The following is a 57,671-nucleotide window of genomic DNA, read 5'->3' as shown; positions in this document are numbered from 1 at the left end:
GACGGCTCTGGTTTTGTCGAGAGCCCACTGCGGGCGTCCGCAAACCAAATATCTATGCGCCCCGGCAATCGCGGCAATATGCAGGCTCAATATCGACTGCGTTGTCGGACTGAATCGCGTGGACCCGTAATATTCCCGCCGGCGACCGCCCTTCGGCTACGCCCTCGATGAGTAAGCGTGGCAGTCTCAGTTATCTCGCGGTCCAGCTTTCGGAAGATCGCGCCCTCACCAATAATATCGCACGCCCGCCTTCCCGCCGTAGCTCTGCGAGACCGAGGAAAACTCACCCTGGAAGTTCGAGACTAGCGCGAGTTGATTGGTGAGATTGATCTCTATGCCGACCTTCGTTTGCACGAGATTATAGGTCGCGCGCGGACCCGCTACGGTGAAATCCTGTCCTGGCAGCGAGATCAGCGCATTCGTGAACTGACGCTGCGGGAAGAACTCATGGACATAGGCGACGCTGCCTGTAGGGACGATCCGCCAACCGTTTGCCAGCGTGTAGCCATTCGAAACACGCAAGCCCACGAAAGCCGGCAGAGAGAGAATCGACTGGCCGTTGTTCTTCAGCGCCAGAGAGGAAAAATACAGCAGGCTGCTGCGCTCCGAGAATGCGCTCGACTGGTAAGCCGCAGCCTCACCGGCGATGAAAGGCGTGGCGGTCACGCCGGCAAACGACAGGCTATGCCCGCCTTCGACGCGCGTGCGAAATTCCGTTGAACCGAAAGAAGCGTCGAGCTGCTCATAGGCGAGAAAGCCATAGCCCCCCGCCCTGCGATTGGTTTGATTCGAATAGGCGCTGAACGTTTCGCTCAGCGCGACATAGCTCGCGCCCTTGGCGTAGGAGCCGTAAAGTCCGGCGTGAAAGCCTGTCATCTTGCCGGATGTCGAAAACTGGCCGACACTAAAGCTCGCTGTACTGCCGCCGAGCGCCGCGCCGATCAGCACGCCTGGCGCGATCTGGTAATCAACGCCGAGAAGTCCGCCATAATAGCCGGCGTTCGCCGCGGGCGTTCCGCGCCCGCCATCGGCAAGGAAATTCGCGCCGCCGCCGAAGAAAGAAGACCAGGCGCGAAACAGTCGAGGCTGCGGAATTTCGGAAAAGCTCGTCGCCGGTCCGTTGATCTTGATCGGGCCTTTCGCGCGAATGTTTCGTTCAACCGGCGCATAGGCGATGAAGCTGTTCGGGCCCTGACTCGAGGAAGCGGCGCCGCTCGTGTCGCGGCTTTCGCCAGATTGCCAGAAGGCGATCTGATCGGCGATCGTCGAACTCGCCATCTGGCCGGCTTCCATCGCAACCGTCTGCACGCCGGAAAGCCCGGCGCCGCTGATGTTGTCGAGTACGCCCGGCGCCTATTGCGCGCTTTGCACGAGCAATGTGTTGATGACATTGGCGCCCAAGGGGCCGATCGGTCCTTTGCTCGCGAGCGTCATCGCATTGCCGACGTTTCTCTGATTTCCGTTGCGCGCGACGGCGCTGAATGGAATCGCTTGTTCGAGCGTCAGGTAAACATTGTTCGAATCGTATGAGAGCGAAGGCGTCAGGAAGAAAAGATTCGTTGAGACGCCGCTGAAAGTTCCTGAAACGCCGCCGAGCGCATTCAGGATTGTGTATCGCTGGCTCGGCAAATAATTGCCAGATCCGGCGGAAACCTGCACCGATCCCGCGAGGGTGGCGGCGCCGCTGACAATCGCGGAGTCGTTTGACCCCGGCAGCACACGGAGGGCGAAGATCGAACCGGGGAGAAATGTGAGATCGCCGATGATGCTCAACGCGCCGATATTGGCGATCGAACCGGGAGATAAAGCGCCGCCCGGATTAACGATCACATTGCCGGGTATATCCGAACCGCCGAGCGTCGCGCCTGAATTCACAATGTAATTCGTCCAAGGAGAAACAGGGCCTCCGATCACCTCACCGTCGAGCCTTCCTCCATTAATTACGACATTGCCAGCGATATCTGATCCGGGGAGAAAGAAGAGGAAGTTCGTCCCGCCGGTGAAAGTTATTGCGTCGCCTTCTGCTCCTCCACAGGAACAACCTCCCGCTATGCCGCCGGCATTGAAAATGATCAGGTTGGCGCCGACGATGCCAGCGCCGCCCGCGCCTGCGCTTCCTCCTGCCCCTGCTCCTGCCGGTCCGCCGTCGCCGCCGAGGATGAGGCCGTAATTCGCGATGGACGTGCCGGCGGGGTTCACAACAAAGATGCCTGCGCCGCCTTGACCTCCGTTTCCTGCAACGGAGCCATCACCGCCAACGCCGCCTGCGCCGCCTGAGATAAACCCCTCGTTTATGATTCCCGAGATGCCGAAAGCGACGATGCCGGCGCCGCCGGCGCCCCCGCTTCCCCCTGTATTCCCCGCTCCGCCATTGCCGCCAGCGCCGCCCTGAACAAATCCCAAGTTTGCTATCAACGTGCCTGTATCGAAGCCGTTGAACCCAATGCCGCCTTGCCCTCCGTTTCCGCCAACGCCGGCCCCGGCGCCGCCGTCGCCTCCCTGGCCTCCGGCAATAGTTCCCGAGCGGAGGTTCTGAAAGGTGTCGAACGCGCCTCGCGAGAGACCATATCCGCCTGCGCCGCCGCCTCCGCCGGCGATACCGCCGCCGCCTCCGGCGCCACCGTCGCCGCCACTTATAGCGCCGTTATTGACGGCTCCAATGAACACTCCATGACTGCCGCCCCCGCCGCCGCCCGACCCAAACTGGCCGGGGCTGCCAAACGAACCGCCCACGCCGCCTGGGCCGCCTGCGCCGCCGCTCCCTCCCCCTCCATTGCCGCCCGCGCCCCCAGTTTCGCCAGCGCCGCCGCCCCCGCCGCCTCCGCCGGAGACGGAGCCCGAGGCCCCGGAGCCGCCGGCGCCAGAGCTTGCGCTGATTCCTCCGGCGCCTCCGCCGGAGCCGCCGCCGGCGCCGCCCACCGTTTGAGCCGCCGCATTACTGATCAGGAGAGGTAGGAGAGCTGTTACGGACAGAGCGTACGCTAAGCGACGTGAACGCCTCATGCGAATATTCCTGAAACGGCATTAAGCCGATGATCCTTCAGCTTTACAATAAAGTCTCCTTACTAACTGTCAGATTTATGCAACACGAGACGCCAATTGATTGCCGATTGAAGGCGGTGAAAAAAGGCGACTCGCGCCAAGTCCGCGAGCGTCCACGAGTAATGTCGCAACTGGCTGTCGATGTCGTGCAGATGCGTTCGCACGGCCGCACGCGGTAGAGAGACGATGAGCTTCGAAAACGCGCCGGGACAATAGATTTTGTGTGGCCGGGCAGCGTCGTAGATTGTCACGTCGACCGGACGCGGGGACGCGCGGCGTGATTCGATTGCCTCGACAAGGCTGCCGCCTTGCCGCCGATGTCCCCGGCGGGAAACCTAATCGAACAAGCTTGAGACGCTCTCTTCCCTTGCCGTTCGTGCGATCGCCTCGCCGATCAGATGGCCGATCGGAATGACGCGAATATTGGGCGCGGCTTCAACGGCTGCTGTCGGACGGATAGTGTCCGTGACCACGAGTTGCTTCAGCTTGGAGTTTGCGATGCGCTCAGCCGCGGCGCCCGACAGCACGCCGTGTGTGATGTAGGCGTATACTGATCCTGCGCCCGCAGCGAGCAAGGCTTCAGCGGCGTTGCACAGCGTGCCGCCGGAATCGACGATGTCGTCGATGAGAATGCAATTGTGGCCATCGACGTCGCCGATGATGTTCATGACTTCGGATTCGCCCGCGCGTTCACGTCGCTTGTCGACGATCGCGAGCGGCGCGTCGATGCGCTTCGCCAGCGCGCGTGCGCGCACGACGCCGCCGACGTCCGGCGACACGACCATGACGTTCTTGAGTTCGAGGTGCGACTTGATGTCCACCACCATCACCGGCGCGGCGAAAAGGTTGTCTGTCGGAATATCGAAGAAGCCCTGCACCTGACCGGCGTGGAGATCGACCGTCAGGACACGGTCCGCGCCCGCCCTCGTGATCAGATTGCTGACGAGCTTCGCAGAGATCGGCGTGCGTGGCCCTTGCTTGCGGTCCTGACGGGCGTAGCCAAAATAGGGAATGACCGCCGTGATGCGGCGCGCCGAGGCGCGGCGCAGCGCGTCGATCATGATTAGGAGCTCCATGAGATGGTCGTTGGCTGGCGCGGACGTGGACTGGATCACAAACGTGTCCTGCCCGCGCACATTCTCCAAAATTTCGACCCAGATCTCCTGATCGGCGAAGCGGCGAACCTGGGCGCGACAAAGCGGGACGCCGAGATGGGCGGCGATCGCCTCCGCCAGCGGCCGGTTGGAATTGCCAGCCAGGAGTTTCATCGCCGCCATTTAATCCGTCCCCGCGCCTTAAACGCCGCGGCGTCATAGCAGCGATGGCGGCTGCGAACAATATGACGCTAAAATGGCGGCTTTCTCCGGTCAAAAAGCGCTGACAGGATTGCCTCTTGGACAGGTGATGCTCTAAATGATGAAAGCGGCCTCACCGATGCGCGGCGGGCCGGGCGTTCGATTTGCGCCTCCATTCATCTCGCCCACGTGCTTAGACAGGCGTCGCTTCCGTTAATGACGAATAGCGTATCGGATCATGCGCCGCAGCCTTCCTCGCCGCGCGAGACGCGAATCGTCGTCGCCATGTCCGGCGGCGTCGATTCAAGCGTCGTCGCCGCGCTGCTGAAGGAACAGGGCTTCGATGTCATCGGCGTGACGATGCAGCTTTACGATCATGGCGAGGCCACGCATCGCAAGGGCGCCTGCTGCGCCGGTCGTGACATCCATGATGCGCGCAGCGTCGCGGCGCGGCTCGGCATTCCGCACTTCGTCCTCGATTATGAAACCAAGTTTCGCGAAAAGGTGATCGACGAATTCGCCGCGAGCTACGCCAGCGGCGAAACTCCCGTGCCCTGCGTCGCCTGCAATCAGTTCATCAAATTCGCCGATCTCCTGGAGACGGCCAAGGACCTTGGGGCGCATGCGCTCGCGACTGGACATTACATTTCCGCTCGCGAGGACGGACATGGCGGACGCGCGCTTTACCGCGCCAAGGACGCGTCGCGCGATCAGAGCTATTTTCTGTTCGCCACGACGAGCGAACAGTTGCGGATGCTGCTCTTTCCGCTTGGCGACTACACCAAGGCCGAAGTTCGCGAGATGGCGCGTCGCTTCGGCCTCGAAGTCGCGGATAAGCCTGATAGCCAGGACATCTGCTTCGTGCCGACCGGCCGCTATACGGATGTCGTCGAAAGGCTTGCGCCGGCGGCGGTCGTGCCCGGCGAGATCGTGCATATCGACGGCCGTGTGCTGGGGCGTCACGCCGGAGTCATTCATTACACCATTGGGCAACGGCGCGGGCTCGGCCTTGGCGCCAAGGTCGCCGGTCGCGACGCCGAGCCGCTTTACGTCTTGCGCCTTGACGCGGCGAAGGCGCAAGTCATCGTCGGGCCTCGCGAGGCGCTTGAGACGCGCGCGGTGAAGCTACGCGACGTGAACTGGATCGGCGAGGGATCGCTCTCATCTCTGCCGCCCGAGGGCGTTGACATCATGGCGCGTGTGCGTTCGACGCGACCGCCAGCGCCGGCGCGGCTGATCGCCCGCGAGGATGGCGCCGCTTCTGTCGTCTTCGCGTCAAGCGAATCTGGCGTCTCGCCCGGGCAGGCGTGCGTCTTCTACGACACAGACGAGGAAGAGTCGCGCGTGCTGGGCGGCGGGTTCATCGCCGCGGTCGAGCCAGCTGCGACGGTAATGACATCGAAGGCGTCGCCGCTGCGCGTCGCAGAAGGGCGAAGGGCGCCTCGATGAGCGAAGCAAGAAATTATTTGCGCGAAGTCGAAACGTTGGACAACGGCAATGTCGAAGCCGCCTATGCGCGCTGGGCGCCGATTTACGATCTGACTTTCGATATCTTGCTGAAGCCCGGGCGACGCGCCGCCGCGACGGCTGCCTCGAAAGCGCGCGGACCAATTCTCGACGTCGGAGTCGGCACCGGCCTCGAACTGCCGATGTTCGCTCCCGACACGCAAGTCATCGGCGTCGACCTGTCGGAGCCGATGCTGCGCCGGGCGGCGCAGCGCGTGCGTCGTGAGCGCCTCGATCATGTCGCCGGCCTCGTGAAGATGGATGCGACGCGGATGGCTTTCCCCGACGCGACCTTTGCCTGCGTTGTCGCTCCCTACATGCTGACGGTCGTCCCCGAGCCTCAGGCCGTGCTCGACGAACTCGCGCGCGTGCTGCGGCCCGGCGGCGAGATCGTGCTCGTCAATCATGTGAGCGGCAAGGACGACGCGATCGCTTTGTTCGAGGCGTGGCTCGATCGCCATATGGCGCCCAAACTCGGCTGGCGTCCACAATTTCCCTGGTCGATCATCGGCGACTGGATCGACCGGAACCCGCGCATGAGACTTGTCGAGCGCCGGCCGCTCGCGCCCTTCGGCTTGTTTACCCTGACGCGGATCAAGCGCATGTCCGCGGAAAGCAAGAAAAGCGAAGAGTCAGCGCCGCTCGAATTGGCGCTCGCATAAGCGAAATGCTTTAACCTACTGGCGCTCCCCCGCGCGCGACGCTACATTCATTGGGCGGCGCTGCGGGGTGCGTGCAGGACTATTATTCCCCGGGGCCTTATCGATCCTTATGGGAGCTGTCCCTGGCCTCGCTCGTGGGCTTGGTCACACGGCGCCCACCTACGTTGTAGGTTCCCGGGATCGATGTCCCACGGCTCTTGTGGCCCGCACTCTCCTTCCCTGCTATTGCTCTTTTCATGAGCGATCTGAAAGCCGAGCTGCGGCGACGCTTCCTGGCGCGTCGCGATCTTGTCACGCCGCGCGAGTCGCATGAGGCGGCCGCTTCGATCGCACGCCGAGGCGTGGCCCTCGTCACCGGCATTGCGCGCGAGGCGGGGTTCGACACGCCTTCCGTCGTTTCCGTCTATTGGCCGATCCGCAGCGAGTTGAACACGCGCCCATTGATCGATGCCCTGGCTGTGGAAGGCTACCGCGTAACGCTGCCGGTGATGCACAAGGTGCGTCATCCGCTGGTCTTTCGCGCCTTCACGCCAGGCGATGATCTCGTCAAAGGGCCCTTCGGCCTATCGGAGCCTTCCGAAAACAATCCGGCTTACGAGCCGGACATCGTTTTTTTGCCGCTAGCCGCCTTTGATAGGCGTGGTTTTCGACTCGGCTATGGCGCCGGCATCTATGACGCCACGCTCTCAGCGCTTCGCGCCAAAAAACCGGTAATTGCTATCGGCGTCGCTTATTCGTGCCAGGAAGCGGATCATGTGCCGATCGAGCCGCACGATGAGCGGCTTGATTTCGTGATGACCGAACACGAGACAATAGAATTGTCCGCCATTGGCGCAGGCGCGAGAACCAATTCAGACGCCGCGCTTTAGGCGCTGACTCGGATCAGAATGCGTCATCGCGTGGGCGCTGCGGGCAACTTGACGAGCTGACCCGCGCGTAGCTTTTTCGACTTCAGGTCCGGATTGAGTTCAGCGATCGCTCGCCATTTGCTCGTCGCGCCGTAGACGCGCTTGGCGATGGATTTAAACGTGTCGCCCGCGCGCGCCGTATAAACTTCAAGTTCCGTCGCCGTGGTCGCGGGGCGCTCGACGGGCGTATGGCCAGCGACTTGTGGGGCCGCTTCTGAGGGAGCGCTTTGTCGGCCCTCCTCCGTCGGCGCTTCGTCGGAAGCAGCTGAATTGGCCTCCGAGGCGGGCTGCTCGGCGCCGATCGTCTCACCGCTCGATGCCGTCTCTTCGGGTTGAGACTCTTGCTGTACCGCGGCCTCCGAATTGACACGCGCCGCTTGCGGCCCGGCGATGAGCAGAAAGGCGATCGAGACAGCCGCGACGGCCAGCGAGACTTCTGCGATCCCGCGACGGCGTCGCGGCGGGAACAGCGGCGGATGTTCGCGATCGTCATCGTCTGATGTCGCCGCCTCTTCCTCACGTCCGTGCAGCCAGACCGCCGCCTCGAAGACGAAATATAGGAATAGCGCCGCCGTCACCGGCGGTTTTCGGAATGACTCCGGCGCGAACATGTAAGCGACGACGCCGAGCTGAATCAGCGCCGAGAGCCATGGCAGGCCGATTGCGCCAAGCGTCGCGCGCCGACGCGCCGCCATAGCGCCAGCCAGGACGAACAGCGCGAGAAAGACCCAAAGCAGCGCGCCTTCGCTGACGAACGCCCAGCCGAAGGCGGCGGAACCCAACAGATAGATTAGCCCTATGGCGGCGGCGGCGTAAGCCGTATGAACCAGCCGCTGGGGGCCTATGATCCTGCTCAGATGAAAGAGCAAGGCGGCCACGAGCGCCGCGATCAGGAACGCAGCCGGATATGGGGATGAAAGTGAGATCATGAAACCGCGCTCCATAGCGGCTTCGGCAGCCGGCGTTCGGTTTTCAATTCAATGCGCATGCGGATGTGACAGTTTCTTGAGAGCGGAGCTTGGCCGTGGGCGATTATTTTGATTTTTCCGAAACGCCGGCAGTCTCGAAGGTGGCCATATCCCGGTGGCACGCTAACGCGGCTTTGATCAAGCCTATGGCGAGGGCGGCGCCAGAGCCTTCGCCAAGCCGCATATCGAGATCGAGCAGCGGGCGCTTGCCGAGCCGGGCCAGAACATCGCGATGCGCCCCCTCCGCCGAGACATGGCCGGCCATGCAATGCGCAATGGCCTCGGGCGTAATCGCATGAAGCAGCGCTGCGGCGGCGCAGGCGACATAGCCGTCTAGCACGACGGGAATTCGATTGAGCCTCGCGGCGGCGATTGCGCCCATCATCGCCGCGATTTCCCGTCCGCCGACCCGACGCAGGATTTCCAAAGGGTCAGCAAAATGCGCGCCATGCAGCGCCAGCGCGCGGTCGATCGCGGCGTTCTTTCGCACAAGTCCCGCCTCGTCGACGCCGGCGCCGCGTCCGGTCCAACGCGACGCGGGCCCCCCATAGAGCGCTGCATAGATCGCCGCCGCACTTGTCGTATTGCCGATGCCCATTTCGCCCGGCGCCAGAAGGTCAACTTCGTCCTGGATCGCCTCCATTCCATAGGCGAAGGTCGCCGCAGCCTCGCGCTCGTCCATGGCCGGCGCCTCGGTAAAATCCGCCGTCGGCTGTTCAAGGGCGAGTTCAAAGACCTTGAGGCCGACGCCATGCGCCTTGCAGATCTGATTGATCGCCGCGCCGCCGCTCAGGAAATTCGCCACCATCTGCTGTGTGACGCTCGCCGGAAACGCCGAAACGCCCTGCGCCGCGACGCCATGATTGCCCGCAAATACCGCGACCAGCGGGCGTTCGATCGAGGGCTGCGCCCTGCCCTGCCAGGCGGCGAGCCATTCGACGATCTCTTCGAGACGACCGAGAGCGCCAGGCGGCTTGGTCAGCAGAACGTCACGCGCCCGCGCCGCCGCCACGGCCGCCGGGTCGGGTCCAGGCAGCGCCGCCAGCAACATACGGATTTCTTCGAAGGGGCGAATATGTTCAACCATGCCGCTGGCTTACCGGATCATGGCGCAATTTGCGAGCGATCGCGTCATTGTAGCGCAGGCGCGGTGATGCAGGGCAGCGCCTAAACCGCCGTCATTGCGAGCGAAGCGAAGCAATCCAGACTTCTGGTCGCGACTCTAGATTGCTGTGCCGCTACGCCTCTCGCAATGAGGCTTGGCCCCGCATCCATTCGAATGCCGCGAGCGCGCGATCCCGCGCCTCAGCATGATCGACGATGGGATGGGGATAGGTGTCGCCAAGCCGCACGCCGGCCGCGCGCAAGACATCCTCTGGCGCCGTCCAGGGGCGGTGGATGTAGTGAGCGTCGAGCTCAGCGAGCTCAGGCACGTAACGGCGCACATAGGCGCCGTCCGGATCGAATTTTTCCCCCTGAAGCGCAGGATTGAAGATGCGGAAGTAAGGCGCGGCGTCGGCGCCGCAGCCCGCCACCCACTGCCAGTTGGCGCTATTGTTGGCGAGATCGGCGTCGACCAGCGTGTCCCAGAACCAGCGCTCTCCTTTTCGCCAATCGATCAGAAGGTGCTTGATCAGGAAGCTCGCCGAAACGAGCCGCGCGCGATTGTGCATCCAGCCCGTGATCCACAATTCGCGCATCGCCGCGTCGACGAGCGGATAGCCGGTCTGGCCGTTTCGCCAGGCGTCTAGCGCCCTCTCGTCATCGCGATAGGGAAAGCGCTCGAAGGTCCTGTCGAGCGGACGCTCCGGCAAGTCGTGATGGGCGATCAACAGGTGATGGCAGAACTCGCGCCAGCCGAGCTCCCGCAAGTAGGCCTCGCCGCCGATGCTGGCTGGCTCGCTAATCGCGCGCCAAACTTCTCGAGGCGACAGCTCGCCAAAGTGCAAATGCGGGGAGAGCCGCGAAACGCCGACGCGCCCCATGAAGTCGCGCTCGGCCTTGTAATCGACGACGTGGTGACGCGCGAAGTCTGCAAATTCAGCGCGGGCCGCCGTCTCGCCAACGAGCCACGCCTTGCGCATACCCACCGCCCAGTCGGGGTTCTGCGGCAGCAAGCGCCAGGCGTCGAGATCGTCGCTGTGGGGCGGGAGCGGCGCGGCGTGCAGGCCAGTCGGCGCAGGCAGAGGAGCCTCAGGCGGCGGCGCGGCGAGGCAGGCGCGCCAGAAGGGCGTGAACGCGCGAAAGCTTTCCCCCTGTTTGGTGCGAAGGGTCTCTGGCTCGAAGAGCAAGGACTCATGGAAGCAGTGGGTTTCGACGCCATCATCGTGCAATTGCGCGGTGATTTCCTCGTCCCGCCGGATCGCCCAAGGTTCGTAAAGCTTGTTCCAGAAGACAGCGCCAGCGCCGATTTCGGCGACGATCTGTTCAAAAACATACTGAGCCCGACCGCGGCGCAGAGTCAGCTGCACGCCTCGCTCAGCGAGGCTCTCGGCTAGCGCCGCAAGAGAATGATGCAGCCACCAGCGCGCCGCCGCGCCCGGGCTCCATTCGCCGGGGCTCTCGTCATCCAGAACATAAAGCGCGACGAGTGGAGCGTCAGTTCGCGCCGCCGCGGTGAGGGCCGGGTTGTCGGCTACGCGCAAATCATTGCGAAACCAGACAATTGCCGGCGCATTCATTTCGCCCGAACCCTGTTCGACGCTACTCGAAGGTCACCCCCCGAGTAATCCGTTTTGATTAACGGTCGGGGAACTTATTCGTAACCTTCCTGGCGGCTGAGTGTTCCCCCGCCTGCACCTTTCGAACAGCGATCAAGGCTCTTCGACTCAATCAGTTGAGTCGTTTCGCATGCTTAAGCCCATAAACCAGGTAAATCCCAACCCCAACCCCCGTCCAGATCAGCAGCCGCAGCCAGGTGTCGAGCGGAAGCGCGACCATCAGCGCAAAACAGGACAAAATCCCGGCGATGGGCAGCCAAGGAATTCCAGGCGCACGGAAAGGACGACTGAGTTCCGGATGCATTTTGCGCAAGTGAATCACGGCCATGCAAACGAGCGCAAAAGCCGCGAGCGTGCCGATGCTGACCATCTCGCCGAGAATATCGAGCGGCAACAGACCGGCGGCGAGAGCGACGACGACGCCGACGAGGATCTGGCTAACGGCGGGCGTGCGCCATTCGGGATGAAGCCGCGCGAAAATCGGTGGAAGCAAGCCATCATGCGCCATCGCGAAGAAGATGCGCGTCTGGCCATAGAGCAGCACCAAAATCGCCGTCGTCAGTCCGGCAAGCGCGCCGAGTTTCACGGCCCAGGCGAGCCAGGAAACGCCGGTGCGGTCCATCACCAGCGCCATCGGGTCGGGAACGCCGAGCTCCTTGTAATTCACCACGCCGGTCGCGACCGCCGCCACGGCGATGTAGAGAATCGTGCAGACTATGAGCGAGCCGATGATTCCAATCGGCACGTCACGCTGCGGATTATGCGCCTCCTGCGCCGCGGTCGAGACTGAGTCAAAGCCGATATAGGCGAAGAAGACGACCGACGCGCCGCGCACCACGCCGCTCCAGCCATAGGTCCCAAATTCCCCTGTGTTGTCAGGGATGAGCGGCGACCAGTTGGCGCCGTCGACATGCGCAGCGCCGACAATGATCACCAACAGCACGACAGTGACTTTGATGGCGACGATGACATTATTGAAAAGCGTCGACTCGGTCGTGCCGCGCACGAGCAGCGCGGTCAGCAACAGTACGATACCGGCGGCCGGGACGTTGAACAATCCATGCACGGCGTCCGGCGGCGCGCCATGTGCGGTCGGATCGGCGAAAAAGGCGGTGGTAAATTGCGACGGCACCTTGATGCCGAAACCTTGCATCACGCGATTGAAATAGCCGCCCCAACCGACCGCCACAGTGGCGGCGCCGGCAGCGTATTCCAGCACGAGATTCCAGCCGATGATCCAGGCGAAAATCTCGCCGAGAGTGACATAAGTGTAGGTGTATGTGCTGCCGGATACGGGGATGAGCGCAGCAAGTTCGGCATAGCAGAGCGCGACAAAGGCGCAGGCGAGGCCCGACAGCACGAAGGAGATCATCACGCCGGGCCCGGCGTAATTCGCCGCCGCCGTGCCGGTTAGAACGAAAATGCCGGCGCCGATAATTCCGCCGACGCCGAGCGACATCAACGACGCCCAGCCGAGCGCGCGCTTAAGCCCGTCTCCTTCGGAGGCGGCATGATCGGCGATGATCTTGTGAACGGATTTGCGGTTGAGATAGCTCTTGCTGGCGGGTTGCGACAAACTTCGCCCTTTCGCGCTGCGCGACGTGCAGATGCGCCACGCCTTCGGTGGCGCCGATTATCATTGCGGGGCAAAAACATACAAGCGGAAAGACCGTGAAAAATGAAGGCCGGGCTTCGCCCTACGCAGAATAATCTTTCTGAATCAGTGACTTCTCATATCACGTCGCGGCAAAGCGGGCCTGGTCCGGCTTGCCTTGCGTCAGCCTTTGCTATAGCACCACGCGACGCGGCCCCGCCGCTGTTTAAGGTAAGCTCGAGAATGGCGTCATGAGCCAGAAGCCCATCAACTATCTGCACCTATCGACGCTCGTCGCCGTAGCGATCCTCGTCGGCACCGAGCTCGTCGGCGCGTCCTGGGCGGCGGGCTGGGCGCTGGGCGGCCTGTTCCAGCTCGATCCCCTGATCAGCCGGGGGTTAGAAATCATCTTCTCGCTCGCCGGCCTCGTCGGACTCTACTTCTTCATGCGGACCGCCCTTCGCAATGAGCCGATACGCGGCTGACTAAGGTCCTGCCTCTTCATGACTCGCGCCCCACGAAAGACTCGCGGCGGCCGCAGCGCCAAACGCGCATCTCCCAAACTTCGCAGCAAGGACGCCGAGATGGTCGAGAAGCAGGATCGTCGCTCGTTTCTCAAGGCGGCGGCGGCGACCAGCGCTTTAGGCGCCGTTGGCGCGACCCGCAGCGAGGCGGCGACGAGCGTCTCCAATCTCCGGCTCAGCGAGCCGCAACCGTTCTCCTTCGAGGCGCTCAAGCAAAGGGTGCAACAGCTCGTCAAGGAGCCCTATCGTAAGCCGAATATCCCTGCTCCCGAGATCGTCTCGCAAATTGATTACGAGAAGTGGGGGCAGATTACCTACAACACCGACCATGCGCTCTTCGCCGACGCCAAGGAGCGCTTTCCAGTTGAGTTCTTTCATCTCGGCATGTTCTTCAAAAAGGCGGTGCGCATCCACGTCGTCGAAAACGGCGAGGCGCGCGAGGTCCTTTACGATACGAGCTACTTCAACATGCCGGCAGATTCGATTGCGCGCCAATTGCCGCCCGGCGCCGGCTTCGCCGGATTTCGCATTCAGGAGGCGAAGGACGGCGCGCTCGACTGGAAGAGAAACGACTGGGTCGCCTTTCTCGGCGCGTCATATTTCCGTGCGATTGGCGAATTGCGTCAATATGGGATGTCAGCGCGAGGGGTTGCGCTCGACACCTGGCAGGCCGGAGCCAGCGAAGAATTCCCCGATTTCACCGAAATATACATCGGTCCGGAGACGGAGGACGGCGTCATCCTGCACGCGCTGCTCGAAGGGCCTTCGATTGTTGGCGCATATCGCTTTCTGATGACGCGCGGCAAAGGCGTGGTCATGGACATCGACTGCTCTCTGCATTTGCGCGGCGCCTTCACCCGCTTCGGCGTCGCGCCGCTCACTTCGATGTACTGGTTTTCGGAGACCGCAAAGCCGACGGCGATCGATTGGCGGCCGGAAGTGCACGATTCTGACGGATTAAGCATGTGGACGGGCGATGGCGAGCGCCTATGGCGGCCGTTGAACAATCCGAACCGGGTGATTGCATCGGCGTTCGGCGACAATAATCCCAAGGGCTTCGGCCTGATGCAACGCGATCGCAACTACGACCACTATCTCGACAACGTCTTCTACGATCGCCGCCCGAGCGTTTGGATCGAGCCCAAGGGCGACTGGGGCAAGGGCGCGGTTCAACTCATCGAAATCCCGACGGACGACGAGATCCACGACAACATCGTCGTGCTGTGGGCGCCCGAGAAGCCCGCCGTCGCCGGCGCTTCATTCGACTATTCCTATCGGCTGCACTGGCTGGCCGATGAGCCCTATCCGACGCCGCTCGCCCGTTGCATCGCGACCAGACTCGGCAATGGCGGGCAGCCCGGCAAGCCGCGTCCCAAGGGCGTACGCAAATTCATGGTGGAATTTCTCGGCGAGCCGCTCGCAAAGCTCCCCTTCGGCGTGAAGCCCGAACCCGTGTTGTGGGCTTCTCGCGGAACCTTCTCTTACGTTTTCACCGAGGCGGTTTTCGACAATGTTCCGGGCCATTGGCGAGCGCAGTTCGATCTGACCGTCGAAGGCCGCGACCCTGTGGAAATGCGTCTTTACCTACGGAACGGCGACGAAGTGCTTTCGGAGAACTGGCTCTATCAGTATCTGCCGTTCTAATCCGCAGGAGATTGACACCTTCGCCGTCTTGAGGCCAAGACTTCGGTGCGTTTCGGAGCAAAGCATGCGCGGAAAAGCTTTTCGGGCCACGATCTTGGACCCCGGCAAGCATGAACCGTTCAGGGGTGAGTGCGCGGGGGATTTGGAAACATGACGAAGAGAATCACCAAATGCCGTGTTGGCGGCTCCACTAATCTCGTCTCCGTTCTGTCGCTTGGCGACCAAGCGCTGACCGGCGTCTTTCCAAGCTCGCGCGAAACGCCTGTCACGGTCGGCCCTTTGGAGCTTGTCTGGTGTCCTGAATCCGGGTTGCTTCAGCTAGCGCACAGCTATGAAGCCAACGAGATGTACGGAGAGAATTACGGTTATCGCTCAGGGCTCAACCAATCGATGGTGCGTCATCTGAGCCAAAAGATCGCCCATCTCGAGCGCTTTGCCGATCTCAAACCTGGCGACGCGGTGCTCGACATCGGCTCGAACGACGCAACGTCTCTCAAGGCCTATTCCACATCGGGCCTCGCGCGCATCGGCATTGATCCGACCGGCGCGAAATTCCGGCAATACTACCCTGACGACATAAGGCTCGCCCCTGAGTTCTTCTCTTCTCAAGCGTTTGAACGGCTCTCACCGAAGAAGGCCAAGATCGTCACATCGATCGCGATGTTCTACGATCTCGATGATCCAGTCTGGTTTGCGCGAGAGGTCGCCAAGGTCCTCGCACCAGATGGCGTCTGGCACTTTGAGCAGAGCTACATGCCCTCGATGCTGCGGCTGACCTCCTATGACACGATCTGCCATGAGCATGTCGAATATTACTCGCTCGGCGTAATCAAGAAGATCCTCGACGCCGCCGATCTTGAGGTCCTCGATGTGCAGATGAACGCCATCAATGGCGGCAGTTTCGCCGTGACTGCCGGCCATAAAAACGGACAGCGAAAACGCAATCTCGCGGTCATAAACTGGCTGCTTGCTCAAGAGGAGCGTATGGGGCTGAACACGCCTCGTCCCTATCGCGATTTCGAAGATCGCGTGTTCCGACATCGCGAGGACTTGCGCCGGCTGCTGCGCGCCCTCAAGGATGACAACAAGCGAATCCTAGGCTACGGCGCCTCAACTAAAGGCAATGTCGTCCTGCAATTCTGCCAAATCGGCCCAGATCTCGTCGACGCTATCGCTGAGGTCAATCCCGACAAATTCGGCTGCTTCACGCCCGGCACGCACATTCCGATTATTTCGGAAGCGGAAGCGCGCGCCATGAAGCCGGACTATTTCCTGGTGCTCCCTTGGCACTTCAAGGAAGGCATATTGGCGCGCGAGCAGGAATATCTTGCGGGCGGCGGCAAAATGATCTTCCCCTTCCCTGAAATTGAAATCGTCTGATTATCGCTTTACGCCAAGCGGCATGGAGACGCCAAATGCTCACGGGGCTGATCGTATCGCATAGGGGAGAGCATTGCGGCGTTTATCAATACGGCAGAAATCTCCACGACGTGTTGTCGAAAGACCACGCGATTGTCTGGTCTTACGCCGAATGTGATAGTTTCGATGAGTTGCAGACTGTCGTTCAGGAAAGAAGGCCAGACGCCATCCTATTCAATCACCACCCCAGCACGATGGCGTGGCTGACCGACGCGCCAGTCAATGAGTTGCAGGCACCGCTGTTCTGTCTCCTCCATCAGGCCAGTCAGGAAATTGCCGACGGGTCTGGCGTAGCGCCGTTCGACTTTTTAATTTGTCTCGACCCTACGCTCATTCCGCGCAATCCGGTCGCTCTGCGCGCCCCGCGCTTTCTCCCAACCTCTCCCGGCAAGCTTCCGCCGGCGCCGGAGACATTCACGATCGGCTCGTTTGGCTTCGCTACGCCAGGCAAGGGCTTCGAACGGCTCTGCGCGCTCGTCAACGAACAATTCGATCGCGCGATCATCCGACTTAATATGCCTAAGCACGACAATCCCGATATTGTTTCGGACGCCCAAATTGCCCAGACAATTGAACGATGCAAAAAATCGATCACTAAGCCGGGGGTCGAACTTGTCGTCACCAACCACTTTTTCGACAATGCGCAAATCATCGAGTTCCTCGCGGGCAATACGATGAACGCATTCCTCTATGACGATATGCCGACATCTGGCATATCAAGTTGTGTCGACTTTGCCTTGGCGTGCGGACGTCCCTTCGCGCTGACTCGATCGGCGATGTTCCGACATATGTTCCACGTCAATCCTTCGATTTTCATCGAAGATCGCCGCTTGATCGATATCGCCGAAGGCGACGCTTCCATGCTCGACGCCCTGCGGGCGGCCGCCGCGCCGGAACGGGTCATAGCCGAGTTGAACAGGTCTATAATCGACGCAATGAGGGCGCGAGAGGCGAGCCGCGCGACGCCCGATCGCCGCGGCTTCAATAAGATTCTCGATGATCGCTCGCGCGCCGCTTATAGCGACGCCATTGGGGATCTGGAAAAATATGTCCCCGACATGCTCGCCCGCAAGATCGAGCGCGCCAATATTCAGCAAGGCTTTGCGCTCGACACGGCGCGGCGTTTTCTCGCCGAATGCCCCAACGCGCGAATCATGGCGGCGGGCTCGTTTGAAGATACCGCTGTCGCCACGCTCCGCGCTCAGGGTTATCAGATCGATGAGATCGATCCCAACGTCAATGGGATGACGCTGCTCGATTTTTATCGCTCACCTTGGGCCCAGCTAGGCTCCTATGACCTGTGCCTCAGCGTATCGGTTCTTGAACATGTCGCCGATGACGAGCAATTCGTCCGCATCATCAGCGAGTTCCTCCGACCCGGGGGTCTCGCGGTGTTGACCGTGGATTTCAAGGAAGGCTGGCGGCCGGGCCAAATCAAGCCGATCGTCGACCATCGGCTGTACACGACCCGTGACTTGCACGAAAGACTGATCAACGCGATGGAAGATTGCGCGCTCGTCGACCCGCCAATCTGGTCCGAAGGAATCGAAGATTTCGAATATGAGGGCAGCGAATACGGTTTCGCCGGATTTGTGTTCAGAAAGCTCGACGCCGAGTCCGTGCGCATGGCAAAAGCCCAGCCTGTTTGGCGGGAATTGCTCGCGCAGTCACAATCGCAAGCGTCGCGCCCTCCTCAAGAGGACAAGATGACGGCGATCAAACGCATGTTTGGCGTGGGGCGGCAAGGCAGGTAGGCATGACAGCCGAAAAAGACGTGGACATCCTGGTCCACGATAAATTCTTCAAGAATAGGAGCGAGCCGGGCGTTTTTGTCGAGGTTGGCGCCGCGCTTCCCGACTATCTGTCCATCAGCGCAAGATTCCGCGACCTTGGATGGAAAATCGTCGCGATCGAGCCAAATCCCGAATTTTGCGCGGCCCATCGAACCCGCGGACACGAAGTCTATGAATATGCTTGTAGCGACGTCGATGCCGACAACGTGGATTTCTTCGTCGTCGATTCTCAGGGCGCCGACTATTTAGGGGGGCAAGTTTCTTTCGAGTCTTTTTCCTCGCTTGGCATAAAAGACGAATTCGCGAAGCTTCACGAAACCGTCAAAAGCAGCACACGGATAAAAACCGTGCCGGTAAAAGTGAGGCGCTTAGATACAATCTTGAAGGAACACGAGCCGGATATTGATCATATCGATATACTCGCGATCGACGTCGAAGGCTGGGAGCTGAACGTCATGCGAGGGCTGTCGCTGGAAAAGTATAATCCGAGCGTCGTCATCCTCGAAAATCTGTTTCAGAAGGACGAATATATCGAGTTCATGAAAAAGGCTGGCTACGCGATGTGGCGCCGCCTTGAGCCAAATGATGTTTATGTTGCGAGAAACTTCGCCAACATTGACGAACCGAAAATCTCCCTATGGAGTCGCCTGCTAAGTTTCGTAGCGAAGCCAAAGCGATGATGAGGCAAGCTCAATGTTTGGAGAAGGAGCGCTCGCCACGACGGAATTCTTGAATCGGCTGGCGTGAAGTGAATGGCTTGCCGAACGAGCGCTGCATCCAGCTAAGAGACGACCCTTAAGCTTTTTATTGGCGATCCTTAAGCTTCTGCTCATGCAGCGCGCAGAGTTCAGAATGCCGACGCCTGAAACGTGCCGGCGACATCGTCCAATAGTCGAATTTGGCGCGAAAGCTGTCCAAAGAAAAATCCGAATAGACCTTCTTCATTAGACTATCCATTAACGCCCGATTCTCGCCATTCGGATTGACGAAGCACATGAATTTGCCGAGCTGCATGGCAAGCGGATGGAATTCATGTCTGATCACCCGCCGAACGTGGGAAGCCTCGGTGCTGTCGTGGCCAAAATAGTGGTCGGCAATATCGTAAAATCCTTCAATCGCGATGCGGTAGCGATTGACCAAGCCGCCGCCTGCGAACGAGTCGTTATCGGGGCGCCGAGCGAGCAGCGCACCGGAAAGGCATTTGACGCTCAGTCCGCTTGGCATCAATTCGAAAAGTCGCGCGACATGCCCCCAGCAGCTTCCGACGAAATTTTCATTGAGCGGCACGCGATTCCACGTCGAGCGCTTTACGATGATGCCGCCGATAAAGCTGAAGAACGCTTCGGTGTTAACCGCTTTACTGAAATAGACGCGGCGGCTGAGCGGATCTGAAAGCTCAAAGACGGCCCCGTCCTTGCACGCCACGGTCGGATATTCCACCCATCTGTCGTCGTAAAAATAGTACTCCAGATGCTTGCACAAATAGAGATCGTTGCCGCTTTGAATTTCCTTCAGTATCCGCCGCAACGCGCCCGGCCACATGATGTCGTCGCCACTAAAGAGCCAACAATAGTCGCCCGTCGCAGGCTCCACTGACTTCGCCATGTCCCGATCGATGCCGCCTTTCTGAGGCTGCCGGATATAGTTTATGTTGCGATGTTTGTGCTGGTAACCGGTAATAATTTCAGCAGTGTTATCGATCGAGGCACCGTCCAGAATCACGATCTCCACCTCGTCCCCACCATCCTGATTCAGGATTGAATCGAGCGTTTCCGGAATGAATTTCGCAAAATTGTAAACGGGAATGCAGACGGAGAGGCTGGCTGTCATCAATGCAGGTCCCTTCGCGAGAGCAAAGAGGCTCTCACCGAACTCGCCGAAGATAGGCGGAAGCGACAGCTGTAGCAACGCGACTCGAGCACGCCTTTTATTTCGCGGATTTAAGGGCACCGGCCAGGCCAACGGAGTTTATCTGATACAGCCCGCTACCGACCATCCCGGCGAGCCGCTCCGCCGATTCCCTCCAGGTCATGACCGCCGGAGCCCTGACCTTTCTAGTTTCCGCGAGCGCTTCCCGCACCCGCGTCGCGAGCGATTGCGGGTCGAGAATGTCGAAATAGACAGCCTCGTCGCCGCCGACTTCGCGAAAGACCGGAATGTCGCTTGCGATGACTCGCGCCCCGTGATGCGTGGCTTCGATCAGCGGCATGCCGAAGCCTTCAACAAAGGAGGGAAAGATCAGCCCGCGCGCATGAGGATAAAGATGAGAAAGATCGGCATCGCTCGCATTATCGAGCCAGAACAGCCGACGTCCGTATTCGCGGTGCCGCCGGATACGGCGTTGCAGCGCCCGAGTGTTCCATCCCGGCCGGCCGACAATGACATAGCGCGCGTCGCAGCCCTCGAACCATAGTAGTTCGAAGGCATCCAAAGCGATCGGATAGGCCTTGCGCGGCTCGAGCGTTCCCACGCTCATGAAGAACGGTGTCGGCGCTGAAGCGATTTGTTCCGCCAGCTTCGATGGCGCTTCTTTCCCACAATCACGAAAATCGGCGCCAAGCGGCCACCAGCCAATCCGCATATTGTCAGGCGCCACGAGACGCTTTTCGCGCACATAGGCGATAAGGTCATGCGCGACGCTTTGCGAGATGCAGACGATCGCGTCGCAATTGAGCAGCGCCTTTTCGAACCAAGGCATGAAAGGCGCGCTGTTCTTTACAGCGGTGGCGGCCGGATAACGCAGCGGAATAAGATCATAGAGGCAACCGACGACTTCGGCGCCAGCCTCATGCGCCGTCGCCAAGAGCGGCGGATATTCCTCGACGAAGCCCCATCCGGAATCGAGCAAGAGCAGCTTGTCACCTTTCTGCAGCTCGATCGCGTCAGGCAAATTGTCGTGCTTGAAGTGGCCGTAGAGTCGTCCCGCTTCGAGATAGACCGGAAGCCCTTTGCCGCTTTCAACGCAGGCGCGAGCGATTTCGCGCACGACGCGCTGCACGCCCGAATGGCCGCCAAAGCGATGCGTCGCCGTCATATCGATCAGCAGCCGATTGCGCTCGGCCGGAGGCGGGATAGCTCCTTCGAGGCGCGTGCGCAGCGCCTGCGCCTTGGCGGGATTAGGCGTGCGCCACCGTCCATCATGCAGGCGCCCAAGGCCAAGGAGGCGCGAGAGAGTCCAGTAAAGCTCGAGAGCCTTGGCGTAAACGGACCGAATGCGCGGATCGATGTCATATTGCTCGATATCGCTGAGCTCCCGATGCAGCTCTTGGAGCAGATAAGCGTCGATCTTCTCCTTCATTGCGCTCTCCGGGCGCAAGCCGCGCCGCCACGTTTCCCTTGTGTTGCGCAGCGTTCGTACGGCAGGTTGCCGCCCATGGCAAGGCTATGCGGCCAATGACGCATTCACCGAGGATATCCGGTTTTCCATGGCGCCGATGGTGGATTGGAGTGAATAAATCTAAATTTCAGATATTTGAATCGGCGCGCGTGCAATTCGTGTGCACAGACTGTTCGCTTTTTCTTCTTCTGCGATAAAGTGCGCAATGGCGCTCAGTCGTGCGCCGCTCGAGAAAAGTTTGCTGCAGGATCATCGGGAAGCGCAAGTGCGCACTTCGATCATCCCCTAGGAGGCAAGCGTCGCGCCGCCATCGACGACAAGATCCTGAAGCGTGATGTGACTGGCGAGATCCGACGCAAGAAACACGACGGCGCTCGCGATTTCCTCTGGCGCGGCGATCGTTCCAAGCGGAATGCCCAATTTGAAGGATTGAAGATCGCCGGAGATCACTTGCTTCTCTCCCTCAGCCGAACGCCACATCGACCGCTGCATGGCGGTGTCGGTCGAGCCGGGGGACACGAGATTGCATCTCACGCCATAGGATGCGAGTTCCAAGCCCACGCATTGCGTCAGACTTGTCAGCGCCGCCTTGGAGGCGCAATAGGCGCTCATCAACATGCGCGGCGTATGCGCGGCGTTGGAGGCGACGCTGACGATGGCGCCCGAGCGCTGCCGTTTGAACTGCGGGATCGTGTGCTGAAAAAGGTGAAATGGGCCGGAGACGTTGACGCTCATACACGAGGCCCAATCGTCAAAGCTCAGCTCTTCCGTCAAACCGAGACGCAGGACGCCGGCAGCGCTTACCAGCACATCCAACTGCGCACGCTCTTCCAGTAGCGCTCCGCAGACTCTTTGCACCTGGTCGCGTTCGCTGACGTCGAGGCGCACGGTCGCGAAAGGATAGTTTGAGCCCGAAAAGCTCTTGTCCAATCCAACTACGTCACCGCCAAGCGCCGCGAATTGGGCCGCGGTCTCGTAGCCGATTCCCTGGCCGGCGCCCGTCACCCAGATCCGCTTCCCTGAAAAATCCATTGACGAGCACCCAGATTTCACGCGGAAACGGCTGCAGGGAGCCGCCGATCGATGATGTTCCACCAGCCGTTCAAGGTTGGCTCTCTTGCTAACTCATCAAAGCTCAGATCTATGCCGAGCTTGCGCCATTCCGTGACCAGCATCATCACGCGCACCGAATCGAGTCCGTAATCGATAAGGTTTTCGTCAGCGTCGAATTCCGATTCCTCGACATCGAGCGCCGACAAGAGTTGCCTCTTGAGATCTTCTCTAGTTAACGAGGCGGAATGTGTGCTTCGTGCGGCGAGCACGTCCTCGACGCCGATCGCCATGCCGCAGCGCCCTGCGACATAGTTCAGAGTCATGAGATGATCTTCGAGCGAAAAGTCGCCAATTGCGTCGGCGATCATGAAAGGCTTGATGTCATGCATGAAGGCGTCGAGCGCGGTCGTCAGGCAGCCGATGTGCCCATAGACGCCGCAGATCGCAAGTTGGTCTCTGCCCATGTCCTTCATCATCTCGGCGAGCGTCGAGCGTTTGAAAGCGCTATAACGCCACTTGGTCAGCACAATGTCGTCGGCTTCCGGCGAGAGCGCCTCAATAATTTTGCGCAGATGCGGATGGGCGTTCAGACCCGGTCCCCACATATCGTTCAATAAACCGCGATCTCGGTCGCTCTGCTCAATCGGCTGCGCAGTATAAATCACCGGCGCGCCGTGTGCCTTAAAAAAGGCGCGCAGCCTTCGAATGTTTGAAATGAGCTGATTGACCAGCGGACTTTCCACACCGTAGAAACCGATGAAATATTCTTGCATGTCATGGATGAGCAGCGCCGCGCGTTCGGGAGCAAAGTTCCAATCGACTTTGTTTATGACCGAATCCGGGCTCGGCATGGCGTAAGACGCAAGGGATTGTATGGCCATGGTCCATTCCTATCGTTTAGACGTTGAGCTTTGCCTGGATGTCGCTACGTAAAGTTCGTTTGTCGACCTTTCCGAGGGCCGTAAGCGGCATCTGATCGAGGAATTCGAAACGATCTGGGAGCTTGAATTCGGCGATTCCCTGGCTGCGCAGGTGCCTGCGCAAAGCGATCGGACGGAGTGCAGAGTCGCTCGTGACAATGTAGGCGCAACTTTTCTCCCCCATCAGCGAGTCTGGCATCGAAATGAGAGCGGCGTGCAGAACGGCGTCGTGCTGCAGCAACAAATTCTCGATCTCTTCCGCAGAAATCTTCTCGCCGCCGCGGTTGATCTGATCCTTCTTGCGGCCGACGACTCTTAAATATCCGTCCACCGTCATTTCGACGAGATCGCCCGTGCGATAAAAGCCATCGTTATCAAAGGCGCGGGCGTTGTAATCCGGGCAGCGATAATAGCCGCGGATCGTATAAGGACCGCGTGTCAAGAGTTCTCCGACATCGCCTGGGGACGCTTCTTCGCCATTCGCGTCGACAACTTTCAACTCATCGTCGGAACTCATCGGCCGGCCTTGAGTCGTAAAGATGCGATCGGAATCGTCATCGAGACCCGTGTAGTTCACGAGGCCCTCGGCCATGCCGAAAACCTGCTGAAGCCGGCAACCGAAAACGGCGACGAGTCGGCGAGCAACCGTCTCGCTGAGCCGCGCGCCGCCCACCTGCATGACATCGAGATTTGGCGCTTCAAAAGAGTCGCCAGCGACGGCGTCGAGCCATAGCGAAGCGATCGTCGGCACGATCGCCGCGAAGTTGGCCTTATGACGTCGAATGAGGTCGAAGCAGTGGTCGGCGCTCGCGTTCTGCGCCATGATGACAGTTCCGCCGGCGTGAAAGATGCCGAGCGCGCCAGGCGAACTCAGAGGAAAGTTATGCGCCGCCGGAAGCGCGCACAGATAGCGGGTTTCAGGCGTCAAACGGCAAATTTCCGCGCTCCGCCGCACGCTATAGTAATAGTCGTCGTGCGTGCGCGGAATAAGCTTGGGAACGTCGGTGCTCCCCCCTGACAATTGGAAGAACGCCACCTGATCAGGCGCGGAAGGGCGTAATTCATCCGCCGCGCAGCCTGAGTCGCCTTCCCATAGCGATTCGAGTTCTTCAGCGTATTCAGTTCGGCCGTGGATCGCGACAACTCTTAGCGTTGGCGCGAAGCTCTGCAAACGTTTCACATAATCGTCATCAGCGAAAAGATGATGTTCAGCGGATGCGATCAGAAGCGTCGGCTGAATCTGTCCGGCATAGGCTGTCATCTCCAACCGGTCGTGGTTAAACAATGCGTTGACCGGCCCCACGCCCATTTTAAGAAGCGCGAAGAAGACAATATAAAACTCGGCGATGTTCGGAAGCTGCACAAGCGCCGTATCGCCAGAGCATATTCCGCGCCGCATGAGGCTAGACGCAAGTCGCGATGAGTTGGCGCCCAACTCCGCGTAAGTGATATGTCGATCGCCGCAAATAAGCGCGAGAGCGTCCGGACTTCGACGGAATGCCCTTTGCAGAATTTCCGTCAGCGGCTCGCCACGCCAGTAGCCCTTGTCGCGGTATCTGTGCGCGAAGGCTTCAGGCCAGGGCGTGAACTCTATTGGCATATGGGTTGCCCCGTCTCTATCCCGAAAGCGCGTAGCATCGTGCCCAGCTTCGCTTCAGTTTCCGCCCACTCCGATTCCGGATCAGAAGCCTCGACGATGCCTGCGCCGGCAAAGAGTCTGATCGTCTTGTCTCGAACCGTGCCGCAACGTATCGCCACAGCCCATTCGCCATTCCCTTCTGAGTCGCACCATCCAACCGCGCCGCTGAAAATGCCGCGATCGAACGACTCCAGGTCGCCGATCAGCGATCGCGACTCAGCGGTCGGATAACCGCAGACCGCAGGCGTCGGGTGCAATCGACAGGCGAGCTGAAGCGCTGACGTCTGCTGATCTTCAAGTTCGCCGGTGATCAGCGTCGAAAGATGCCACATCGTCGACGTGTTCATGAGTGCTGGCTCAGCTGGCGTCCTCAGAGCTTTGCACACCGGCGCCAGCGCTTCCTGTATTTCGTGCACGACAAGGCTATGCTCGAAATTGTCCTTGTTCGACTGCAACAGCGTTCGGCTCGCCAGCTGATCTTCATCCGGGTCCGATCTGCGTTTTGTAGAGCCAGCCAAAGGATTAGTGTGAATCGAGGCGCCGTCCTTTCGGATCAGCAGCTCGGGACTTGCTCCGAGCAATATGGCCCCATCGCCCAAAGGCGCCTTGAAATGGTAGCCGCCCGGATTTTGCTTCACCAAGGCGTTCAAGATCGCCGCGACGTCGACCGGTTGCGCCAGCTCGATTTCAAGAATACGCGATAGTACCGCCTTCGACATTTTCCCGACGCGGAAACTTGCAATGGCGCGCGAGACAGCGTCCTTGTAGCCGCCCTTATCGGGAAGGCTGCGCATGCCGAGCACAGTGGGCGCACGCTCAGAGCGTGTGTCTTCGACGAGCAGCGACTCTCTTGCGAAGACCGTGTAGGCCATTGGCACGAATAGGGAGCAAGGCTGTCGTATGTCGAAGGGGATGGCGCCCGCAACGATGGGATTGGCCTGTCCGGCCTTGCGCGCCCGATCGATTGCAGCCTGTACGGCCGTTTGCAGGAAACTGTCCGAATGCGCTGCGCCGCTCGCCGAGAGACAGATCCTTTCGGCGACGCCATACGCCCTGATGCTTCGATGCGGCGATGTGAACAAAAAGGTTGGGTTGGCTTCAATAGTCGAAAGTGCAGGGGCAAGATTAATCGCATTCATGTCGCACCTCTGTCGCTATCGGTTTCTTCTTCATTCAAAGGCGCTTTCATGCGCGGAAGCGCATCAAGCTTTCTTGCTATCCAAGCGTTGCAGGTCGCGGCTCTGGGTTCTCCTCGAGGGTTGCAGGCAAATCTTCGTTTTGCTTGAACGAGACGCAACGCAGGGAACGGAATCCGATCGCCATCGCTCCGCTCAATAGAAACGCGAGCACGCTGAAAGTGAGAATGGCCGGCGTCGGCGCGAAGAAGCGACTCAAGGCGGCGAGTGCCAATGCGCCGAAGGCTTCCCCGCTGATCGCCTGAGCGGCCCATAGGCCATTGACGCGCCCGAGTAGCTGATCCGGCGTGTGGCGCTGGACGAGCGTGAACTGCAAAAGCGATGCGATCGAGCTCAAATAGCCAAAGCCCGCGAGAGCGCCAAAAGCCACCAGAAAATCGCTCGCCACTCCGAGCGCGCCCAGCGCGGCGAACGCCGCCGCGCCGCTCGCAAGCAATAGCGCTCCGGAACGGGTAAAGCAGCCCAGCCAACCGCTCGTCAAAGCGGCGAGCGTCGCGCCGAGCGGCGCTGCCGAATACATAAACCCAACAGCCGACGGTCCGACGCGGTAGACGTCCTCGCCGAGGGCCGGCAGAAGAATGCGAACGCCGGCCCCCAGACTGACAAGCGCGCCAACCGCCACGACGGCGCCGACAAGCCTGTTGACGAACAGGTATCCTATGCCATCCCCGAGAGCGCGCAGCGGATGCTGCGGTTCGCGTTTCGCGGGAGGCATCGGCGGGAGCCGCATGAGCTGAGTGACGGTGATCAGCGTCCCTATCGTCGCTGCGACGTAATTCCAGCCAACGCCGAAGGAGGCAATGACAATCCCGCCGATGGCGGGAGAAAGTATGCCGCCCATGCGCACCGTCAGCATGTTGAAGGCGCCTGCGGCGGCAAGATTTTCGCGGCCGACCAGGAAAGGCGTTGCGGCAAGCAGCGCCGTCACGCCGAGCGCGCTGAAAAATCCATCCCACAAGGCCAATACATACATCGCAAGCACAGAAGGCGATGCGCTGAAGCCATTGACGGCGAGCGCCGCGAAGCCGAGGCCACAGACCGATCGGGCAAAGAGGATGAGCTTGCGTCTATCCCACCGGTCCGCAAGCACGCCGCCCGCCAATAACCCGGCAAAGGCGCCGCCGCCCCCGAGCGCTATGGCTATGCCGACTTGCATAGGGGAGCCGGTCATATCCTGAATTTGAACCGGCGCCGCCACGGTCAGCATCCCCAACGCAAACACCGACAGCGTCCGCGCGATGACGACAGTGCGAAACGGCGCGTTATCGCGCAGCAGGCTGAAATCCAACAGGAGAGAGGATTTGCTCTTGCCCGCGCCAGCCGGTTCACGAGCGGGACTTTGCGAAGCGCCCTTGGCCTCGTTGCGCGTCTCTTGCAACGCCACAGGGGAGTGCTGAGAGTCCATGGCCTATCCCCTCGCCTCCGGGTCGCGCAGCAGGTCATTGAGGATTGGTCCCAAAGCCTTCAAAGAGCGCGGAGAGACAATGTCCGTGTGGGCGCAGTCCAGTTCGAAGACGTGAAGCTGGCCCACATAGGGACGCCAGGTTTCCTGGACGTCCATCCCCGGCGGCAAGGTCCGCTTCGCTACGAATAGCGTTGCCGCGCCGGGATAACGCGCCGTCTTCGCGGTGGAGAGAAGACGCACTGAATCTTCGTAGTTCCTCATGATATGGCCGAACATCTCGGCCTTCTCCTTCGCCAGGGCAGAGTCGAGAGCGTCTTTGGACGCGTTCATGAACAGCGCGCGCTCCTTTTCGATCTCGCGCCCTTCGTCTTCCGTCGGCGGCCTGCTCCAGTCCTGAATTTCCGGCGGATAGGTATCGAGCAATCCCAAGAATTCGACTGCGTCCCCTTCTTCGACAAGTCGCGCCGCGATCGCCTGCGCCACAACGCCGCCGAGCGAATAGCCGAGCAGCCGGTAAGGTCCGCGAGGCTGAATGTTACGGATCGTCTCGAGATGTCTTTTGCAAACCTCAGCCATCGTGTCGCAGACTGCGATGACGCCATTCGGGCGCGGCGACTGAAGTCCGATCACCGCGCAGTCGCTTTCGAGATAGCGAGTGAGCACGCTGAACTGCCAGGAGAAGCCCGAAGCAGGATGAATGCAGAAGAGCGGCGCGCCGGCACCCGAGCGCAGATGCAGCACTTCGCCGAAGCCCGTCTTTCGCTCTTCGCCCGTCTGTTCGCCGAAAAGCGTGCGCGCCAGCCGCTCGACGCTCGAACTGACGATGACTTCGCCGACCGAAACGGGAATTTTGAACTCCGTCTCCAACGCCGTGGCAAGCTGCATGGCGAGCAATGAATGTCCGCCCAGTGCGAAAAAGTCATCGTCGGCGTTCACGTCGTCGACGCCGAGAACGCGCGCGAATATTTCCGTGAGAGTCGTCTCAATGCCTGGAAGAGGCTTGCGACCCTGGCGTTGACGCGTCTCACCTGGCGCCGGCAACGCCTTTCTGTCCAATTTGCCGCTGGCGTTAAGCGGGAATTCCCTCAGGCAGATGACCGCCGCTGGAGTCATATGGCCTGGTAGACGACGCGACAGCGCGTTACGTAGCGCCTCGCCATCGAGCTCCGCATCTTCTGACGGAACGACATAGCCGATCAGCTGACGCTCATCGGCGCCGCCGCCGACTCGTTCGCCAATCGCTCTTGCTATGACTGCGGCGCGCGCAACGCCAGGCTGCTCCAGGAGCGCGCTTTCGATTTCGCCCAGTTCGATCCGCTGGCCGCGAATCTTGATCTGGTCGTCGACCCGGCCGAGATATTCAACCGTCCCATTCGTCAACCAACGAACGATGTCGCCCGTTCGATACATTCTTTCTCCGGCGGCGAAGGGGTCGGCGACGAAGCGACTGGCCGTGAGCGAAGCGCGGTTGAGATAGAAGTCGGCGAGTTGCACGCCCGAAAGATAAAGTTCGCCCGGCACGCCGATCGGCGTCGGCCGCAGCCAAGGATCGAGAACCCGCAAGGCTGTATTCCACACGGGCCTGCCGATGGGAACGCTCGCCGCTTCTTCGGCTTCCTCCACGTCCGCTCCGCACGCCTGCTGATAAGTGACGTCGACGGCCGCCTCAGTCGGACCGTAAAGATTATGCAGGGGCGCCTTGAGCAGCGTCTCATAAGAGCGGACCAATTCTTTCGACAAGGCCTCGCCGCTGCAGAAAACGAGACGCAGACTGCTGCAGTCCGACGCTTGGCCGGATTGTGATTTGGCCGTCGCAACAAAGGTCGCGAGCATCGACGGCACGAAATGGATCACGCTGACGCGGTGATCCTGAATCAGCCGAAGCAGCGCGCGTGGATCGCGATGCGCTTCGGGCGGCGCGACGACGAGACAAGCCCCTGTGATCAGCGGCCAGAAGAACTCCCATACCGAAACGTCGAAACTGCTCGGCGTCTTCTGCAAGACGACGTCGTCAGCCGTCAGCCGATATTCATGCTGCATCCAGCGCAAGCGATTGACGATCGCTCGGTGGGACACCGTTACGCCCTTAGGACGACCGGTCGAGCCGGAGGTATAGATGACATAGGCCGGATCTTCGGGGCTTGGACAGACTACGCTGTTCAAGACGTCTTCGCGCGGGCCGTCCAACAGCTCATCATAGATGAACAATGCGCCCAATGGCTCAAAGCGCTCCTGCAATTCGCGCGCGGTGACGATGAGCCGGGGGCAAGCGTCTTGCACCATATAGGCGAGACGTTCTTCAGGATAGCTCGTGTCGAGCGGCAGATAGGCGGCGCCCGCCTCCTGCGCCGCCATGAGGGCGATGACGAGACGAACAGAGCGCGGCAGCGCGATTGCAACGATGTCGCCGGATGTGACGCCCGTCGACGCAAATATGCGCGCGAGCGCGGATATCTGCCGCCGCACTTCGCGATAGGTCAGCGCATGGTCTCCGTCGACCAACGCCATCGCGTCGGGCGTGCAGCGCGCCTGGTCGGCGAGCAACTCGCATAACGTGCTCGGATAATTCGCCACATTCGTGTCGTTGACGCTTGCGAGCAGATCGCGCTCCTCAGGAAGCAGCAAATCCATTGCGGAGAGCGGCGCGTCGGGGCGGTCGACGATCTGTTCCAGCAGTCGCGCGATGCGGCGCGCGATGCGCTGGGGCTCTTTTACGCCGTCGCGATATTCGAGCCGCAACTCAAATCCGCGGCCCGGCAGGACCATCAGAGTCAGAGGATAATGCGTATAACCGCGATTGCGCGCGGCGACGCACCGCAGCCCGCCGAAGTCGGTCGCAAAGAGGCCCGCGTCTTCCGGATAGTTCTCCACGACCAGCAACGTGTCGAACAATGTCGGAACGCCGCACAGCCGTTGGATTTCGCCAAGGCCAACGCCGTCGTGCTCCAACAAGTGGATTTGTCGCTGCTGTACATTTGCAAGCTGCGCGAGAAGCGGTCGATCGGGAGAGAGCCGCAGGCGGACCGGCAGCGTATTGGTAAAAAGCCCGATATGCGCTTCGATTCCTTCAACTGCTTCCGACCGGCCCGACACCGGCGATCCGAACACGACGTCGTTACGGCCCGTCATTGTTGCAAGCAAAGCGCCCCACACGCCTTGCATGAGCGTATTGAGCGTCAGGCCGCGGCTGCGGCGCAGCGCGTCGAGTTCTTCTGTGAGTCCGGGCCGAAGATGAAGCGACAGCTCATGTATGACTCCAAAGTCCTTGGAGCTTTCAAACAGCAGCGTCGGCGCCGCGCCTTCCAGCGCCTCCCGCCAAGCGAGACGCGCAGGCGCCGGATCGCGATTTGCCAGACGACGCACGACTGTCGGATAATCGGGCGTGAGGGGCGCCAGCGCATGGCCCGCATAGGCGGCAAGCAGCTCGCGCAGCATGATCGTTGAGGACCAGCCGTCGCCGATCAAATGATGCGAGCAAACGAGCAGCGCATGCCTGTCGGCGGCAAGGCGCACGAGCGTCGCATGCGCCATCATTCTCCCCGTTGCGCCGAGAAAATCCCGATCAAGCTCGTGTCGCTCGAGACGATCGAGTTTGGCGACTTGCTCCTCTTCGCCGATCGCTTCAAGTCCGCAATCCGTCCAGGGAAAGCGACGCGCGCCCGCACCCTCATCGATCAACGGCACGATTTGCAGCGGCGCGCCTTGCTGTACGTCGAAAGCAGCGGCCAGCTGAGGTTGCCGCCGGAGCAGCGTCTCCAGCGCATCTCTCAGTCGCTCGACATCGATGACGCCTTCGAAATCGAAGCGCGAGATGGCGTTGTAGCGGCTCGCTTGTTCGCCGAGCCGCGCATGGAACAGCAGACCTTCCTGCAACGGCAACGCGGGCAATACGGCTCCAATGGGCCCATAGCGCTCCTGGAGCGCGGTTAGCTCCGCATCGCTGATGTCAACCGTCTCAGGAGTCGCCTCAGGCGCGGCGTCGGCATGCGAATCAAGCGCCTTCGCCATCCGCGCGACGCTGCGGCATTCAAAAATTTCTCGCGGCCGCAACAAATGGCCGCGCCGACGCAGCGCCGCACAAAGACTTATCGCTGAAATGCTGTCGCCGCCGAGAAAGAAGAAGTCATCATCGGCGCCGACCTCATTCACGCGCAGGATGCTTGAGATGAGTTCCGCCAGCATCGTCTCCAGTCCCGGAAGCGGCTGACGGCCCTTCGGGTGAGTGCCGGGAGGATTGGGCAGGGCTTTCCGATCGAGCTTGCCGTTGGCGCTCAACGGAAATTCCTGCAGAGCCACGATCGCAACGGGCGTCATATAGGCCGGGAGGCGTTTTCCCAACGCAGCGCGCAGCGCTTCGCCATCGATTTCGTCGCTTGGCGTTGCAGGCGTCACATAGCCGATCAGTTGGCGTGCGTCGGAACCAAGGGCCGACGCCTCGCCGCCGCCGAGAAGTCGGGCGACGACGGCCGCCTGCCCTACGCCGGGCTGATCCCGCAAAGCGCTTTCGATTTCGCCAAGCTCGATCCGCTGCCCGCGAATTTTGAGCTGATCGTCGCTGCGGCCGAGATAATCCACGGTTCCGTCGGCCAGCCAGCGGGCGAAGTCGCCAGTGCGATACATGCGTTCGCCATCCGCCTCGGGGTCTGCGACAAAACGGCTCGCGGTCAACGACGCGCGCCGCCAATAACCCTGCGCGAGTTGCGCGCCCGTCAGATAGAGATCGCCGGCGACGCCGATCGGCGTGGGACGCAAGCGCACGTCCAATATGCGCAAGCCCGTGTTCCACAAAGGTCGGCCGATCGGCACGCCAGGCCCGCGCGCTAACGCGAGCGCCTTTCCGAATGCAGGCTGGTAGGAGACTTCGACCGTGGCTTCCGTCGGTCCATAGACATTATGCAGCGGGGCGTGAAACAGGTCCTCAAAAGCTTCGGCAAGGCCCGTCGACAAGGCCTCGCCAATGCAAAAGACCACGCGCAGACTCGCAGCATCGCGCGCGGCGTTCGGCGCCGGCCGCGCGCCAGCGACAAAGGCGGCGAGCAGCGATGGCACGAAATTCATCGTCGTGACGCGATAATCGCGAATGACGTGAAGCAGAGCCTCCGGGTCGCGGTCCACTTCTTCCGGGGCCATCACGAGCCGCGCGCCGCATGTCAAAGGCCAGAAGAACTCGCCGACCGAAACGTCGAAGCTGCAGGGGGTCTTCTGCAGAACGACGTCATCGGCGCTCAAGCAATATTCGTCTTGAAGCCAGAACAGGAGATTGACGGCCGCGCCATGAGACACGACGACTCCCTTCGGTTTCCCCGTCAAACCTGAAGTGTAGATGATGTAGGCCGGATGGTCGGGCGTGAGCGCCGTCTTCGGCGTGAAAGAATATTCTTCGTCTTGCACGAGCTCATCGAACGTCAGAACCGGCGCCATCTCCCCGAAGCGGCTTCGCAGACTCTCGCTCGTAACGATCAAGCGCGGCGCTGCATCCTCGACCATATAGGCCAGACGATCGTCCGGATAATTTATGTCGAGGGGCAAGTAGGCGGCGCCCGTCTCCAGCACCGCCATGATCGCGAGACTTAAATGAACGGTGCGGGGAAGCGCGATCGCGACATGGTCTTCTGCGACCACTCCAGCTTCGGCGAGCATATGCGCAAGTCGAGAGACGTGGCGCCGAACCTCTCGATAGGTGAGCCTATTGTCTCTATCGACAAGCGCCACGGCGTCCGGCGTCTTTGCAGCCTGTGCGGCGAGCATGTTGCACAACGTGAGCAGCGGAACGTCCCTCTCCGTGTCGTTCGCTGTCGCGATCAGCGCGAGCTCGGCGTCGGTCAGGAGCGGCGCCGCTCCAATCGCGAGCTCCGGATTTTCCGCGAGGTGCTCGACGAGACAGGCGAGCCTCTTCGCGTGCAGCTCCAATTCCTCCTCGTCGTAGCGGTCGCAATTGACGACGAGATCGATCGTCAGCCTGCCGTCGTCGACATAAAGATCGATCTCCACATCTTCGACGGGCCCCGAGGCCAGCTGGTGCGTCACGCCCGTAACGCCATCGAAATTCAGCCGATAATCGAACATTTTAAGATTGAGCATCGGCCCATACATAGAGCGATCCGATCCGACCAAACCAAAATCGCGGCGAAGCTGTTCGGCTTCATAACGTTGGCGGCGACGCACCGCCTTCAGTTCCGCGGCAAGTCCCACAGCCGCCTGCGACAGCGACATGGAGGGCTCGATGCTCAGCTGGACAGGCAGGACATTGACGACAGGACCGACGGCGAAAAGCGCGATCGATCCCATGCGTCGCATGAACGGCATGCCGACCGTCAATCGCGTCGCGCCGCTCATTCGATGCAGATATGCGAAGACCGCTGCCATCGCCATTTCCGCGCCGGCGACGCGAACTGCGGCGCCTTGCGTCTCGAAGGCAATCATCACGCGCGGCGGAAAGGGAATTCTGCGGCGCAGCGGCAATGATACATCCGCCTCCCGCGCGGTCCTTGCGCTTGGTTGCGACAGCGCGATGGGAGCTGGGAGATTTCGTGCGTGGTCCAGCCAAAAGAGCCGGTCCGCTTCTTGCGCCTTTGAGCCCTTGTAGGACCGATATTCTTCAACGACTTCGGCGAACGAGGCGAAAGGCGAGTCCCCAATAGGCTTGCGGCGTCTCAACGCCGTGTAAATTTCGGTGATGCGACGCGCGATGGCGGTGAAGCTGAAACCATCGACCATCAGATGGTGGTAGCGTTGATACCAGAACCAACGCTCGCCGCTTGATGTTTCGCCAAGACAAATCAGCGCGTGACGATAGAGCAAGGCGTCGCCGTCAAGCGGCATTAACGCGGCGAGATCGGCGCGCATGAAGCCAAGCGCGGCAGCTTGCGAATCCGGTTCTCCAGCGACGTCGATAACGTCCGGTTCGGGCAGGTCTGCAGCATTTCGACGTCGAGGAATGACTTGCGAGAGTCTGCCTTCGCTCTCGATAAACCGGGCGTGAACCGTGTCCGCTTCCGAAAGGCCGATGCGAATGGCCTGGCGAAAACGTTCGACATCGACGTCGCCATTTAACTCCACATATTGCGCAACGATAAAGGCGTTTCGCGTAGACGAGACTTGGTCGCCCATCCAGATGCCAGGTTGGGCCGCGATGAGCGGAAGCTCAAACTCGGTCGGTGGCGAAGGTCGCAAAGGTGGAGCAAGAAGCACTGTCGTTCCCTTCGAAAGAAAATGCCGTCTTATGAAAAATCGCAGATCAGCGGGGCTAAGAAGCGTCTCGGAGAGATCCCGGACGCATGTCGATCCAATGCTCATCGACAAACTTGAGGCAGGCACTCCGTTCGCTCGGACCGAAGAGCCGTCGCCAACCTCGCGGCTCCTGAGCGAATGTTGGCCAAAGACTGTGCTGCCCTTGCGAATTGACCAGGACGAGGAACGTAAGGCTTTCGTCGTCGAATGGATTTTGCTGAGCGTCGTCCACAACTCACTCCGTCGCGTTTGAAATCGCTAATGATGAAACGCCGCGCCGAGACTCCGCAGCCTCAACGGACGCCGGTGGGTTTTCGGCAAGCAGAAAGGACAGTCCGTCGAGCAAGCCGCCGCGCCAGCAGAGCGGATCGTGTCCGCCCGAATAGACGCGATAGTGGGAGTCGTGCCCTGCGCCGATGAGTGTTCGATGTATGCGATCGCTGGCTGGTCGAATGACTTTCTCGAAGCTTCCAGCCTCAAGAAAAACTCGAAGGCGAGATGATGCGCTCTTGCTGTTCTCGACCTGGCGGGCGAGGACATCCGGCGAATTGCTCACATCAGCGGGCGGCTGAGGCCGCACGGCCTCTCGTGCGTAAGCTCCAGGCCACCAAAACGAGCCGGATTGAGCGAGCACGCAGCCAAAGCGCTTGGGCGACCGCAACCCGGCGAAAAGCGCAGCCAAACCGCCGAAGCTCTGCCCGGCGATGACGGTCTTGCGCGGATTGCGCGTGAATGGCGCGACGATCGCCGCGACCGGCAACAGCTCTTCTTGGACAGCCTCAAGAAACGCTTCGTCACAAGCAAGTTCGCGCATCCGAAGGCTTGCGTCGAGCGAGTCTATGAGGAGATAGACGCTGGGCGGGAGAACGTCCTCTTGTGTCGTATTATCCAAAGCCGAGAAGACCGGCATCGCTTCGGCCCAGTATTGCCCGTCGAGGAGCACAACCAGGGGAAGCTCTCTTTTTTTGTCCGTCGCGCCCGTGCGATAAATCCAAACACGGCGGGTATTGCTCAGCCGGGTGCTGTTCCATTCCATGCGTTGGAGACGGCTTACATCGGCGGCGGAGCGGTTCTTGCGGTCGACGTCTCGCCATTCCGTTTGAAATGGCGCCTGAGGCAGATGGACTGCGGAAAACGGCTGCCCGCGCAGGCCGACGTGACATTGGTTTGGATTCAGCGGATCGGTCTGCGCGAGCTTGAACGCCGAACGCCACCAGTTTCTCGTTGCGACTTCATCGTCAGCGCCGGGCTCGCTCGGCGGAAGACGCTCGTCGTCCACGGGTATGAAAGAGTAGCTTCCGCGCCAATCCGCCTCTACCTCGAACGACCAACGCCAGACATCTGTTCCAGCGATTCTCTCCAAAGACGCGAGCTCGCCGTTATGATGATCCGTGACGGAAGGAATATCGATGTAGATGCGACGCGTCATTGAATGCGTCTCGTCGCCTTCAGGGTCGCGCCACAAGAACAAGACACGAGCGCGATTCCCGCCTATCGCCGAGACGATCGGACAGCCTTCGATAGCCACTCGGCGCCACCAACGATCGGTTCCCACGTCTTCGCCAAAACGTGTCGTCAACACTTGCTCGCAAGGCGTCATCATCGCGCCGCCTCTCGCAATTGCCGTTGAGGCGCGGCCCAAACGCTGTCGGCCGTTCCAAATTCCACGCGATGGGCGGCCGACCGCGCCATCCAGACGAAGCATAGAGCGGAAAAAAGTGCGACGAGGTCGACGCCAAGCGCCGCCAAGCTCGCCGAGCCCTGCACGCCGAGCGCGGGCGATGTCCAGCCGGTCAGCGTGGTAAGGGGAATTGCAGCGGTGGCAATCGCGGCGAGCCAGAGAAGCTCAACGCTCGCAGCGGCGGCTCCTCTGAGGAATGACCAGAGCACGCTCCCAAGAAAAACACAGTAATAAATGGCGTTGCGCCAAACATCGATGTTCGCGACCCTGCCGCTCAACCACCTCTCTGCTACGATCGTGATGGAGATCGCGCAGATGACGCCAAGACAAACGCCGACAGTGGCCGCGGCCATCGTGCGCGTCGATGTTTTCTGATTTACCGGGCCGCCATGTCGCCGCTCAGTTCGCCGGCGTGATTCAATCCAGAGCAAATTGCCTGAATAAAACAGAAAGGCGCCCGCAATGCCGAGAAGAAAGTAACAGACGCGGACGATATCGCCGCCGAAGGTAGCGAAATGCAGGGCGAAAAACGTCGCCACAATTCCTGTCCAAGTCCCCTCTCTGCCTGGCAGATAATCCGTGTTCGCGATCTCGCCGGTGACCGGACTGATGACTGCAAACCCCTTGCCTCTCGTCATGTAACGCGTGTCGTATCCCCAAACTTGAACCGACGCGCCGCGAAGCCCAGCATTTCGATACCGCATCTCGACGGGGACAAAGCTCGGCGACGCCGCTTTCACCCGATCTAGGAGAACATTGACCGGCAGCATCGACGCAGGTCGCTCGTCCTTCTTGATTGCGGTGAAAGGGTTGCTCGTGGCCATGATCGATTTCAGACGGCCGTCGTAGACGACATAGTCGAGCGCGTCGTACAACGGCTCATGCAAACAGAAAACGACGGCGCTTAGAGCGATGACGATGTGGAACGGCAGGCTGACGACGCCCACGACATTGTGCGCATCGAGCCACATGCGCTTGAGATTGGGTCCGATCCGCAGTGCGAAGAGATCCTTAACGAGCGAAGGCAGAACGACGATCAATCCCGAGACGAGCGCGACGGCGTAAACGGCGCTCACGACTCCCATGAGGGTCTCGCCAATGTCATTGGCGCCGGGAATGCCGGCGGTCCGATGGATGTTGTCGACGAAGTCGGAGAGACTCGAGCGATATGACCGCGCGAACCGAAGGTCGCCTGCGGAAGAGATATCCGCCGACCAGGGCGACTTGTCGTCCTTGCCTTTCCGCCATGTGAGGCGCGCCCAAAGATCTTCGGTCTCGCCCAAGTGAAGCGTGAATTCCTTGGCGGCGTCGGGACGAGCGGCAAGCGTGCGCGCGATTAATTCATCCGACTGGGCGAGGGCTGTGAGCCGAACGGAAGCGGGGGATGAAGCCCATCGGGCGAGCGGCTCGGCGAAGACGGTGATGGAGCCGGCGTAGAAAGCGATGAACAGAAACATCCCAGCGGTGATGCCTGTCCAGGTATGAACAACCTTATAGAGGCGAACAACGTCGCTACGCATCGTTCGTTGTCCCGTTAGTGAATGAGTTGACGGCAGGCGAACAGACCGGCGTAGGCTATGAGATTGGCGCCGCCCAACCAGAGCCAGGCGCGCGTTCCGCTGGTAAAAAGAAAGCAAAGGCTAAGCGTCGTCAGCCAGATCGGCGGGACAAGCCACATCACGAGCTGAAATTTGTTTGGAGTGCCCAATCCGCCTGGACCCAACCATGCAAAAAGCCCCGCAAGCGCGAGCGCGAGACTGAAGCCCAAAATGGCGCCCGCTAATGTTTTGCTGATCCAGTCGGGTCGGATCTCTTTCATGGCGCATTCCTGATGACAGTGCGCAGCGCCCCCAGCCACGGAAAAATGATGAAGAGAAGCATGGTCAAGGCGAGAGTGGCGAAAATCGCGGTCGACAGCTGAACTGCCTGACTCCAAATGAAAACGCCGAGAAACAGCAGCGCCGCGCAAGCGACGCGGCTCGGCCATGACGGCAATCGCCGCGGCAGCCATCGCTGATTGGGCGCGCCGAGATAGAAGCAGGCGGCGCCCGCTACGATGGCGACAAGGGCTGCGATCGTAACGGCTGCGGGTGAGAGATTCATCGTCCGCTCCCGCCGTCAGAAGTTGAAACTCGCCGACAGAAGGACAGTGCGCGGCGCGTCCAGCGTGGCGAAACCGTCGTTGAAGGCGCCGGACCAATAGCTGTGATCGAACAGATTGTTCACATTCGCCCGCAGCGTCATGTCCGCGCCGTAGACCTTCGTTGCATAGCGAAGACCGGCGTCGAAACGCGCCCACTCAGGAATTCGGTACCAGTTGAGCGAATCGACGTAGAGCGCGCTCGTATAGACGACGCGGCCTTCCGCGGTTACCCCGACGAGATAGGGAAGATCCCACTCGCCATACATATTCACCTGCCATCGCGGAATGCCGAATGCGTTCTTTCCGGTGGTGCGTCCGTCCGCGCTCTGGGTGATGACGCCAATCATGTAAGAGACGCCGCCCAGCACGCGAAAGCCTGGCACGGGTTCGCCGAAGACGTTCCACTCTATGCCCTGGTTGCGCTGCCGGACCGGCTTATAGGAGATCAGACCTCCCGTAGTCACGGTCGCCAGAGTCGGCTGGGTAATCTCGTAGAAGCTGAGCGTATTCGCGAAAATGCCCAAATCGAGCTTTGCGCCGGTCTCGACCTGTTTCGAGACGAAAGGCGGGAATGACTCATTGAAATTGGTCGCGAGCGGATTAGTGACGCGCAAGCCCTGACTGAGGCCTTCAATATAGTTGGCGTAGAGCGATAGGCGGTTGTCGAACGACTTCACGATCAGCGCGAAGGCTGGCGAGAGACGGTGGCTGTCATAGGAGTTCGTCTCCAAGCCTGTGTTGGCCGTGTACGTCTTGGTCATCACCCGTTGGCTGCGCAGGCCGCCGATGAACTGAATCCGCTCGTCCAGGGCGGAGATCGTGTCGGCGAACGCGAGGCTCGCGAGATAATTGTCTCCCGTCTTCCTCGGATCGGTCACAAAATAGGGTTGCCTGGGATTGAACGCCGTATTCGGGACGACCGGCGGCGGCGGCGCCAAAGGCGGAGTGGAGGGAAGATAGATGTTCGACCGGTAAGATCCGGTGAATCCAAATTCCGAACTCTGGCTGAATTTCAGCGCCGCAGCGCTCACCACGAATTGATGGCGAAGCGGCCCCATGTCGAACGCGCCACGCAATCCGCCCTGTGTCGACAGCGTTTTTGTATAGCCGCGCAGATTGACGATTCGCTGGCCGGTGAAGCTGCCGAGCAGATTGACGCTCGTCGCCTGGGTGCCGTTGGTGAAGCCGAAGTTTCTACTGTCCAGAATGCCGATGGCGGCAAAAACCGTGGCATTTTCTGTGACATCCAGTTCGGCGCGCGCCTCGACCGCCTTGTTCTCGAATCGGGCGTTCGTGCCGAGAAAAAGATTCGTGCTGGCGTGTGGCGGAACCGCAACTCCAATGCCGCTGAAGCTCGCGAAGAATGCGCTGCCGTTCTTGAAGATTTCCTGGCTGTGATAGGCGTCAATCGACAACCTCACGCGCTCTTCGCGGTAATCGAGCGCCAGCGCATTGAGCCCGCGCACTTTCCACTGATCGTCGAGCGCAGTCTCGCCTTTGCGGAAAACGCCGTTGTAGCGGATGCCTAACTGATTGTGGTCGCCGACGCGCCGTCCAACGTCGATATGCGTGCCGAACTGAGTATTCGACGTGTAGTCGCTGCTGACGCTGGTGATCGGCGCGTCGCCCGCATGTTTCGTGACGAGATTGATCGAGCCGCCCACTGCGCCGAAAGGCGCCATTCCGTTAAGCAAAGCCCCCGGGCCCTTAAGCACTTCGACCCGCTCCAAGAACTCTGTCGGCACATGGCCGTCGGGCGCGAGGCCGTATAGGCCATTGAGCGCGAGCTCGCTGCCGAGCACGGGAAAGCCGCGAATTCTGAAATTCTCTCGAATATGCCCCGCCGACGTGGACATGCGAACGGACGGATCGTTCTCCAGCACCTGTTGTAACGTGCGCGCCTGCTGATTCTCGATAAGCGCCGACGTGAAGCTCGTGACGTTGAACGGCGTGTCCATGAAATCGCGATTGCCGAGCATGCCGAGTCTTGCGCCGCGAGCGACTTCACCGCCGGCATAGGCCGGCGGCAGATTGCCGATTTCTCCCGTTGGCGGCGTCGGCGCAGTGATTGGCCCGGCTAAAAGCGGCCCAGCGTTCGGCGGCCCGGACTGCGCGCCAGACCCGGCGGCGACATTTGGTCTTGGCCCGGTTGAATGGGCGCCGCGCGCGACGCGCGATCCCGAGGAGGTGGGACGAGCTGGCTGTTGCACCTTGGCCTGGGGCTTTTCGCGCGGCGCGTCCACGGTGACGGCAGGCAAAGTTTGCGAAGCGTTTTGCGCCGCCGCCGACGCGATTTCGAGCGAGGCCAAAATCGGCGCGCCGACGCTGCAAAGAAGCAGGGACTTTTTCCCGATTGCTAGAGCATTGAGGCGGGAAAATTCGGAACATTTCTTAGTCATATTTCCGCCTTTACTGGTGCAGCATGAAATCGAAATCATGTTCTTGATATGAGATACCGCTAATACTTTTTTCTGGTCAATTAGCTCAGACATAATTCAGACATTTTTCAAAAAACCACCCTACGATCGTTAGGATTTATTCTTATTCCAAAGAATGAATTTAATTTATTGCTTAAAGTACGAAAGCAATGCTTTGCGGGTGATCAATGCGCAGGCGCAAAATGAGCAGGCGCCGAATTAACCGGCGCTTCGCGCATGAGGCGGCGGCGCCGACGCTGACGCGCTTCGCCAATTCTTCGCCCATGCCCTTCATCAATGGCGTCAGGGCCGTGCGGGCGCCAATCGTCGCGCGCAACGAGCACGACCGCACCTAATTTCTGGGCAGGCGCGGATTTTCGAAAACGGATACCGCCAGGATCATCGAGACCGTGCTCGCAGAGGAGGCCGGAAGCCAGAAAGCGTCTTCGATTTTGTGCAGAGGATGACCGCGATCGCACGCACCAAGACGCATCAGGACGTCAGGCTCAATCTCGAGACGCGCGCAAAGAAACTGTTCGAGCGCACGACATCCAGCCGTGCCGGCGCATTAGCAAGCTGTGTCTGCTTTGCTCGTCGTCGCTACCCTGCCCCCATCTCCCGGATGTCGCGGCGTCGCCGTCACAGTTAGAGGGCGACGCTGCGTTTCGTGACGGGTTGCAGGCGAGAGAGGCTCCTGGCCGCCCGTCGCGGAGTTCATCCCTTGGCCAAGTCGGCTCAGAAAATTCAATTCAGCGCGTCGCGCGATATTCCCTTCAACAAACTGGTTCTGTCTCAAGCGAATGTCCGCCAGATCAAGACCGTGAAGTTCGTGTGCACAGACTGTTCGCTTCTTCTTCTTCCGCGATAAGGCGCGCAATGGCGCTCAGTCGTGCGATGGATTTCGCCGCTGCCTGGACCAAAGCCGCTTCCTTCGCGATGAAAAAGCGATGGACTCCGTCCAAATTCGTATACGGCACCCCGGGGTTAGGCCGTTGCGGACGGTCGAGGCATTGGTGCCAATGACGCCGCACGCAATGGCAAGAACATGGTCATGATTGGTGAAGAAGAAACATCTATGCCAGACCACTTTCGAAGTGGCGCCTCACAAAGTCCGTGATGTTTGCTTCATGGAGCGCTCCGCAAATGCATTAAGAGCGGCTCAAAAACATCTCTCCAAACCTCCTCGGTGAGAGGGCCTGCGTGACGGTAGCGCACGCGCCCGTCACGATCGATGACGAAAGTTTCTGGTACGCCGGTCACGCCGAAGTCGATGCCGACGCGACCGCTTTCATCGAAGCCGACGTGGGTGTATGGGCTCTGATATTGAGCAAGCCAGCGTTGGCCCTTTTGCCGATTGTCCTTCCAGTCGATTCCGACAATCTTGAAATCCTGGTTGTTCGCCAATCGCATCAGAAAAGGGTGCTCGACGCGACAAGCTGGACACCAGGACGCAAAAACATTGAGCAGCAACGGCTCACCCTTCAAGTCTTCGTTCGAAAGGCCGGAATCGCCGCCATCGGCAAGCGAGGCGAGCACGAAAGTCGGCGCGGCCTTGTCGATCAGCATCGATGGCATGTTGTGGGGATCGTTCTTGAGGCTGAACATAAGCCCAGTCAGGAGGAGGACAAATGCAGCCAAGGGCGCGAAGAAGGTCAAACGCGACATAGTGGCCTCCTATTGCGCTGGGGCCATAGCCGGTAGGCGTGCGGAACGCTTCGGCGCGCCCACGCGAAACCGGCGATCAGATAAGGATACGAAGCCGCCGAACGCCATGGTAAACGCGCCGATCCAAACGAGTGGCATAAACGGATGATAGTAAAAACGCACGGTCCAGCGGCCGGCGCCATCGGATTCGCCCAACGCCACATAGAGGTTTGAGATGAGGTTGGTGCGGATGCCTGCTGCGGTCGTCTGCTGTTGCCGCACCGGATAGAAGCGTCTCTCGCTATACAGTTGCGTCACCAGTCGCCCATTGCGGGTGATCTCGAAGCTTCCTCGTTCGGCTTCATAATTCGGGCCCTGGACATCGTCGATCGAGCGCAATCGCAACTCGTAACCAGAAAGTTCGATGGCCTGGCCGGGCCGCATGAGATCGATTTTCTCCGTCGCCCAGGTCGACATGCCAGCGATGCCGGCGACAAGAACGCCGATCCCAGCGTGAGCGATGACGAGTCCGTAAAAGGCGCGCGGCGTCGTCCCAATCAGCTTGACCGAGGTTGAGAACGGCGCCGAGCCAAGACGCACGCGCTGCGCCAAAAGCAGTATCGACCCGACGATGATCCAGATGGCGACGGCCATAAAAAAAGCCGTCAGGATATTGTGACCGAAAGTAAGTCCCATAACGACGATCGCGCCGACGACGCCTCCGATCGCCGCGAGTTTCAATCGGCTGAACGCTGCGCGCAGATCGTCGCGTTTCCACTTGAGCGCCGGACCAAGCGCCATGACCAGTAGAAGAGGCGTTGCGATCGGCACGAACGTCAAGGCGTAGTATGGCGGCCCAACTGAGATTTTGTCGCCGCCTATCATATCAATGACCAACGGATAAAAAGTTCCCAGAAGGACCGTGAAGGCGACGGCGCTCAACAACACATTATTGAGAACCAGCCCGCTCTCGCGACTGATTATGGAGAAAGCTGAGCCTGTCTTGAGTTTCGGCGCGCGAATGGCATAGAGCGCAAGCGAACCTCCGGTTGAAAGAAAGATCAGCAGCAAAACGAATTCTCCGCGCGAGGGATCCTGCGCGAAGGCGTGCACGCTAGTAAGTACGCCGGACCGCACCAAAAATGTGCCGATGAGGCTCAGTGAAAAGGTGAGAATGCCAAGTAGGATCGTCCAGCTGACGAGCGTGCTTCGGCGTTCGACGACCAGCGCTGAATGTAGGAGAGCAGTCCCAGCGAGCCAAGGCATTAGCGATGCATTTTCGACTGGGTCCCAAAACCACCAGCCACCCCATCCGAGCGTGTAATAAGCCCAAGCGCTGCCAAGTGCGATGCCGATGGTGAGAAAACACCACGCTGCGAGCACCCATGGCCTGACCCAGCGCGCCCAACACGCATCCACTCGTCCTTCAATCAAAGCTGCAACGGAGAAGGAAAAAGCCATCGAAAATCCGACATAGCCCAAGTAGAGAAACGGCGGGTGAATCGCCAAGCCTGGGTCTTGCAGTATGGGGTTGAGACCATTGCCGTCTGCGGGCGGTTCCGCGAGCGTAGCGAATGGATTGGACGTCATTATAATGAATGCGAGAAAGCCGACCGCTATCATCGCGTGAACCCCGAGCGTCTTGCTTCGTAGGCGATCCGGAATGTTGTCGCCAAATAGCGCCACCGCTGCGCCGAAAGCCGCCAATATCAGGACCCATAGCAACATAGAGCCTTCATGATTGCCCCAGACTCCCGTTACCTTGTAGAGGAGCGGCTTAGTGGTGTGCGAATTAGCGGCGACAACCGAGAGCGAGAAATCCGAAATGACGAAGGCATAGGTCAGACTCGCAAAAGCAATGATGACAAAAACAAGCTGCCCGAAGGCTGCTTGATCGACGAAAACAGCGATCACGGGATCCTTGCGTTTTAGAGGAACAAATGGCGCAACCGCTTGCATCAGCGAAATGAGCAGCGCCAAGAGAAGCGCGAAATATCCGACTTGAGCCATCATGAATGTGCCTATTAGTCGCAGCCGAGGCGCACTCACGTCATAAAATTATGTCGAGCTAATGGTGGCCATAATCTTTTCAAACACTCGCTGGTTTGCAGTTAGTTGAGACAGCGCTAACAACGCGGTTTCCAATTTGCCTTAGAGCCGATCCTGAAAGAGGTTGAGGTGAAAAAGTCGGTCGAGATCCCCTTGCGAAATGGATGGTTCGGATGGGGGTTTGCCGATGTGGAAGCTGGAACATGGCGACGCCGCCGATCGTCGCAGCTTCCGTTACCCTTGTGATTTGATCGACGACGAATGGGCCTTGATCGCCCCTATGATTCCGCTCGCCAAACGCGGCCTCATGCCCGACTCTGAATGCTACGCGACCACCGTCGCCGCCTTCCTCAAACTCGCCATCATCCGCATCATGCTCAAGCGTCTGACGCGCTCAACGCCTTGTTCGTGAGCCCAATTTTTCTGGATCGGCCGGTTAGCTATTCGCGGACGACAAACGTTTTGCGCCGAGTCTCATATTTTTGTGCGCAAGGCAAATACCCCGGCACCCAGCGCGATATCCAAATAAGGCCAAATTGTTTGTGATCATGAAAACTAGAGAGGAACAACGCATGCGCAGTCTCGGATTAATCGCTTTTCTCCTGTCGTCCTCAGCGGCAGTGGCGCAACTATCACTTCAGGATCCTTCCATGTCGTCTTACAACAAGTGTTTGCGCGAAGCCATCGAAGACAACGAAGTGAAAAAGGCCGGAGATCAAGTGTCGTATAGCTGTTTTGGCAACACAGCGAGAAGTTGGTTTGAGTCTTTAAAGGGCGACAAACAAGTGCGTGACAAGAATGGACTGTTTGTCGCGCGTTACTATGGAGAAACGGGTTACTGCGCGCACCAAATTGAAGACGCGGTCGGCAAAGCAATTTCAGCGTACATTTGCGAAATCGTGAACAACGCACCGAATTGAACGCAGCCATCGCCAAGAGCCGCGCGCTTTGCTTGCGGCAGAAATGCGACAGGGAAGAAGCTCTCGGGGGCGAAAAAAAAGTCGAATGGCACCGATGATTTAAGGTTCCATTCAGCTCTTTCAGCATTCCGCCAAGATTGGCCTATTTAAGAAACCTTCCAAAGAAGCGTGTCTGTTTTGCCAAGCGCTCTCACGTGGACTGGCGTTCGGCAATTGGACCGCATCGAAGAATGAAGGATTGTCGCATGGACTATCGGCGTTTTTTTAAATCTGCCGTCGAGCGTCTGCACGAAGAACGTCGGTATCGGGTCTTCGTCCACCTCGAGCGCGATGCGCAGTCCTTTCCGCATGCCGTCTGGCATCGGCCTGACGGCGGCAAGCAGCACGTCACGATTTGGTGCTCCAACGACTATCTTGGCATGGGGCAGCATCCGGACGTCATCGCCGCGATGATCGAGACGGCTGCCAAGGTCGGCGCCGGCGCGGGCGGCACCCGCAATATTTCCGGCACCAGCCACGCTATCGTCGAACTGGAGCGTGAGCTCGCCGAGCTGCACCGCAAAGAGCGCGCCCTCGTTTTTACGTCGGGGTGGATTTCCAATCTGGCGGCAATTTCCACGATTGCCGATCTTATGCCTAATTGTCTCGTTCTATCTGACGCGTCCAACCACAACTCGATAATCGAGGGCGTCAAGCGTTCGCGCGCCGAGAAGAAAATCTTCCGCCATAACGATCTCGGCCATCTTGAGGAATTGCTGAAGGCCGCTGGTCCACGTCCTAAGCTCGTATTGTTCGAGAGCCTCTATTCCATGAACGGCAACATCGCGCCGGTTGCCGAGATCGTCGCGCTCGCCAAGCGTTATCGCGCGATGACCTATATCGACGAGGTTCACGCGGTTGGCATGTATGGTCCGCACGGGGCCGGCATCTGCGAGCAGGCCGGCGTAATGGACCAGATCGATGTCGTCGAGGGCACGCTGGCCAAGGGCTTCGGCACGCTCGGCGGCTATGTCGCGGGCGACGCCATAGTGATTGACGCCATTCGCAGCTACTCCTCTTCGTTCATCTTCACGACAGCTCTGCCGCCGGCGGTCGCGGCCGCCTCCTGCGCGGCCGTGCGGCTCTTGAAGGCACGCCCCGATCTACGCGCTGCGCATCAAGGCGCCGCCTGTATCACCAAGCACGCCCTCGGGGCAGCGGGCTTGCCCGTGCTGGAAAACGATTCGCATATCGTGCCGCTGATGGTGCGCAACGCCGAACTTTGCAAGGCGGCGAGCGACATGCTTCTGCTGCGTCATCACATCTATATTCAACCGATCAATTATCCGACCGTGGCGCGGGGCTCGGAATGCCTGCGTCTCACGCCGACTCCGCGCCACACGCAAGAGCATATCGCGCAACTGGTCGAGGCGGCGGTCGACGTCTGGCAGACCCTCGGCATCCCCTTTGTCGAGCAGCCAGTGGATCTGCACGTCGACGAGAAAAGCGAAAAGCGCTGCACCTATCCCGAGATCAAACTCGCTGCGCAGTGAGCGAAGCAATGAGCAACGTGGCCGAGTTGGCGAGGGTGCGAGATCGCCAGGCAAAAATAGCCAAACAGGCGCATCCGACCGATGACCTGTCCTTTCTCTTGTCAATGTTCGGCCTAGCGAATACGCGTTGCGGACAGTTAGTTCGACGGCATGAGGAGATTCAACGCCGTCGGAAGCTCACTCTGGACCGGTACCACCAAAACCAAGCGCTTCATTTCTTTTTCATCGCCATGTTCATTCTGCTTGGCCTCGGTGTCGCACCGGGGCATGCGGTCACGCCCGGTGAAATGCTGAGCGATCCAGCGCTCGAAGGGCGCGCGCGAGTTCTTAGCCAGGACTTGCGCTGCGTCGTCTGCCAAAACCAGAGCATCGATGACTCGAATGCGCCGCTCGCGCATGATCTGAGAGTCCTGCTGCGCGAACGCCTTACCGCCGGCGACAGCGATCGACAGGCTGTTGATTACATCGTCGCACGATACGGCAATTTCGTTCTGCTCAAACCACCGATGCAATTGAACACGCTTCCGCTTTGGGCTGGGCCTGTCCTGTTCCTCTTGTTCGCGCTCATCAGCTTTTCCCGCTATCTCCGCCGGCGCGCCGTAATTCAGCCAATTGGCGAAGCGCCACAACTATCAGCAAGTGAACAAGCGCGCCTCGATGCGCTCCTCAATAAAAGAGGGTCAAAATGATCCTGTGGTTTATCTTGACGGTCATGACTTCGATCGCGGCGGTTTTTGTATCGGCGCCCTTTATTCGGCGCCTTGACTGGCGTCAAAACGGCCTCTCGAGCGACGTCGCCGTCTATCGGGATCAGTTGAAGGAGGTCGATAACGAGGCCGCGCTGGGACTGATCGACGCCTCGCAGGCGGAAACGGCCAAAACCGAAATCAAGCGCAGGATGCTGGCCGCCAGAGAAACCGATGACTCCGCACTGCCCATGCTCTCAAGTGGCGAACGGACATTCGCAGCGATCGGCGTCGCAGGCGTCGTGGTGTTCGGCGCTGTCGGTTTGTTCGCGCTGACCGCCAACCTTGAGCCGTATGCGGCGACGTCGTTCGCCACGCTGGAGCCTACAGTGACCAGGCTGGTCGAAAAACCAGCGAACAAAGTGGCGGAAGTGAACATTCCTTTACCGCCTTCCGCCGCAGCGCCGACTGGAGGCCCAAGCAAGCGTGCTGAACCGCCGCTCCCGCCGGTGGAGGAGATGATCCAAAGGCTTGTGACGCGCCTGCAGCGCAATCCTAAAGACTCAGAAGGTTGGCGGACACTCGGTTGGTCCTATTACAGCACGGATCATTTCACTGAGGCGGCCGCCGCCTATGCCAGAGCGATCGAACTTAATCCCAACTCAGCCGACTATCGCAATGCCCGCACGGATGCCTTGATCCGTGCGGCGAACGGTGTGGTCACGCCCGAAGCCAAGGAGTCGACGGAGGAGACCATCAAACTCCATCCTAAAGACCTGCGCGCCCGATATTTTCAGGCACTGGCCATTGACCAAGGCGGAGACAAGAGCGCCGCACTTAAGCAATGGAACGACCTGCTTGGCGAACTCGATCCCAACGATCCCCTGTCGCTGGAACTCAAACAAAAAATCGGAGGCGCAAAGGACAGCGATCGTGTCGGCGAAACGCCAACTGCTATGAGCGATCCTAAGAGCTCCTTTGGCACAACAATCTCGGGACGCACGGAACCGTCGATGCCCCCCGAGTCGACGACCAATAGAGGGCCGCGGCCAGAAGACATTCGCAGCGCCGAGACGCTGGCGCCATCCGATCGCGCTGCAATGATTCAACGCATGGTCGACTCACTTGAAGATCGATTGGAACAATCGCCTCGCGACGTTGATGGTTGGATCAAGCTTATCCGATCACGGTCCGTTCTGGGCGACAAGAACAAGGCACAACAGACGCTCGAAAAAGCGCTCAAGGTTTTTGAAGAGGATACAGCAGAACGCAAACGCATCGTGACGACAGCACAAGAGCTCGGATTAAGACAATAAGCCCACAACGCTTGGGTTGCGATCGTTCGCCTTCGCGCCCCCTGTCACCCGCAATTCCTTAGTTCTAAAGGGAGGCAAATATTCGTATTCTGTTGATCGAAGACAACGCCACCCTGGCTGACCGGATTAAAGGAGTTCTCGTCGAAGCGGGCTTCGTCATCGATCTCGCCGCTGACGGAGAGAAAGGATGGGCGTTGGGTGAAAGCCATTCTTATGACGCAGCAATTCTTGATCTTGGTCTTCCAAAACTACCGGGCCTTGAGGTGCTGAGGCGATGGCGGGCATCCGGTCAGGATTTCCCCGTGATGATTATCTCAGCAAGAGTCGGCTGGAGAGATCGGGTTACGGGCCTAAACGCCGGCGCGGATGAATATATCGAAAAACCCTTCGAGCTAGAAGAACTGATTGCTCGGCTGCGATCGTTGCTGCGGCGCTCCTGTGGCAAGTCCAATTCGATTTTATTACATACTGACATCGAAATTGATGCGAATTGCGGCTTGGTTCGAAAGGCCGGCACCAACGTCGAACTAACGGCTCTTGAATTTCGAATTCTCAATTATCTGATGTACCGGCCAGGACGGATCGTTTCACAGAACGAACTCATGGACCACATTTACTCGATTGATACGATGCGTGATTCGAATACCGTCGAGGTCTATATCGCTCGCTTACGCAAAAAACTCGGCCGAAATACCATCCGCACGGTGCGTGGCATGGGATATCGAATGGGCTAGGCGCCGGACCCATAAAGATTTTCATCGTTTCGAATTTGTGATTCAGGGCTTCCGACAGGAAGCCGCTTATGATTCGCAATTTCTATTGGCTCACAGATGACCAGTTCGCCTGGCTCGCGCCACTTCTGCCGACCGGTACTCGGGGCAAGCCACGCGTCGACGACCGCAGGGTCATCAGTTGGATCGTGCATGTGCTTAAGTCCGGCGCGGACGCCGGATCGATGCGTCCGAAGTCTATGGGCCACGCAAAACGCTCTACAATCGTTTCGTCTGGTCGGTGAAAGGCATGCGGGTCGACATTTTCCGTGCGCTCGCATCGGCGGGCGGCCCGCCCGCACAAGTTCTCATCGATAGTTCGGCCGTCAAGGCGCATCGCTGCGCATCCGGAATCAAAAGGGGGGAACACAATCAGGCGATTTGTCGCTCGCGCGGCGGACGAACCACGAAAATCCATGTGCTGACCGATGTCGACTGTCGTCCGATCGCATTCTTGCTGACCGGCGGACACGTCGCCGACTGAACGGCTGACGCGCTCTTGCTGGAGCAATGGCCGCCGTCCTCGATCCTGCACGCCGACGGGGGTTACGACAGCGACGCCATCCACCGACAGGTCGGGGCCGGAGGGGCCATGCCCAACATCCCGCCCAAAACCAATCGCAAGTGGAAGAACTGCTTCTCGCCTTTCCTCTATCGCAACCACGACGCCATCGAGCGAATGTTCGGTCCTGAAAGACTTTCGCAGGATCACGCCGCGATACGATCGCCTCGCCGCCAAATTCCTCGCTGCAGTCTGCCTTGCCGCAGGGCTACTGGTTATGAATCCCGAGCCTAGAGCGCGGACGCGACTATAAATATGCGCTCCTCGGCTAAGGCGTGTCGTTCTGATCGATGAGGAAATCTCCCCAGTTCACCCGATAGCTTGCCTGTGCGAATACACCGTACCGATCGGTGCGATATTTTAGAAGCTGGCCATATAAGTCGACAGCGTGAGTGTTGAAATGCCACCACCGTAAACCTACGCCAATACCTAGACTGTCGGTTACTTGATATTTCATCGCCGTTTCCGCCTGGAATCCGCCTCCGCGGCCTTTGGCGGGATCATCGCCAAACGTGAAGTAGTGCGTATCCTGCGCCCGTTGCGATGTGGAAGTCAGCGCTATTTCGCCTGTCCATCTCAACCGTTCGGTGACATTGAAATCGACTATTGCGCCAATACGAAATGAGCTCCACCGGTCCCGCTCTGTGATAAGCCGCAGCGAGCGCGGCAAAGGCGGAATGCACGCGAAGTTCAAACCGACCTGGGTGCAGCCGTTCGCATTGACGGCCTCAAACCAACTGAGAAAGCCTACAAATGCGCCGAGGCGGAACAGCTGGTCCGTATAGATATTGTAGCCGATATCGATACTGCCGTAGCGCAACTTGCCCGAGCTATCGCTTACTGTCTTTGAATAGAGGTTCACGAACGGCGGGAAATCTTCATCATACAGCCTGCCGCCGCCAATCCTACCGGCGCCTATATAGCCTTTTAGGAAGATATTGCGGATCAGCCCACGGCGCGCGTCGGCGCGGAAAAAGAATTCGCCGGAGTTGGAAGTCAAATTCGCATAGGAAAGTCTGGACACCCTCGTCGTTGACGTTTGGTCGGCAAAATAATCGTAGCGGTTGTCGCCTCGGTTTCGCCAGTACCTAGCGCCGCCTTCCAAGACAAACGTTGGCGTGACAGGCGGAGCTTCCGAATTAGGCGGCGAATCGCTATAGTAGAGTCGATCGTGAACTGCCTGCGCGTCGGGCTGTGGAGCGCTGAACAGCACGCCGGAGCACGGCGCCAGTCGTCCCGCGCACCGATACATTCCATCGGTCGAGAAATCAGAACGCAAGCCAAGTGTTACGTACAAATTCTTAGTCGTCGACCTGATTCCCGCAGCGTCGCTCCAGATCCATTTGGAGCCAATTTCCGACTCCAGCCACAGATGTTTCATCCACCTATAGTCAATCAGGAGCGAAGGAAGGACCGTCGTTTCTTTAAGCGGAATATACTTGCCATCGCGATAGCCGGCACGGAACCGCGGACTGATTCGAATATCGTCGTTCCAGGGATAACTTAAGTTCAGATCAGCGAAGTAGACGTGCGAATCGGCGAGATTTGCATAGCGCATGGCTCCCGAAAATATATCGCCCGGCCTAAAAACGCTCGTGCCAAGAAGCTGACCCGAAAAGTAGTATTCCGTGCCGCTTGGCAGGATGCCGTCAACCCCTCCCGAGGGCGCAGTGCCGCTCAACCGCGTGACGGTTGCATCCACATTGACTTGAAAGGTGTCGTTGAGCGGTCGTGAATAGCTGGCCGTTGCGAATTGAAATACCGGCGTGCGATCGATCGCGTAGCGCCTGATTTCGTCCTGAGTATTGAACTTCAGCATATCAAAAAGCGTAAGAAAGGGTTGTCCCTGAAGCGCATTCCAACTCGATAAATAGGGAGTTCTCCGATAGTCGATTGTCCCAGATAGCACCGATTTGTCCTCGAACGTCCAAGAGCCGGACAACACCGCTGCGTTCAGACGTTGAAAGTGAACGTCGTAGTCAATCATCCCGAGCGCGGTTTTATTGTTATTGAAATATCGAAACTCGGCGCCGACCGCGCGTCGATCTAGTAGCCACCGATCATTTTGCTGAATAGCGAATACGCTTGCGTCCAGGCCGTCGACAACTTTGGAGATATCAATGCTCGCGCCGTAAAGATATCGGCCATCCTTGAAAGGAGCATCGTATCGGCTCCAGTTCGTGGCGCCACCCAAGGCGTTCAGGCGGAACATGTCATTGGCCTGCCAGCTCACGACGCCGCCGTCAAAACGGCCGATCACGCCGCCCGTATTGCGCGTCTGCCGGCCAACGCGCGCTGTAACGTCTGCTTCCTTCAACGTCGTTTCGATATAGGCGGTCGATATGCCATAGCGATCCGTGTCGGGCACATCCGGTTGGAGGCGATGCTCGTCGGAGCCGGCGATCTTAATTTTGGTCTTGAGCTGATCACTATTGATCGTTCCATAAAGGTCAAAATTCGTTAGGAACGTATCTTGATGGAGACGGTGAGCATCGGGATCCGCGATTGGGTTTGGAGCGATCGAGATGTCTTTCAGAGTGTTATAACTGTCGTCCCGAATATAGAAGCTTGAGATGCTCCCGGACATTGACCAAGTCGATAGATCCTTACGGTCCGCAATGCCGCCCAAGTCCCTCCGTGGTTCCGCCCCCACGCTTCCGTCCGCTTTCGAAGGCGTTACATTGCCCCCACCGGAGAGCCTCCCAAGGCGCTGCATGACTCTCGCCGTTCCATCTCCGTTCGGATACCGCCGCAGATAGTCTTCAAAGTCCGCGCGCGCCTGCGCAATTTGACCGGCCCTCTGCCTCGTCTCACCCAGCATTTCCTGCGCATCGGCGCTATATCGGTTCTCAGGAAATTTCAGAACTTTCTGCAATAGCGCGATCGCCTCACTGTAGCGGCCATTCTTGATCGCGTAGCGCGCTTCATCCATCGACGCCTCAATGAACTTCATGTTCGCTGCCGAAACGCTACCCCCCGCATCTTGTTTCGAGCGGTTAGAAAAAGCCGTCGGCGTAGTATCTCTCGCCGCCCCGTTGGGATAAACCGCATTGGAATTCGCAAAGTCGCTGACCTTGCAGGTCGCCGAAGAGCCAGGCCGTGGAAGCGCTACGGCAATGCTGTCAAAACTCCCAAACTGCCCGACGTCATAGGTGACCGGGCGATTGAATTGAATTCGCAAAGTCGGGCCGACGGCGGCAGCGTCGTCAAGAGTCACAGTGACGGCCTGTATGCCCGCAAGACTTGCGTCGTCGACTAGGACGCCTTCACGCCGCACCTGCCGTAATTGCCCGAGCAGTGAGGGGTCAATGGGCTGCAGCGAAATTCGAAGCTCTTCGCCGTGTTGTTGTGGGAAGTGGCCGATATAGCGAACGCGAACATGAAAATACACCATCAACAAAGCGCAGCCGTTCGTCGCACTTACCCGCGCGCCAGAAGCAAGTTGGTCAATGACGGGCTCTGCGTACGACAAATTCGCCGCCAGCGTCGTCGCCAAGAGAACGAAAGGGGCAAGCGGCGCGAGAAGCCGACGATGAAATCCGCTTATATGCATCCGCCCCCTTAGGATCGAATTAGCACCTTGTACGCACTAACCAAACACAAGCGTTTGTGGACGCAAATGTGACTCCCATTCGTCGAAAGCTCGATTTCTTCATCATCAAATTCAGCTTCGTTTCATGATGATTCAGATTCGTTTCATGACGCGCATTCTCGATGACGATGTTAAGCAGAATGAACTTCGCTGACCGTCGCGCGGCGGCCCTAAACAGCACGATTGGGACGATGAAAATTGGGAGACGCACTCCCAGGCGCCGACGCTCGAATCAAGCTCGATGCCGGCGATTTTTTGTAATGCAAAATTGGGGCATTAGGCTGAATTGTAGCTTAAACATAGGCGGTTCGTCGCGGCGCGAGTTGAAAAGATTTATTGCGTCTTCAGCAACGACTATGCGGCGTTCATTGAATGACCGCTCGCGCAGTTACCGGAGTAAGCACACTCCGAAATATGCATGATGAACATCACATTCCTCGACCGCGATAGCTCGGCCGAACGATGTCGAACGTCACCGTGCTCTCGTGGCAGGCGTCGCACGCCGCCGTCGTTACAACATGCTTCGCCGGTTTGCCCGTCGCCTTCATGCCGTCGTGGCAACTCGCGCAAGGCGCCGTGATAGCCGCGTGATCGAAACGGGCGCCCCCGAACGTCACCGTGCTCTTGTGGCAGGCGTCGCAAGGCGCCGTCGTCGTAACATGCTTCGGCGGCTTGCCCGTCGCCTTCATGCCGTCGTGGCAACTCGCGCAAGGCGCCGTGATAGCCGCGTGATCGAAACGGGCGCCCCCGAACGTCACCGTGCTCTTGTGGCAGGCGTCGCAAGGCGCCGTCGTCGTAACATGCTTCGGCGGCTTGCCCGTCGCCTTCATGCCGTCGTGGCAACTCGCGCAAGACGCCGTGATAGCCGCGTGATCGAAACGGGCGCCCCCGAACGTCTTCGTGCTCTTGTGACATGTGTCGCAAGGCGCCGTCGTCGTAACATGCTTCGGCGGCTTGCCCGTCGCCTTCATGCCATCGTGGCAACTCGCGCAAGGCGCCGTCGCGCCCGTGTGATCGAAGCGGGCGCCCCCGAACGTCACCGTGCTCTTGTGACATGTGTCGCAAGGCGCCGTCGTCGCAACATGCTTCGCCGGCTTGCCCGTCGCCTTCATGCCATCGTGGCAACTCGCGCAGGGCGCCGTCGCGCCCGTGTGATCGAAGCGGGCGCCCCCGAACGTCACCGTGCTCTTGTGACATGTGTCGCAAGGCGCCGTCGTCGCAATATGCTTCGCCGGCTTGCCCGGAGCCTTGATCCCATCGTGGCAGCTCGCGCAAGGCGCCATGATAGCCGCGTGATCGAAGCGGGCGCCCCCGAACGTCTTCGTGCTCTTGTGACAGGTTTCGCAAGGCGCCGTCGTCGCAACATGCTTCGCCGGCTTGCCCGTCGCCTTCATGCCGTCGTGGCAACTCGCGCAAGGCGCCGTCGCGCCCGTGTGATCGAAGATGGCGCCGCCAAACGTCTTCGTGCTCTTGTGACAGGTTTCGCAGGGCGCCGTCGTCGCAACATGCTTCGCCGGCTTGCCCGTCGCCTTCAAGCCATCGTGGCAACTCGCGCAAGGCGCCGCGATAGCCGCGTGATCGAAGCGGGCGCCCCCGAACGTCTTCGTGCTCTTGTGACAGGTGTCGCAAGGCGCCGTCGTCGCAACATGCTTCGCCGGCTTGCCCGTCGCCTTCACGCCATCGTGGCAACTCGCGCAAGGCGCCGTCGCGCCAGTGTGATCGAAGATGGCGCCGCCGAACGTCACCGTGCTCTTGTGGCAGGTTTCGCAGGGCGCCGTCGTCGCAACATGCTTCGCCGGCTTGCCCGTCGCCTTCAGGCCATCGTGGCAACTCGCGCAAGACGCCGCGATAGCCGCGTGATCGAAACGGGCGCCCCCAAACGTCACCGTGCTCTTGTGGCAGGCGTCGCACGCCGCCGTCGTCGGAATATGCCTCGGTGGTTTGCCCATCGCGGTTCTGCCGTCGTGGCAGGCGGCGCAGGGGCCCTTCGCCGTCAGATGATCGAATCTCGATCCTTCCGCCGATGACCTCATACCGATGATGTTCGGCATGACGATTCCTGAGGTGGTCGGACGCATTGCTATGGGCGGAGCCATTGTCACGGGCGCGGTCGTGGGCGCAGTGGCCGGCGTTCCGGTCGAAGGTTGCAACGGCGACGGCGTCAGCGTCGTTGGGCCAAGTGGTGAACCACGCGTGAACGGCGCCGGCGTCTGACCAGTGAGCGCCCCAAGGACCGACCTCAGGTTCGGCACGGCGCCACGGATTGGTAGAAGGCTCTTGGCCGTCGTCGTGCAGGTGCCCGGAGATTTTCGCGGGTCCCAGTCCGACGTGCTTGTGTGGCAGCAGCCGCAATCAATCGTTGTGTTCGGATGGTCCCCTGGCTTCCCTTGGGCGCCTTGGCTCCTGTAGGATCCGTTATGGCAGCTATCACAGCGAATTGAAGTCACGACGGTATGATTCATCGTAGCCGTTGTGAAGCTTGCCGACGAACTCTTGTGGCAGCCGCTGCATTGGATCGTTCCGGTCGGTATGTGCGGCGGCGTGGTCATCCCTTGCGCGGTGGACCCATTATGGCAACTGATGCAATTCGTATCCGTCGCCGCATGCGTGTAGGTCCCGCCTGACCAACTCACATAGCCTCCAGTGCTCGCAGACGCATGGCAAACGACGCAGTCCTTGCCGTTCGTCGGAACATGACTTGGGAAAGAAGCGGTGCCCAACGCCCCCTTCGTGCCTTGCGACGTATACGACCCGTTGTGGCACGAGTCGCAGCGCGACCCGCTCACCGCCGCATGGTTCATCGTATAGGTCGTAAAGCTCGTCGCCGTATTCGAGTGGCAGTTCGAACACTGCACGCTCGCCGCCACCGGGATGTGCGGCGGCGTCGTCTTGCCGGTCGCCGTCGTCCCGTTGTGGCAGCTCGAGCAATTCGTGTCGGACGGCGAATGCGCATACGTCGCGCCCGCCCAGGTCGTGAAGCCGGGCGCCGCCTTGGTGTGGCAGGTTCCGCAATCGCGGCCCGCCGTCGCCACATGCCCGGCATAGGACGCCGAACCCAACGCCCCCTTCGTGCCTTGCGACGTATACGACCCGTTGTGGCACGAGTCGCAGCGCGACCCGCTCACCGCCGCATGGTTCATCGTATAGGTCGTAAAGCTCGTCGCCGTATTCGAGTGGCAGTTCGAACACTGCACGCTCGCCGCCACCGGGATGTGCGGCGGCGTCGTCTTGCCGGTCGCCGTCGTCCCGTTGTGGCAGCTCGAGCAATTCGTGTCGGACGGCGAATGCGCATACGTCGCGCCCGCCCAGGTCGTGAAGCCGGGCGCCGCCTTGGTGTGGCAGGTTCCGCAATCGCGGCCCGCCGTCGCCACATGCCCGGCATAGGACGCCGAACCCAACGCCCCCTTCGTGCCTTGCGACGTATACGACCCGTTGTGGCACGAGTCGCAGCGCGACCCGCTCACCGCCGCATGGTTCATCGTATAGGTCGTAAAGCTCGTCTGT

The 57,671-nt window shown here is 59.8% G+C and carries 38 protein-coding genes, 1 other RNA gene and 3 pseudogenes; 17 read left to right on the top strand and 25 right to left on the bottom strand.

The genetic code is table 11. The annotated features are described in order from the left end of the window. Window positions 1–225: 225 nt before the first annotated feature. The 3 genes from FEV16_RS11400 to FEV16_RS11380 all read right to left on the bottom strand — a co-directional run bounded on the left by FEV16_RS11400 (window position 226) and on the right by FEV16_RS11380 (window position 4,310). The gene (locus FEV16_RS11400) at window positions 226–1,308 is read right to left on the bottom strand and encodes an autotransporter outer membrane beta-barrel domain-containing protein (RefSeq protein WP_138167757.1); all 1,083 of its coding nucleotides are present in this window, start codon (window positions 1,306–1,308) and stop codon (window positions 226–228) included. Window positions 1,309–1,353: 45 nt separating this feature from the next. Beyond that, window positions 1,354–3,003, bottom strand: coding sequence for a hypothetical protein (locus tag FEV16_RS17455; protein WP_171015211.1), 1,650 nt, complete (start codon window positions 3,001–3,003; stop codon window positions 1,354–1,356). 374 nt (window positions 3,004–3,377) lie between these two features. After that, on the bottom strand, window positions 3,378–4,310 hold the full coding sequence (locus FEV16_RS11380) for a ribose-phosphate pyrophosphokinase (protein WP_210234884.1): 933 nt from the start codon (window positions 4,308–4,310) through the stop codon (window positions 3,378–3,380). A gap of 243 nt (window positions 4,311–4,553) precedes the next feature. Between FEV16_RS11380 and mnmA the strand changes: the two genes are divergently transcribed. The 4 genes from mnmA to FEV16_RS11360 all read left to right on the top strand — a co-directional run bounded on the left by mnmA (window position 4,554) and on the right by FEV16_RS11360 (window position 7,374). Then, window positions 4,554–5,786 (top strand): tRNA 2-thiouridine(34) synthase MnmA, encoded by a 1,233-nt coding sequence (gene mnmA, locus FEV16_RS11375; RefSeq protein ID WP_138167754.1) that lies wholly within the window; start codon window positions 4,554–4,556, stop codon window positions 5,784–5,786. Then, window positions 5,783–6,505 carry a class I SAM-dependent methyltransferase gene (locus tag FEV16_RS11370; protein WP_138167753.1) on the top strand — a complete coding sequence of 241 codons (723 nt, stop codon included), beginning with the start codon at window positions 5,783–5,785 and terminating at the stop codon, window positions 6,503–6,505. The genes mnmA and FEV16_RS11370 overlap by 4 nt, the downstream gene beginning before the upstream one ends. A gap of 54 nt (window positions 6,506–6,559) precedes the next feature. Beyond that, window positions 6,560–6,714, top strand: a non-coding RNA gene (gene ssrS, locus FEV16_RS11365) — 6S RNA. Window positions 6,715–6,741: 27 nt separating this feature from the next. Beyond that, entirely contained in the window at window positions 6,742–7,374 is a 633-nt protein-coding gene (locus FEV16_RS11360; RefSeq protein WP_138167752.1) for a 5-formyltetrahydrofolate cyclo-ligase, read from the top strand. Window positions 7,375–7,397: 23 nt separating this feature from the next. Here FEV16_RS11360 and FEV16_RS11355 read toward each other — a convergent pair whose 3' ends face one another. From FEV16_RS11355 to FEV16_RS11340, 4 genes are all read right to left on the bottom strand, one after another. Then, window positions 7,398–8,342, bottom strand: coding sequence for a LysM peptidoglycan-binding domain-containing protein (locus tag FEV16_RS11355; protein ID WP_171015210.1), 945 nt, complete (start codon window positions 8,340–8,342; stop codon window positions 7,398–7,400). A gap of 103 nt (window positions 8,343–8,445) precedes the next feature. Further along, window positions 8,446–9,468: a nicotinate-nucleotide--dimethylbenzimidazole phosphoribosyltransferase gene (gene cobT, locus FEV16_RS11350; RefSeq protein ID WP_138167750.1), complete on the bottom strand. Its 1,023-nt coding sequence runs from the start codon at window positions 9,466–9,468 to the stop codon at window positions 8,446–8,448. A gap of 151 nt (window positions 9,469–9,619) precedes the next feature. After that, a complete protein-coding gene (locus tag FEV16_RS11345) occupies window positions 9,620–11,062 on the bottom strand; it encodes a deoxyribodipyrimidine photo-lyase (protein ID WP_138167749.1) in 1,443 nt (480 codons plus the stop codon). A 151-nt stretch (window positions 11,063–11,213) separates the two neighbouring features. After that, window positions 11,214–12,677, bottom strand: a complete 1,464-nt coding sequence (locus FEV16_RS11340; RefSeq protein ID WP_138167748.1) for an amino acid permease — start codon at window positions 12,675–12,677, stop codon at window positions 11,214–11,216. A gap of 269 nt (window positions 12,678–12,946) precedes the next feature. Here FEV16_RS11340 and FEV16_RS11335 point away from each other — a divergent pair, with 269 nt between their 5' ends. From FEV16_RS11335 to FEV16_RS11315, 5 genes are all read left to right on the top strand, one after another. Then, a complete protein-coding gene (locus FEV16_RS11335; protein WP_138167747.1) occupies window positions 12,947–13,180 on the top strand; it encodes a hypothetical protein in 234 nt (77 codons plus the stop codon). Window positions 13,181–13,279: 99 nt separating this feature from the next. Further along, window positions 13,280–14,863: a glucan biosynthesis protein D gene (locus FEV16_RS11330; protein ID WP_138167746.1), complete on the top strand. Its 1,584-nt coding sequence runs from the start codon at window positions 13,280–13,282 to the stop codon at window positions 14,861–14,863. 150 nt (window positions 14,864–15,013) lie between these two features. Continuing rightward, window positions 15,014–16,243, top strand: coding sequence for a class I SAM-dependent methyltransferase (locus FEV16_RS11325; protein ID WP_138167745.1), 1,230 nt, complete (start codon window positions 15,014–15,016; stop codon window positions 16,241–16,243). 35 nt (window positions 16,244–16,278) lie between these two features. Further along, entirely contained in the window at window positions 16,279–18,036 is a 1,758-nt protein-coding gene (locus tag FEV16_RS11320) for a methyltransferase domain-containing protein (RefSeq protein ID WP_138167744.1), read from the top strand. Continuing rightward, window positions 17,928–18,755, top strand: a complete 828-nt coding sequence (locus FEV16_RS11315) for an FkbM family methyltransferase (protein ID WP_246657294.1) — start codon at window positions 17,928–17,930, stop codon at window positions 18,753–18,755. The genes FEV16_RS11320 and FEV16_RS11315 overlap by 109 nt, the downstream gene beginning before the upstream one ends. A 124-nt stretch (window positions 18,756–18,879) precedes the next feature. On the opposite strand, the gene FEV16_RS11310 is transcribed toward FEV16_RS11315, so the two are convergent. The 14 genes from FEV16_RS11310 to FEV16_RS11245 all read right to left on the bottom strand — a co-directional run bounded on the left by FEV16_RS11310 (window position 18,880) and on the right by FEV16_RS11245 (window position 41,078). Then, window positions 18,880–20,037, bottom strand: coding sequence for a glycosyltransferase family 2 protein (locus tag FEV16_RS11310; RefSeq protein ID WP_246657293.1), 1,158 nt, complete (start codon window positions 20,035–20,037; stop codon window positions 18,880–18,882). After that, entirely contained in the window at window positions 20,003–21,373 is a 1,371-nt protein-coding gene (locus FEV16_RS11305; RefSeq protein ID WP_138167743.1) for a glycosyltransferase family 1 protein, read from the bottom strand. Before FEV16_RS11305 ends, FEV16_RS11310 begins: the two co-directional genes overlap by 35 nt. Window positions 21,374–21,697: 324 nt before the next feature. After that, a complete protein-coding gene (gene dhbA / locus FEV16_RS11300; protein WP_138167742.1) occupies window positions 21,698–22,444 on the bottom strand; it encodes a 2,3-dihydro-2,3-dihydroxybenzoate dehydrogenase in 747 nt (248 codons plus the stop codon). A 17-nt stretch (window positions 22,445–22,461) separates the two neighbouring features. Then, a complete protein-coding gene (locus tag FEV16_RS11295) occupies window positions 22,462–23,346 on the bottom strand; it encodes an isochorismatase family protein (protein WP_138167741.1) in 885 nt (294 codons plus the stop codon). 16 nt (window positions 23,347–23,362) lie between these two features. Further along, window positions 23,363–24,985 (bottom strand): (2,3-dihydroxybenzoyl)adenylate synthase, encoded by a 1,623-nt coding sequence (locus FEV16_RS11290; protein ID WP_138167740.1) that lies wholly within the window; start codon window positions 24,983–24,985, stop codon window positions 23,363–23,365. Then, window positions 24,976–26,163 (bottom strand): isochorismate synthase, encoded by a 1,188-nt coding sequence (locus FEV16_RS11285; protein ID WP_138167739.1) that lies wholly within the window; start codon window positions 26,161–26,163, stop codon window positions 24,976–24,978. The genes FEV16_RS11290 and FEV16_RS11285 overlap by 10 nt, the downstream gene beginning before the upstream one ends. Before the next feature lie 76 nt (window positions 26,164–26,239). Beyond that, window positions 26,240–27,625, bottom strand: a complete 1,386-nt coding sequence (gene entS / locus FEV16_RS11280) for an enterobactin transporter EntS (protein ID WP_138167738.1) — start codon at window positions 27,623–27,625, stop codon at window positions 26,240–26,242. Window positions 27,626–27,628: 3 nt separating this feature from the next. Further along, the gene (locus FEV16_RS11275; RefSeq protein ID WP_138167737.1) at window positions 27,629–34,816 is read right to left on the bottom strand and encodes a non-ribosomal peptide synthetase; all 7,188 of its coding nucleotides are present in this window, start codon (window positions 34,814–34,816) and stop codon (window positions 27,629–27,631) included. A 55-nt stretch (window positions 34,817–34,871) separates the two neighbouring features. Further along, window positions 34,872–35,087, bottom strand: a complete 216-nt coding sequence (locus tag FEV16_RS11270; protein WP_138167736.1) for an MbtH family protein — start codon at window positions 35,085–35,087, stop codon at window positions 34,872–34,874. Between the two features lie 3 nt (window positions 35,088–35,090). Further along, window positions 35,091–36,458 (bottom strand): enterochelin esterase, encoded by a 1,368-nt coding sequence (fes, locus tag FEV16_RS11265; RefSeq protein ID WP_138167735.1) that lies wholly within the window; start codon window positions 36,456–36,458, stop codon window positions 35,091–35,093. Next, a complete protein-coding gene (locus FEV16_RS11260) occupies window positions 36,455–38,056 on the bottom strand; it encodes a PepSY-associated TM helix domain-containing protein (RefSeq protein ID WP_138167734.1) in 1,602 nt (533 codons plus the stop codon). The genes fes and FEV16_RS11260 overlap by 4 nt, the downstream gene beginning before the upstream one ends. A 14-nt stretch (window positions 38,057–38,070) precedes the next feature. Next, complete coding sequence (locus FEV16_RS11255; protein WP_138167733.1) at window positions 38,071–38,355, bottom strand: hypothetical protein; 285 nt, start codon at window positions 38,353–38,355, stop codon at window positions 38,071–38,073. After that, complete coding sequence (locus tag FEV16_RS11250) at window positions 38,352–38,639, bottom strand: hypothetical protein (RefSeq protein ID WP_138167732.1); 288 nt, start codon at window positions 38,637–38,639, stop codon at window positions 38,352–38,354. Before FEV16_RS11250 ends, FEV16_RS11255 begins: the two co-directional genes overlap by 4 nt. 15 nt (window positions 38,640–38,654) lie before the next feature. Then, window positions 38,655–41,078 (bottom strand): TonB-dependent siderophore receptor, encoded by a 2,424-nt coding sequence (locus tag FEV16_RS11245; protein WP_138167731.1) that lies wholly within the window; start codon window positions 41,076–41,078, stop codon window positions 38,655–38,657. A 245-nt stretch (window positions 41,079–41,323) separates the two neighbouring features. Here FEV16_RS11245 and FEV16_RS11240 point away from each other — a divergent pair. Further along, window positions 41,324–41,640, top strand: a pseudogene (locus FEV16_RS11240) (hypothetical protein); the annotation flags it as partial. Between the two features lie 581 nt (window positions 41,641–42,221). On the opposite strand, the gene FEV16_RS11230 reads toward FEV16_RS11240, so the two are convergent. Together FEV16_RS11230 and FEV16_RS11225 are read right to left on the bottom strand one after the other, a co-directional pair. After that, complete coding sequence (locus tag FEV16_RS11230) at window positions 42,222–42,761, bottom strand: DsbE family thiol:disulfide interchange protein (protein WP_138167729.1); 540 nt, start codon at window positions 42,759–42,761, stop codon at window positions 42,222–42,224. A 9-nt stretch (window positions 42,762–42,770) separates the two neighbouring features. Continuing rightward, window positions 42,771–44,753, bottom strand: coding sequence for a heme lyase CcmF/NrfE family subunit (locus FEV16_RS11225; RefSeq protein WP_138167728.1), 1,983 nt, complete (start codon window positions 44,751–44,753; stop codon window positions 42,771–42,773). 196 nt (window positions 44,754–44,949) lie between these two features. Here FEV16_RS11225 and FEV16_RS11220 point away from each other — a divergent pair, with 196 nt between their 5' ends. The 7 genes and pseudogenes from FEV16_RS11220 to FEV16_RS11190 all read left to right on the top strand — a co-directional run bounded on the left by FEV16_RS11220 (window position 44,950) and on the right by FEV16_RS11190 (window position 50,828). Continuing rightward, entirely contained in the window at window positions 44,950–45,201 is a 252-nt protein-coding gene (locus FEV16_RS11220; protein WP_210234882.1) for a hypothetical protein, read from the top strand. A 160-nt stretch (window positions 45,202–45,361) separates the two neighbouring features. Beyond that, a complete protein-coding gene (locus tag FEV16_RS11215; protein ID WP_138167726.1) occupies window positions 45,362–45,709 on the top strand; it encodes a hypothetical protein in 348 nt (115 codons plus the stop codon). 245 nt (window positions 45,710–45,954) lie between these two features. After that, complete coding sequence (gene hemA / locus FEV16_RS11210) at window positions 45,955–47,241, top strand: 5-aminolevulinate synthase (RefSeq protein ID WP_138167725.1); 1,287 nt, start codon at window positions 45,955–45,957, stop codon at window positions 47,239–47,241. Window positions 47,242–47,249: 8 nt separating this feature from the next. Next, window positions 47,250–47,930, top strand: a complete 681-nt coding sequence (locus tag FEV16_RS11205) for a cytochrome c-type biogenesis protein (RefSeq protein ID WP_348639986.1) — start codon at window positions 47,250–47,252, stop codon at window positions 47,928–47,930. Beyond that, window positions 47,927–49,243, top strand: a complete 1,317-nt coding sequence (ccmI, locus tag FEV16_RS11200) for a c-type cytochrome biogenesis protein CcmI (protein WP_138167724.1) — start codon at window positions 47,927–47,929, stop codon at window positions 49,241–49,243. The genes FEV16_RS11205 and ccmI overlap by 4 nt, the downstream gene beginning before the upstream one ends. Before the next feature lie 80 nt (window positions 49,244–49,323). Beyond that, the gene (locus tag FEV16_RS11195; RefSeq protein ID WP_138167723.1) at window positions 49,324–49,977 is read left to right on the top strand and encodes a response regulator transcription factor; all 654 of its coding nucleotides are present in this window, start codon (window positions 49,324–49,326) and stop codon (window positions 49,975–49,977) included. A 68-nt stretch (window positions 49,978–50,045) separates the two neighbouring features. After that, a pseudogene (locus tag FEV16_RS11190) lies at window positions 50,046–50,828 on the top strand (IS5 family transposase). A 15-nt stretch (window positions 50,829–50,843) separates the two neighbouring features. On the opposite strand, the gene FEV16_RS11185 reads toward FEV16_RS11190, so the two are convergent. Both FEV16_RS11185 and FEV16_RS11180 read right to left on the bottom strand, forming a co-directional pair. Continuing rightward, window positions 50,844–54,128: a tetratricopeptide repeat protein gene (locus FEV16_RS11185; protein ID WP_138167722.1), complete on the bottom strand. Its 3,285-nt coding sequence runs from the start codon at window positions 54,126–54,128 to the stop codon at window positions 50,844–50,846. Window positions 54,129–54,595: 467 nt separating this feature from the next. Beyond that, window positions 54,596–57,671: pseudogene (locus FEV16_RS11180) on the bottom strand (hypothetical protein); the annotation flags it as partial.

The organism is Methylocystis sp. B8, from assembly GCF_005771425.1.
Classification (GTDB): Bacteria; Pseudomonadota; Alphaproteobacteria; order Rhizobiales; family Beijerinckiaceae; genus Methylocystis.
Note: the sequence above shows the minus strand (reverse complement) of the source record. Positions and strands in the feature narration are given on the sequence as shown.

Coding starts and splice junctions, on each gene's coding strand:
- FEV16_RS17455 (WP_171015211.1), bottom strand. CDS start 3,003: ATGAGGCGTTCACGTCGCTTAGCGTACGCTCTGTCCGTAACAGCTCTC.
- FEV16_RS11380 (WP_210234884.1), bottom strand. CDS start 4,310: ATGAAACTCCTGGCTGGCAATTCCAACCGGCCGCTGGCGGAGGCGATC.
- mnmA (WP_138167754.1), top strand. CDS start 4,554: ATGACGAATAGCGTATCGGATCATGCGCCGCAGCCTTCCTCGCCGCGC.
- FEV16_RS11370 (WP_138167753.1), top strand. CDS start 5,783: ATGAGCGAAGCAAGAAATTATTTGCGCGAAGTCGAAACGTTGGACAAC.
- FEV16_RS11360 (WP_138167752.1), top strand. CDS start 6,742: ATGAGCGATCTGAAAGCCGAGCTGCGGCGACGCTTCCTGGCGCGTCGC.
- FEV16_RS11355 (WP_171015210.1), bottom strand. CDS start 8,342: ATGATCTCACTTTCATCCCCATATCCGGCTGCGTTCCTGATCGCGGCG.
- cobT (WP_138167750.1), bottom strand. CDS start 9,468: ATGGTTGAACATATTCGCCCCTTCGAAGAAATCCGTATGTTGCTGGCG.
- FEV16_RS11345 (WP_138167749.1), bottom strand. CDS start 11,062: ATGAATGCGCCGGCAATTGTCTGGTTTCGCAATGATTTGCGCGTAGCC.
- FEV16_RS11335 (WP_138167747.1), top strand. CDS start 12,947: ATGAGCCAGAAGCCCATCAACTATCTGCACCTATCGACGCTCGTCGCC.
- FEV16_RS11330 (WP_138167746.1), top strand. CDS start 13,280: ATGGTCGAGAAGCAGGATCGTCGCTCGTTTCTCAAGGCGGCGGCGGCG.
- FEV16_RS11325 (WP_138167745.1), top strand. CDS start 15,014: ATGACGAAGAGAATCACCAAATGCCGTGTTGGCGGCTCCACTAATCTC.
- FEV16_RS11320 (WP_138167744.1), top strand. CDS start 16,279: ATGCTCACGGGGCTGATCGTATCGCATAGGGGAGAGCATTGCGGCGTT.
- FEV16_RS11305 (WP_138167743.1), bottom strand. CDS start 21,373: ATGAAGGAGAAGATCGACGCTTATCTGCTCCAAGAGCTGCATCGGGAG.
- dhbA (WP_138167742.1), bottom strand. CDS start 22,444: ATGGATTTTTCAGGGAAGCGGATCTGGGTGACGGGCGCCGGCCAGGGA.
- FEV16_RS11295 (WP_138167741.1), bottom strand. CDS start 23,346: ATGGCCATACAATCCCTTGCGTCTTACGCCATGCCGAGCCCGGATTCG.
- FEV16_RS11290 (WP_138167740.1), bottom strand. CDS start 24,985: ATGCCAATAGAGTTCACGCCCTGGCCTGAAGCCTTCGCGCACAGATAC.
- FEV16_RS11285 (WP_138167739.1), bottom strand. CDS start 26,163: ATGAATGCGATTAATCTTGCCCCTGCACTTTCGACTATTGAAGCCAAC.
- entS (WP_138167738.1), bottom strand. CDS start 27,625: ATGGACTCTCAGCACTCCCCTGTGGCGTTGCAAGAGACGCGCAACGAG.
- fes (WP_138167735.1), bottom strand. CDS start 36,458: ATGATGACGCCTTGCGAGCAAGTGTTGACGACACGTTTTGGCGAAGAC.
- FEV16_RS11260 (WP_138167734.1), bottom strand. CDS start 38,056: ATGCGTAGCGACGTTGTTCGCCTCTATAAGGTTGTTCATACCTGGACA.
- FEV16_RS11255 (WP_138167733.1), bottom strand. CDS start 38,355: ATGAAAGAGATCCGACCCGACTGGATCAGCAAAACATTAGCGGGCGCC.
- FEV16_RS11250 (WP_138167732.1), bottom strand. CDS start 38,639: ATGAATCTCTCACCCGCAGCCGTTACGATCGCAGCCCTTGTCGCCATC.
- FEV16_RS11245 (WP_138167731.1), bottom strand. CDS start 41,078: ATGACTAAGAAATGTTCCGAATTTTCCCGCCTCAATGCTCTAGCAATC.
- FEV16_RS11230 (WP_138167729.1), bottom strand. CDS start 42,761: ATGTCGCGTTTGACCTTCTTCGCGCCCTTGGCTGCATTTGTCCTCCTC.
- FEV16_RS11225 (WP_138167728.1), bottom strand. CDS start 44,753: ATGATGGCTCAAGTCGGATATTTCGCGCTTCTCTTGGCGCTGCTCATT.
- FEV16_RS11220 (WP_210234882.1), top strand. CDS start 44,950: ATGGATGGTTCGGATGGGGGTTTGCCGATGTGGAAGCTGGAACATGGC.
- FEV16_RS11215 (WP_138167726.1), top strand. CDS start 45,362: ATGCGCAGTCTCGGATTAATCGCTTTTCTCCTGTCGTCCTCAGCGGCA.
- hemA (WP_138167725.1), top strand. CDS start 45,955: ATGGACTATCGGCGTTTTTTTAAATCTGCCGTCGAGCGTCTGCACGAA.
- FEV16_RS11205 (WP_348639986.1), top strand. CDS start 47,250: ATGAGCAACGTGGCCGAGTTGGCGAGGGTGCGAGATCGCCAGGCAAAA.
- ccmI (WP_138167724.1), top strand. CDS start 47,927: ATGATCCTGTGGTTTATCTTGACGGTCATGACTTCGATCGCGGCGGTT.
- FEV16_RS11185 (WP_138167722.1), bottom strand. CDS start 54,128: ATGCATATAAGCGGATTTCATCGTCGGCTTCTCGCGCCGCTTGCCCCT.